The organism is Rhodothermus profundi (assembly GCF_900142415.1).
Taxonomy (GTDB): Bacteria; Bacteroidota; Rhodothermia; order Rhodothermales; family Rhodothermaceae; genus Rhodothermus; species Rhodothermus profundi.
On the sequence record NZ_FRAU01000003.1, the window covers coordinates 126,307 to 183,977 of the forward strand.

48 protein-coding genes (1 of these 48 running past the window's edge) are annotated in these 57,671 nt (G+C 57.6%); 20 read left to right on the plus strand and 28 right to left on the minus strand.

Annotation, left to right across the window (positions count from 1 at the left end; translation table 11 throughout):
* Positions 1-246: 246 nt before the first annotated feature.
* Positions 247-1,611 (minus strand): DNA recombination protein RmuC, encoded by a 1,365-nt coding sequence (locus BUA15_RS05650; RefSeq protein WP_072715007.1) that lies wholly within the window; start codon positions 1,609-1,611, stop codon positions 247-249.
* A gap of 343 nt (positions 1,612-1,954) precedes the next feature.
* On the opposite strand from BUA15_RS05650, the gene cas1 reads away from it, so the two are divergent.
* The 4 genes from cas1 (at position 1,955) to cas6 (ending at position 5,725) form a co-directional block, all read left to right on the plus strand.
* Positions 1,955-3,367 carry a CRISPR-associated endonuclease Cas1 gene (cas1, locus tag BUA15_RS05655; RefSeq protein WP_245771939.1) on the plus strand — a complete coding sequence of 471 codons (1,413 nt, stop codon included), beginning with the start codon at positions 1,955-1,957 and terminating at the stop codon, positions 3,365-3,367.
* Positions 3,364-3,645: a CRISPR-associated endonuclease Cas2 gene (gene cas2, locus BUA15_RS05660; protein WP_072715009.1), complete on the plus strand. Its 282-nt coding sequence runs from the start codon at positions 3,364-3,366 to the stop codon at positions 3,643-3,645. The genes cas1 and cas2 overlap by 4 nt, the downstream gene beginning before the upstream one ends.
* A gap of 126 nt (positions 3,646-3,771) precedes the next feature.
* The gene (locus BUA15_RS05665) at positions 3,772-4,668 is read left to right on the plus strand and encodes a J domain-containing protein (protein ID WP_072715010.1); all 897 of its coding nucleotides are present in this window, start codon (positions 3,772-3,774) and stop codon (positions 4,666-4,668) included.
* A gap of 70 nt (positions 4,669-4,738) precedes the next feature.
* Positions 4,739-5,725: a CRISPR system precrRNA processing endoribonuclease RAMP protein Cas6 gene (gene cas6, locus BUA15_RS05670; protein ID WP_072715011.1), complete on the plus strand. Its 987-nt coding sequence runs from the start codon at positions 4,739-4,741 to the stop codon at positions 5,723-5,725.
* On the opposite strand, the gene csx2 (BUA15_RS05675) is transcribed toward cas6, so the two are convergent.
* The 12 genes from csx2 (BUA15_RS05675) to BUA15_RS05730 all read right to left on the minus strand — a co-directional run bounded on the left by csx2 (BUA15_RS05675) (position 5,720) and on the right by BUA15_RS05730 (position 22,234).
* The gene (gene csx2, locus BUA15_RS05675; RefSeq protein WP_072715012.1) at positions 5,720-7,054 is read right to left on the minus strand and encodes a TIGR02221 family CRISPR-associated protein; all 1,335 of its coding nucleotides are present in this window, start codon (positions 7,052-7,054) and stop codon (positions 5,720-5,722) included. The genes cas6 and csx2 (BUA15_RS05675) overlap by 6 nt on opposite strands.
* Before the next feature lie 61 nt (positions 7,055-7,115).
* A complete protein-coding gene (gene csm6, locus BUA15_RS05680; protein WP_245771940.1) occupies positions 7,116-7,766 on the minus strand; it encodes a CRISPR-associated ring nuclease Csm6 in 651 nt (216 codons plus the stop codon).
* A 14-nt stretch (positions 7,767-7,780) separates the two neighbouring features.
* Positions 7,781-8,173, minus strand: a complete 393-nt coding sequence (locus BUA15_RS05685) for a hypothetical protein (protein WP_072715013.1) — start codon at positions 8,171-8,173, stop codon at positions 7,781-7,783.
* Between the two features lie 23 nt (positions 8,174-8,196).
* The gene (locus BUA15_RS05690) at positions 8,197-8,562 is read right to left on the minus strand and encodes a hypothetical protein (protein ID WP_072715014.1); all 366 of its coding nucleotides are present in this window, start codon (positions 8,560-8,562) and stop codon (positions 8,197-8,199) included.
* Positions 8,563-8,645: 83 nt separating this feature from the next.
* A complete protein-coding gene (locus BUA15_RS05695; protein ID WP_072715015.1) occupies positions 8,646-9,035 on the minus strand; it encodes a CRISPR-associated protein in 390 nt (129 codons plus the stop codon).
* Entirely contained in the window at positions 9,016-10,206 is a 1,191-nt protein-coding gene (gene csx2, locus BUA15_RS05700; protein WP_072715016.1) for a TIGR02221 family CRISPR-associated protein, read from the minus strand. The genes BUA15_RS05695 and csx2 (BUA15_RS05700) overlap by 20 nt, the downstream gene beginning before the upstream one ends.
* A 49-nt stretch (positions 10,207-10,255) precedes the next feature.
* Positions 10,256-10,450 carry a DUF4236 domain-containing protein gene (locus tag BUA15_RS05705; RefSeq protein ID WP_072715017.1) on the minus strand — a complete coding sequence of 65 codons (195 nt, stop codon included), beginning with the start codon at positions 10,448-10,450 and terminating at the stop codon, positions 10,256-10,258.
* 198 nt (positions 10,451-10,648) lie between these two features.
* Complete coding sequence (locus BUA15_RS05710) at positions 10,649-12,271, minus strand: N-acetylmuramoyl-L-alanine amidase (RefSeq protein ID WP_072715018.1); 1,623 nt, start codon at positions 12,269-12,271, stop codon at positions 10,649-10,651.
* A gap of 6 nt (positions 12,272-12,277) precedes the next feature.
* Positions 12,278-13,273, minus strand: coding sequence for a PorV/PorQ family protein (locus BUA15_RS05715; protein WP_245771941.1), 996 nt, complete (start codon positions 13,271-13,273; stop codon positions 12,278-12,280).
* A 46-nt stretch (positions 13,274-13,319) separates the two neighbouring features.
* On the minus strand, positions 13,320-16,712 hold the full coding sequence (locus tag BUA15_RS13835; protein ID WP_072715020.1) for a hypothetical protein: 3,393 nt from the start codon (positions 16,710-16,712) through the stop codon (positions 13,320-13,322).
* A gap of 16 nt (positions 16,713-16,728) precedes the next feature.
* Positions 16,729-19,419: a TonB-dependent receptor gene (locus BUA15_RS05725; RefSeq protein WP_072715021.1), complete on the minus strand. Its 2,691-nt coding sequence runs from the start codon at positions 19,417-19,419 to the stop codon at positions 16,729-16,731.
* A 70-nt stretch (positions 19,420-19,489) separates the two neighbouring features.
* A complete protein-coding gene (locus BUA15_RS05730) occupies positions 19,490-22,234 on the minus strand; it encodes an FG-GAP-like repeat-containing protein (RefSeq protein WP_245771942.1) in 2,745 nt (914 codons plus the stop codon).
* Positions 22,235-22,779: 545 nt separating this feature from the next.
* On the opposite strand from BUA15_RS05730, the gene BUA15_RS05740 reads away from it, so the two are divergent.
* Together BUA15_RS05740 and BUA15_RS05745 are read left to right on the plus strand one after the other, a co-directional pair.
* The gene (locus tag BUA15_RS05740; RefSeq protein ID WP_072715023.1) at positions 22,780-23,823 is read left to right on the plus strand and encodes a LacI family DNA-binding transcriptional regulator; all 1,044 of its coding nucleotides are present in this window, start codon (positions 22,780-22,782) and stop codon (positions 23,821-23,823) included.
* Positions 23,824-23,827: 4 nt separating this feature from the next.
* On the plus strand, positions 23,828-24,814 hold the full coding sequence (locus BUA15_RS05745; RefSeq protein ID WP_072715024.1) for a phosphoribosylaminoimidazolesuccinocarboxamide synthase: 987 nt from the start codon (positions 23,828-23,830) through the stop codon (positions 24,812-24,814).
* Here BUA15_RS05745 and BUA15_RS05750 read toward each other — a convergent pair.
* The 4 genes from BUA15_RS05750 to BUA15_RS05765 are packed head-to-tail and all read right to left on the minus strand — an operon-like array spanning position 24,799 to position 27,616.
* A complete protein-coding gene (locus tag BUA15_RS05750) occupies positions 24,799-25,605 on the minus strand; it encodes a nitrilase-related carbon-nitrogen hydrolase (protein WP_072715025.1) in 807 nt (268 codons plus the stop codon). The two genes, BUA15_RS05745 and BUA15_RS05750, sit on opposite strands and share 16 nt — an antisense overlap.
* A gap of 6 nt (positions 25,606-25,611) precedes the next feature.
* Positions 25,612-26,067 carry a molybdenum cofactor biosynthesis protein MoaE gene (locus BUA15_RS05755; protein WP_072715026.1) on the minus strand — a complete coding sequence of 152 codons (456 nt, stop codon included), beginning with the start codon at positions 26,065-26,067 and terminating at the stop codon, positions 25,612-25,614.
* A gap of 26 nt (positions 26,068-26,093) precedes the next feature.
* Entirely contained in the window at positions 26,094-26,357 is a 264-nt protein-coding gene (locus BUA15_RS05760; RefSeq protein ID WP_072715027.1) for a MoaD/ThiS family protein, read from the minus strand.
* Positions 26,358-26,371: 14 nt separating this feature from the next.
* A complete protein-coding gene (locus tag BUA15_RS05765) occupies positions 26,372-27,616 on the minus strand; it encodes an ABC transporter permease (RefSeq protein ID WP_072715028.1) in 1,245 nt (414 codons plus the stop codon).
* Between the two features lie 57 nt (positions 27,617-27,673).
* Between BUA15_RS05765 and BUA15_RS05770 the strand changes: the two genes are divergently transcribed.
* The 5 genes from BUA15_RS05770 to BUA15_RS05790 all read left to right on the plus strand — a co-directional run bounded on the left by BUA15_RS05770 (position 27,674) and on the right by BUA15_RS05790 (position 36,815).
* A complete protein-coding gene (locus BUA15_RS05770) occupies positions 27,674-28,483 on the plus strand; it encodes a cytidine deaminase (RefSeq protein WP_245771943.1) in 810 nt (269 codons plus the stop codon).
* A gap of 12 nt (positions 28,484-28,495) precedes the next feature.
* The gene (locus BUA15_RS05775; RefSeq protein ID WP_072715029.1) at positions 28,496-30,643 is read left to right on the plus strand and encodes a hypothetical protein; all 2,148 of its coding nucleotides are present in this window, start codon (positions 28,496-28,498) and stop codon (positions 30,641-30,643) included.
* Positions 30,644-30,743: 100 nt separating this feature from the next.
* On the plus strand, positions 30,744-33,647 hold the full coding sequence (locus BUA15_RS05780; RefSeq protein ID WP_072715030.1) for a lamin tail domain-containing protein: 2,904 nt from the start codon (positions 30,744-30,746) through the stop codon (positions 33,645-33,647).
* A 69-nt stretch (positions 33,648-33,716) separates the two neighbouring features.
* Positions 33,717-34,064, plus strand: coding sequence for a HesB/IscA family protein (locus BUA15_RS05785; RefSeq protein ID WP_072715031.1), 348 nt, complete (start codon positions 33,717-33,719; stop codon positions 34,062-34,064).
* Between the two features lie 198 nt (positions 34,065-34,262).
* Entirely contained in the window at positions 34,263-36,815 is a 2,553-nt protein-coding gene (locus BUA15_RS05790; RefSeq protein WP_072715032.1) for an ATP-dependent Clp protease ATP-binding subunit, read from the plus strand.
* A 65-nt stretch (positions 36,816-36,880) separates the two neighbouring features.
* Here the strand turns inward: BUA15_RS05790 and BUA15_RS05795 are convergent, their stop codons facing one another.
* Positions 36,881-37,870, minus strand: a complete 990-nt coding sequence (locus BUA15_RS05795; protein WP_072715033.1) for a glycosylasparaginase — start codon at positions 37,868-37,870, stop codon at positions 36,881-36,883.
* Positions 37,852-38,988: a glycoside hydrolase family 18 protein gene (locus BUA15_RS05800; protein ID WP_072715034.1), complete on the minus strand. Its 1,137-nt coding sequence runs from the start codon at positions 38,986-38,988 to the stop codon at positions 37,852-37,854. Before BUA15_RS05800 ends, BUA15_RS05795 begins: the two co-directional genes overlap by 19 nt.
* A gap of 229 nt (positions 38,989-39,217) precedes the next feature.
* Between BUA15_RS05800 and BUA15_RS05805 the strand changes: the two genes are divergently transcribed.
* On the plus strand, positions 39,218-39,763 hold the full coding sequence (locus BUA15_RS05805; protein WP_072715035.1) for an AP2 domain-containing protein: 546 nt from the start codon (positions 39,218-39,220) through the stop codon (positions 39,761-39,763).
* A gap of 461 nt (positions 39,764-40,224) precedes the next feature.
* Here the strand turns inward: BUA15_RS05805 and BUA15_RS05815 are convergent, their stop codons facing one another.
* The 4 genes from BUA15_RS05815 to polA form a co-directional block, all read right to left on the minus strand.
* Positions 40,225-41,352, minus strand: a complete 1,128-nt coding sequence (locus tag BUA15_RS05815; RefSeq protein ID WP_072715037.1) for a 6-bladed beta-propeller — start codon at positions 41,350-41,352, stop codon at positions 40,225-40,227.
* A 64-nt stretch (positions 41,353-41,416) separates the two neighbouring features.
* Positions 41,417-42,691 (minus strand): M16 family metallopeptidase, encoded by a 1,275-nt coding sequence (locus BUA15_RS05820; RefSeq protein ID WP_072715038.1) that lies wholly within the window; start codon positions 42,689-42,691, stop codon positions 41,417-41,419.
* Between the two features lie 6 nt (positions 42,692-42,697).
* Positions 42,698-44,017 carry a M16 family metallopeptidase gene (locus tag BUA15_RS05825; RefSeq protein ID WP_072715039.1) on the minus strand — a complete coding sequence of 440 codons (1,320 nt, stop codon included), beginning with the start codon at positions 44,015-44,017 and terminating at the stop codon, positions 42,698-42,700.
* Positions 44,018-44,042: 25 nt separating this feature from the next.
* Complete coding sequence (polA, locus tag BUA15_RS05830) at positions 44,043-46,880, minus strand: DNA polymerase I (RefSeq protein ID WP_245771944.1); 2,838 nt, start codon at positions 46,878-46,880, stop codon at positions 44,043-44,045.
* Positions 46,881-47,007: 127 nt separating this feature from the next.
* Here polA and rfbB point away from each other — a divergent pair, with 127 nt between their 5' ends.
* The 4 genes from rfbB to BUA15_RS05850 all read left to right on the plus strand — a co-directional run bounded on the left by rfbB (position 47,008) and on the right by BUA15_RS05850 (position 50,165).
* Positions 47,008-48,099, plus strand: coding sequence for a dTDP-glucose 4,6-dehydratase (gene rfbB / locus BUA15_RS05835; protein ID WP_072715040.1), 1,092 nt, complete (start codon positions 47,008-47,010; stop codon positions 48,097-48,099).
* Positions 48,100-48,873 carry a sugar phosphate nucleotidyltransferase gene (locus BUA15_RS05840; protein ID WP_072715041.1) on the plus strand — a complete coding sequence of 258 codons (774 nt, stop codon included), beginning with the start codon at positions 48,100-48,102 and terminating at the stop codon, positions 48,871-48,873.
* Entirely contained in the window at positions 48,870-49,343 is a 474-nt protein-coding gene (locus tag BUA15_RS05845) for a dTDP-4-dehydrorhamnose 3,5-epimerase family protein (protein ID WP_072715042.1), read from the plus strand. Before BUA15_RS05840 ends, BUA15_RS05845 begins: the two co-directional genes overlap by 4 nt.
* A gap of 111 nt (positions 49,344-49,454) precedes the next feature.
* Entirely contained in the window at positions 49,455-50,165 is a 711-nt protein-coding gene (locus BUA15_RS05850; protein WP_072715043.1) for an HAD hydrolase-like protein, read from the plus strand.
* Here the strand turns inward: BUA15_RS05850 and BUA15_RS05855 are convergent.
* Positions 50,148-51,023, minus strand: a complete 876-nt coding sequence (locus BUA15_RS05855) for a fructosamine kinase family protein (RefSeq protein ID WP_072715044.1) — start codon at positions 51,021-51,023, stop codon at positions 50,148-50,150. The genes BUA15_RS05850 and BUA15_RS05855 overlap by 18 nt on opposite strands.
* On the minus strand, positions 51,020-51,541 hold the full coding sequence (locus tag BUA15_RS05860; protein WP_072715045.1) for a low molecular weight protein-tyrosine-phosphatase: 522 nt from the start codon (positions 51,539-51,541) through the stop codon (positions 51,020-51,022). The genes BUA15_RS05855 and BUA15_RS05860 overlap by 4 nt, the downstream gene beginning before the upstream one ends.
* 160 nt (positions 51,542-51,701) lie before the next feature.
* On the opposite strand from BUA15_RS05860, the gene xseA reads away from it, so the two are divergent.
* On the plus strand, positions 51,702-52,919 hold the full coding sequence (gene xseA / locus BUA15_RS05865) for an exodeoxyribonuclease VII large subunit (protein WP_072715046.1): 1,218 nt from the start codon (positions 51,702-51,704) through the stop codon (positions 52,917-52,919).
* Here the strand turns inward: xseA and BUA15_RS05870 are convergent.
* Positions 52,916-54,055, minus strand: a complete 1,140-nt coding sequence (locus BUA15_RS05870) for a serine hydrolase domain-containing protein (protein WP_072715047.1) — start codon at positions 54,053-54,055, stop codon at positions 52,916-52,918. The genes xseA and BUA15_RS05870 overlap by 4 nt on opposite strands.
* A gap of 84 nt (positions 54,056-54,139) precedes the next feature.
* Here BUA15_RS05870 and BUA15_RS05875 point away from each other — a divergent pair, with 84 nt between their 5' ends.
* On the plus strand, positions 54,140-55,744 hold the full coding sequence (locus tag BUA15_RS05875) for an N-acyl-D-amino-acid deacylase family protein (RefSeq protein WP_072715179.1): 1,605 nt from the start codon (positions 54,140-54,142) through the stop codon (positions 55,742-55,744).
* A 103-nt stretch (positions 55,745-55,847) separates the two neighbouring features.
* Here the strand turns inward: BUA15_RS05875 and BUA15_RS05880 are convergent, their stop codons facing one another.
* A complete protein-coding gene (locus BUA15_RS05880) occupies positions 55,848-56,045 on the minus strand; it encodes a hypothetical protein (RefSeq protein ID WP_072715048.1) in 198 nt (65 codons plus the stop codon).
* A 113-nt stretch (positions 56,046-56,158) separates the two neighbouring features.
* On the opposite strand from BUA15_RS05880, the gene BUA15_RS05885 reads away from it, so the two are divergent.
* A complete protein-coding gene (locus tag BUA15_RS05885; protein WP_072715049.1) occupies positions 56,159-56,851 on the plus strand; it encodes a Dph6-related ATP pyrophosphatase in 693 nt (230 codons plus the stop codon).
* 170 nt (positions 56,852-57,021) lie between these two features.
* Positions 57,022-57,453 (plus strand): hypothetical protein, encoded by a 432-nt coding sequence (locus tag BUA15_RS05890; RefSeq protein ID WP_072715050.1) that lies wholly within the window; start codon positions 57,022-57,024, stop codon positions 57,451-57,453.
* Between the two features lie 3 nt (positions 57,454-57,456).
* On the opposite strand, the gene hemN is transcribed toward BUA15_RS05890, so the two are convergent.
* A protein-coding gene (hemN, locus tag BUA15_RS05895; RefSeq protein WP_072715051.1) for an oxygen-independent coproporphyrinogen III oxidase crosses the window boundary here: on the minus strand, positions 57,457-57,671 show its 3' end. The gene runs 1,162 nt beyond the window's last position; 215 of the gene's 1,377 nt are visible here — the last part of the coding sequence; its start codon lies off the right edge, out of view — the gene reads right to left on this strand; its stop codon occupies positions 57,457-57,459.

The following is a 57,671-nucleotide window of genomic DNA, read 5'->3' on the forward strand; positions in this document are numbered from 1 at the left end:
ATGCGATCAGATCGATTCGGTCGATCCAATGCGCTGCCCGTGCCAGGCGGAATGGCCTCCTGACGGAGGCTGCTCGGCTTATCATGTGGGGACGCATTGTGGAAGCCTTCGCTATGGGTAAGCTTACCTGATAGCGAAATGAAAAAGCTGGAGCAGAAGCTTGAGATTGACCGTCAGCGCTCAGTCTCAGGAAGTCGCGGATCGTGCGCGACCGACCTGCTCCGCTCTCGACGTGATAGTAATTAACTAATCCTTATTTCGGCCAACTAGAACCGGACGTATCTGACGGTCGACTGGAAGGAGTTCTTCCACCTCATCCGATCGCCCCTGGAGGGTGCGAAGCCGACGGACTGCCGGGAGGAGGCGGCTGCTAAATGAACCAACAGCTCTGTTGTATGTCTCGACAGCCAGCCCAAGCCGATGACCAAGCTGTTGCAAATGCTCCGCAAACTTGTCCAGACGATGGAGTAATGTTTCGCTCTCACGAGCAATTTGACGAGCATTTTCAGCCATCTGATGCTGTTGCCACCCGAAAGCAATGGCCTTCAGTAAGGCCAATAACGTAGTAGGAGTTGCCAGAGCAACACGCTGTTCATAGGCATACTCCAGCAAGTCTGGGTCTGCTTCAAATGCGGCATGCAAACAGGCATCGGTAGGTATGAACATTACCGTAAAATCAGGAGCGTTTTCAAACTGATGCCAGTAGGCCCGTCCGGCCAGTTGCTGAATGTGCTGGCGAATGCTTCGGGCATGCTGGCGAAACAGTTTTTGACGTTTCGCTGCATCCTGGGAGTCCAGTGCCTGGAAGTAATCGGTCATCGGTGCCTTGGCATCAACCACCACACAGCCTCCTCCTGGTAGATAGACAACCAGATCGGGCCGTCCCGTTTCGCCACGCACCTGCAGCTTGAAGTCTACATGCTGCTGCATGCCGGCCAGCTCAACCAGACGCTGCAACTGAAATTCCGCCCAGCGTCCCCGTTGCTGGGTGCCAGAGCGAAGCGCACTGGTAAGTTGCTGCGTTTGCTGCTGCAATGCCTGATGGGCCTCAAAGAGCTGCCGGAGGTGTTGCTCAAGGGCACCGTACGCCTTTTCGCGTTTCTGCTCCAGGAGCCGTATCTGCTCCCCCAGCGACTTTAGGGTTTCGTCCAGCGGTTGTACCAGTCCTTTGAATTCTGCTTTTTGAATATCCCAGTCACTCCGAACCTGGTTCAAGAGTACTTCAAGGGTTTCGCGCGTATGCCGAAGTAGCTCGCCGCTGTTTTCCCGGAGCATCTCCCCGGCCAGCGCCTGAAAGGCCTCGCGCAGACGCTGCTCGGCCTGCTCCAGCCAGACGATTTTTTCCGTGCCTGCCTTTAGCGCCTCTTCCAGTCGAGCTATCTGCGCGCGCAGCGCCGCATTCTCCTGCACGAGCGCCTCGCAGCGTTGCTGAAGGGCGCGTGCCTGCTCCACATGTACGGCCGCTTCGGCCTGACAAGCCGCTGCCTCACGCAGCAGCTGTTCCTGTTCAGCAACCTGCCGTCGTAAAGCTACCGTTTGCTGGTGCAGCAACCACCAGGTCAGTAGAGCACCGGTCCCCAGACCTATCCCGGTAAAAATAAGCAGCTCCATAACTGACAATTGATAAACACTCATTCTGCTTCAAAACATGTAAACATATAAGTTACCTCTTGCTGGAAGAAAGAGCCATTTTCCCTATCTGATTTACAGTAGAATACCTCATGCCACAAGCAGGTCTTCTCTATCATTTTTCAAACCTTAATAACATCAGGCTAAAATGGCTTCTTCTGGAATACAGGAGACTGTTAGCTACTGGCCTCTCGGCTGGATATACGAGTTTGCCTGGTGCCTCCGGCGAGGCTACTATGCCTGGGCAGAGGGGCCAGAAACGGCCTCTGTGGTGCTATCTGCAGGCGGAGTCTGGTGCGTTCATCAGGGATGGGGAGGGCAGGTCATGGTACGGCGGGACCCTGTCGAAGGACCGGTAGTGGCACTGCTCCGGCCCGTTGAAGCCCACGTGGAAAAGGACGAAGAGATACTTCGCCTCGTGCTGGGAGCTCTGGCGGAGCTATACGAAAAAGCCCGGGGAGAGCCGGTTCGCTGGGGAGAGATCCAAGAGCAATCGCCAGGGCGAGCAGTCCGGATACGGATTGACGAAACCGTGCGACGCAGCTGGCAGCAACTGGAGCGGCAGATTCGGGCGGTCATTCAGGAGGGCCGGATTCCCGAACCACGTGCCGATGATCGTTGTCTGCGGTGTCCCCGACAGGCGGTGTGCGTCCCCTTCGACGCGTCCTCCGAAAAAGAAGCACAGGAGGCCTGCGTTCAGCCACCTGTGCGGACCGCTCGTACGTTGTATGTAGATGAAGTGGGTGCGGTGGTGCGACGGGAAGGTCGCCAACTCCTGGTTACTGTCAGCACGAACGGCCAACGCGCGGAGCGCCTTCGGCTACCTGCGTTGCTGATCGATCAACTGGTGCTGGTGGGTCCCGTGCAGATCACTACCCAGGCCCTTCGACTCCTGCTGCGAACCAACACCGACATTGTCTATCTATCGCGGAGCGGCCGCTTCGAGGGACGCCTGGCACCAGAATTCCATCCGCATGTCGCTTTGCGGCTAGCCCAGTATGCGGCATATGCCGACCCGGAAAAATCGCTTTCGCTTGCCCGCAGGTTCGTTCAGGCCAAGCTGCACGGCATGGCCACGCTGCTTCGTCGCCGGCGACGTCACCATGCACGGCCGTTGCTTCAGCAGGTGGCTGGCCAGATCCTAGAAGATGCCCGCCGACTTTCGCGGGCCGCATCGATTGACGTGGTGATGGGCATTGAGGGCGTGGCCACCCGCCGCTATTTCAGTGTATTTGAAGCGCTACTCAGGCGGGCGAAGGAAGAGTGGCCTACGTTCTCCGGTCGGAAGCGTCGTCCACCAACTGATCCGGTCAATGCCACACTGAGCTATGTGTACACGCTGTTGCTGAGCAACCTGGTAACAGCGTGTGCGGTCGCCGGATTGGATCCGTACATCGGTTTTCTACATGCGCCACGCTACGGACGTCCGGCGCTGGCACTGGATCTGATGGAAGGATTTCGTCCGGCAGTTGCCGATGCGCTGGTGTGCCAGCTTTTTCGACAGAGACGGCTACAGCCCACTCACTTCGAGAAGCGGCCCCCGGGAGTTTATCTAAACGAACGAGGGCGCGCCATTGTGTTGAGAGCCTGGCAACAGCATCGACAGCGAAGGGTCTACCATCCAGTACTGCACCAGAAGCTAAGCTGGGTACGCTACTTCGAGGCTGAGGCGCGCCTCCTGGCTCGTTCTCTACTGGACGAGCAGGTCGATTATGAGCCCTCCCTTTTGAAGCCATGAGATACTGGCTGGTTGGATACGACATCGCCGATATGCGTCGACTGCAGCGTGTCGGCCGCTTTATGGAGGATTATGGCCAGCGTCTGCAGTACAGCGTGTTTCTGTGTCGGTTAGAACCCCAGGAAATGCAACGCATGCGGCGCCGCTTGCGTCGCCTGCTGAACCTGAAGGAAGACCGCGTCTTTTTACTTCCCCTGTGTCGGGAGTGCTTTCATCGTATGGAGCAGCTGGGACGTCCGCTTTCGCTTCAGATTGACCAGGACTACTGGATTCTCTGAGTTTGGTTTACCATGGGACAGCCTTCCTATCTGAAAGCCAGATAGCTGACCCATGCGATCGGCACCAATGCTTACGATCTTCTACTGTTCAGATGCGATAACAACCCGGTTGAACATCTGCCGCCTATGAAAAAAGACTTCAAATCGACCTTCGGGGAAATCGACGCTGCAGAAGCCGAAAACATCCGCAGCGTCTTCAGAGCCCTGGGAGAGCGGGTGGACCACGCTCTGAGCAAACTCCGGATATACAAGCAGGAAGACAAAAGAGCTCAGCTCTTCGGCAGTATCGCAGGAGCTGCGGCTGCATTGCTAACCGGCGGACTGGGCCTTGGAGATTTGATCATCTATCCAGTAGTCTCTTCAGCTACCCGTGCAGCTCTAGGACCTGAAGAAACAGACATGAAACGCATCTATCACAAACTTTCTGAGGCTCTGGAAAAGCGCGCAGCCATGATTGTGCATTTTCCGGATGTAGTATTGTCTGGAGAAGAAAGAGATGTAATTTTTAGAGATTTATTATTGCTATATTATGTAAAAAAGAAGCCTCGCAGTAAATTACTTGAACAGATAGATAATGAATTAGCTCCAAAGAATATGAAGCTTCATATTTTATTGGATAAACTTATCCATTATATTGGAAATCCTGACGCTCGCGAAATAGACGATCTGGTGTTTTTCTGTCTGTTCTACTACGGACTAGTAAACCACAAACTTTATCTTTCGCTTCGGGAGGGGCGAGAAGAACTGGAGCTCCAGCTTGCCTGGGTACTGGGCCAGATGGATACGATGGTTACTATCTTCGAGGCGGTTGAAAAACAACTCATAGCCCGGCACGCGGCTACGCTGGAACTGCGCGAACCTTTTACGCCAGAGCAGGTGCGTCAGAACTATCGGCGCTTGATGAAAGCATGCCATCCCGACCGTTTTCCAGAAGCCACTGCGGAGATGAAACGACAGCTTGAAGAAAAAACACGCCAGCTTAACGAGGCCTATCAGTTCTTTCGGGAACGATTAGGCTTTTAGGACTTGTCTATTTGCAACCGCAGGCGCTACTTTACTAGTTATCCAGAAGTCCCTGCAATCCTTCCCAACCGTGACGCCTGCTATCCCTTCTGGGCTAGATCAGTTGTGCTGGTCGGTGATACAGTTCGACCTAGACGTATGCGCTCCCATTGATCTGGGCAGTATGCCGGCTGCCACGATACGCGGTGCACTGGGCGCTTCACTCCGCCGCCTGGTATGCATCACGCGGCTCTCTGACTGCACGGACTGTCCCTTTCGCTGGCCATGCATCTATGGATATCTGTTTGAAACGCCACCCCCTCCCGGTGGGCAGCAGTTACGCAAGCTTCAGAATGTGCCTCGCCCCTATGTAGTGCGGCGCCCCAAACTCCATGAACGCCAGTTCGTCCCTGGGACGACACTTCAGATCGAGCTTCTATTGATTGGTCGAGCCCGCATGTATCTGCCCTATCTTATGCTGGCCCTGCAGCGGCTGGAGACGCAGGGAATCGGACGCGGGCGCCGCGAGGGCACCGGGCGTTTTCGTCTGGTTTTGGCGCGGGCGCTGCGTCCAGATGGAACGTATGATGTCGTCTATGACCGCACATGCCGACAGGTGCTGGCCGAGGTGCCAGCGTGGCGGCCGGCTGATCTGCTTTCCTCCGGATACCCCGGAGAGGTTATGCGTTTGCGTACCAATACACCGCTCCGCTTAAAGGCAGCAGGACACCTGGTGCGGAAGCTTACGTTCCGTATTCTGCTTCGCTCTATTCTCAGTCGGCTGTCCAGCCTGGCCGCCTTTCATGCAGAGACAACGCTGCAGCTTGACTTTGCCAGTCTGTTGCGGCAGGCCGAAGCGGTCCGCACCCGAGAAGACCGACTGCAATGGTTCGATGGCCTGCAGCGCTACTCCAAGCGACAGCGCACCACGATGCGGCTGGGTGGACTGGTTGGTGAGATCATCTTCGAAGGCATCTCTCCAGAGCTCTGGGCCTGGCTGACGCTGGGCGCTGCGCTGCACGTGGGGCATGGAGCTGTAATGGGGCTAGGGCACTACGATATCGAACCCGTATCATAGGGGACGTATCTGGGGAAGACGCTTCAGCGCTGGATCGCCCAGATGCTGTTCGAGAACGGCCAGCACGGCAGAAAGTTGGTCTCGCAGCTCTTCCGGACGAAGTGGCGGTTCGTTTTTTCCAGTCCTTGCATGCGCTATGCGATTCCGTAACTGACGTAGTGAACGAACGCACGCCACCAAGTCGTGCAAATCGGGTAACAACTGTTTCTTTACTGAGGGATGGAGCAAAGCGTCTACGAGTCGTTGCTGGTTGCGGAGCCCTCCTTTGTTAGCTACTCTGCTACTTGGGTCTACCTGATAGATCTCGCCGAGGCGAGAGACGACCGCCTCATAAGCCGCAAGGACGGCTAGTCCAAGCCGATCGTGGCGTAGATGACTGCGGGCAATTTGCAACATGGCCTCCCAGTCGCTCCGAGCATTGGCCAGTTGGTCCGGCGTGTACCTCAAGGTGGGGAGGATCATTCGGAAGGGGAGGGGAAGAGCTTCAGCCTGTTGTTCAAGATGTGCTAATCTTTGCGATAACCGTCTGCTTCGATGACGGACGTCTGACAGCAGGTTAAACTGCAGCTGATAAGCATAATCCCGTAATTCCTGGGCCAGACCAGGATTAATCTGATTTTTCATTAAACGAAGCAATTCAGAGATTTCCTGATTCTCGGCAAACGTGCGAGCAGCCAGACTCCACTGCATGAGCTCCAGCAGAGGGGACAGATCGAAAATTGGAGCACGGTCTGCGAAGTAGCCTCGCAGTTCATGTGCTCCATAGAAGAGCGATCCAAGGCGGATGCCTGGGCGGGTTATACTCAGAAAAAACATGGCCAGTAGTAGAAAGAACGGCTGATAGCGCAGGCCATGCGTGATGTCGAGAGAAAGGAGACCCTCGGGAATAGAAAGCTCGGTCAATGCCCGAAAGGTCTGCCACAGCTCTTCATGAGAACGACCCACAGGGATGAGGTGCAACGAACAGGGATGTTCGAGAAATGCTTCAACCCGATGTTGCACCTGAGGGAGCAGGTTACGTACTGCCTCTTCGTCACGCTGTTCGATGTATTCGTATAGCTTACAGTAAAGTTCATCGTCCCCGTCTGTGGGGGCTGGTGTGGCGTGTAGAAACAGGGTATCCCACATAGCATCGACGGTCCCCAGAATAAAAACCTTCCGGAAGCGCCTGGGATGGAGTTTCAGGATAGCTTCGCCCACAAAAGGTGTCTCGACGGTTTTCTCAGGGCGGTTGGCCATAAAGTACACGGTGCGACGATAGTTGCGCGCCTGTGCGTCTGTCCGATAGCGATCACCTGAGCCCAGAAGTAAAAACAGCGTTTCTTTCATTTTTCCGTGATGGAAATGTACTGAAAGGGCCAGTCCATATATTCAAGGGACTGTGTTGTCGTCACCTGCAGGGCAGGCGGCGATGAAGACGGGCGAGCTCTTCCAGTTGCTGCCGAAATCGAACCAAGTGTAAATCGACTCGCTCGATCCGCACTTCCTGCCGGCCTCCCGAACGTGGATAGAAAAACGTGAGGTCTTCAAGCACGGACTGCTCTGGATGGACCAATACGTGGATACTCTCGTCCTGCGGGCGGGCATACAGGGAAAATGCAGTGAGCAGGTGTGCACTCATGGTCTTACGGCCGCCTGCAATAGAGGCCACCACACGAGGCGCCTCGGGATCGGCGCAGAGCCGGGCTACCACCTGGTAACACAGCTCGGCATAACGCCGATCGTCGTCCCAGGTGCGGATGTCGTCCAGCTTGAGCCCATTCCCGCGCAGTGGGACATGAATAAACCAGGTGGGCGCCTCCGGGCTCTCTGGTTCCAACTGAAGCACCTCTCGGCAGAAACGCTGCCATACCGAAAAGCCTTCCTCATCAGGTGTTTCAAAGAGCCGGTGGCGCAAAATCCGCTCACCGGTAAGGGTTGTGACCACGTGAATCTCGTCTGGAATAGCCGGTTGGGGGTGTTCGATGGCCAGCGTCCAGATGGTTTCGGTGAGGACGGCCGGCGACACACCCAGCGCAATTAACAGGTTGTAGCGTTCCATCGACCTTCAGCCGTTCAGTTTCGTTGCAGGGATAGCAGCTTCTGAACCACTTCTTCGGGCGAGAGCCCGGTCGACGTCAGCGTGCCCTGTAGCTCATACGGAAAGGCTGGCGCCCAGCGCAGCGTTCCCTGCCGCACGCCCAGACGCAGCAGGCGCGCTTCTAGAGCGTCCAGCCACCGCGCCAGCCGCCCTCGCTGCAGCGACACCGAGTTGAACTGCCGCACAAAGCAAGCCTTCACCTGTCCGGTACGCTCATTGCGCCAGATCTGGTCAGCCTGGCGTTGCAGGAAAGCACGCACAGTTGGAGTCATCTGATGTTCCAGGATCTCCACCTGAATCTCCACCGCAACTGACAGAGGCCCCTGGTAACTGGCCTCGTACATGTGCACAAAAACTTTGTTATTCATGGCATCTGTGGTTGAATTTTTATTCAGGTAAGGTCAGAAGCAAACTGATCAATCAATGGATTCAGGGGTGATTTTTCCAGCAGCCTTCCAATGGGGCGGCTTCCGGCCCGCGGCATTACAGACTGAATATGGAGGCCTATCCGATAATCCGACAGATGACGCATAACTGTCTGGTGCAGCAGACAGATGAGCCCGCGCAGCGCCCCGCGGCTTTCTTCGGCCGGGTCGACCTCAACCTGGAGTCCGACCATCAGAGCAGGCTCCTCTGGAAGCAACATCACATCCGCTACCAGCGTGTCGTTCAGCGCCTGGGCCAGCGTTTCCAAGTCGGCCCGAGGGGTAGCGGGTGCAGCCTGGATCAGGGCGGTCATCAGGAAGCTGGTGCGCATGGAACCTGTACCGGTTTGAGGGTGTGTCGGTCAGGATACGTCCCAACTTCCCGAAAAGACTCCTTTCGGAAATTCCGGTCATCTTATGAAGATTGGAGACAGACAGGATACTTCCGAAAGCGTACAAATCGAAAATAGGCAATTTTTCTGCCACGTGTGGGATCTTCTTCAACGATGCGGTGCGAGGTGGCTGCCAGGCAGAGGATCCCCTTCTGCTGCAGTAACCGCACCAGCGTGCAGGTGAAGGTCTGCTCGCCCATGACGTGCACCGCGTGAGGGCCCGGGCCCGCTTCCCGAAGCCGGTCTGTGATTCGACGGGCATAGCGCTGCGCCAGCGCTGCCACCTGCCGATCGTCCCATTCTGGCGGGATCGCCGGAAAGGGCCAGTCTTCAATCGGACCATAGGGCGCCGCAGCGGCGCGCTGCGGCGCTCCCCAGGAGGTCGCAGGATGATTACTCAGATTGATCAACATCGCGTTCAATCCATTCCGCTGCCGATTCTGCCAGCTCGCATGCTCTTCTAAAAAGAGCGTCAGTTTGCAGCGGCTGGGCTCTCATGCCAGCATGGTTGATATCGTTGCGCACGTTGGTCAGCTCGTTCCAGAGCTTGGCCAGCGCGTGGCGAGCGCCCGTGTACGCACGACGCGTTTCCGGGTCTTGCAGGCCCTTGGCCAGCTGGTTAAGCGCTTCTTCTGCTTTTTCTCGCTCATGCAGCGGGTCATATCCTGCATCCAGCGCCTGCCGGGTCACCATGGCTTCGCGGGCTACGGTGATGGCCTGCTGCACCAGGCCGAAATTCAGGAGGAGCCGGATTAAAGCCGCCTGCGCCTGAAGCCCTTCGTACGAATAGGGGTGGGGGTGCTGAAGCGGCTGCACCCGCCGGGCTGTCTGGTCCAGTAATAACCCGAACGGTCGCAATCTCGGGATATTCAGAATATCTTCCCGGACCTGCTGCAGCGCCTGGGGCAGCTGACGGGCATGCTGCTGAAGGACTTCTGTCAGTCGCACCAGACTCATTCCCCTTGAAAATCCTTCCAGCCATCCGGCCGTGCGCTGCGCATGCCGGGCCTTTGTGTCGGTAGACTCCACATAGGTCAGGCGGTGGATCTCCCGTAGCAGCTGCGCCAGCTCGCCTGCCTGGCCATAACGAATGAACAGATGCGCTGCAACGCTCCATTCGATCAGCCTCAGAAAGGGGGTCAGGTCAAAGACCGGTGCTTCATCTGCATGATTTCTGGCGTCATATGCTCCATAAACAATGCGCTCAATTTCTACGTTTCGTGTGACGCGTAGATAATACAGCGCCGCCAGAGACAGCATAGGCTGCGTTCGAAGACCATGGGTAACATCAACAATCAATATATCCTCATCTGCAATGTGATGCGTCAGCACATTGAAAATTTCCCAGAGCTCTTCTTCATTTTTACCTTCAGGAATATAAACAGGTTCATATTCAATAATCTGTTTTATCCAACATCCATGTTTTTCTTCTGCTTCTCTGGTCATAAAAATAAGGCATCGTTCTGGACGAAAGAAGCGATAGACGGCTTCCTGGAAGTAGCGTGTCGTGTGGCGCTGATCCTCCCAGCAGTAGGTGCAGCATTGATAGTTTCCGATCCCCAGAAATGAAATCTGCACGCGCATGGCAGTAGATGAACTCGTGAGCAATTTTACCTTAGTAATAATCCGCAGCTTATGCGTTTTTACGTCGTCTGGGCGAGCGGCGCTCCAGACGCCAGCGGCCACGACCCAGCCGAATATAGGGGCGGCCGCCGGGGGTGCGGCCGATGCGCAGGCCCCGAGCACCAATGCTAATGCCAAGACCCCGATGGCTGATTGTCAGACGAATCGGGCCCAGACAAAATGTCTTATAAAGCTGGAACGGCATGGCAGATCCGGTTTGACAACTAAAGACGGTGCGTTATAACTCTGGGCGTTGTCGCAAAGATGCTTTTCGGAAATTCCGAGAGGAAGTAAGCATTGTGGCAGTCTGTTCTAAGCAGGCGTTTAGAATGCTTTTTAGGCCTATTTTCTACTTGCGATAATTCCACTTATCATAAATAAGATCCTTTCAGACCACTTCTGGCTATCGAGTCCCGGCGTAGATAACCGGCAATACCTTCGTGAACTGGCGGTTGCCAAGGAGACTGGCTCGAAAATGGACAAAGTATACGCCCGCCGGAACGTCAGGCAGCGAAAATGAAAGACCATGCCAGCCGCCTGAGGCATATTCGCGCATTAGCAGACGCACCCGACGTCCCAGCACATCGTACAAATCAGCCTCCACCCAGGCCGTCGTGCGCACATAGTAGCGCAATTGCACGCGCTCGGTAAAAGGCGACGGAAAAGCAACCACCCGCAGCCAGTCGGTATAGTACGGCAGTCGAACTGTATCCTCCTGCAAAACAAATGGATATCCAGTATCCGAAACCACTACAAACTGATAAACCAACTGTGCTGCTGACGGAGCCATCCCATCTGCAAATTCTCCAGATTCCAGCTCCGTGGTTTGATAGACAGTATCTGCCCGCGATCCCGCCAGCCGCACAATCGCCAGCCGCTGCGCGTTGTAAACCGCCACAAACTGCCAGCGAAGACGCACAACCCCATCTGCATCAACTGTTATCTCCGTTATAACGTCTGCCGGACGCCGGGTACCCCGCTCAAGCAAGGCAGCTACCTCCTGACGAATAGCAGGCAACAGGGCCATATTATTATCGCCTGGACAGGCAGTTGAGGCCGAAGGCCACTCGCGGTGTCCCAGAATGTGCGCCGGATCAATGCCATAGGTATCAATCAGATAGGCCAATAGCAAGACCAACGAATCGCGGGCGGCAGGCGTTAGCTGATCGAGGCAATGCCCTCCTTCTGGAGGGTGAAAGCATCCCATAATGGCTACCCCGATATTGCCCGTATTGTGCCCCCCCACATGCGCCCCGATCACGAGCGGGGGGCCCTGGTCAAAAGGGATGCGTTCATCAGCAAACGGGCGTCCCTGGTAAATTCGTCCCTCCAGATCTAAGAGAAAATGGTAGCCAATGTCGCTCCATCCACGGACGTCCTGATGAAACCGCTGGATGTTGCGCACTTCTTGAATGCCCTCGCTGTAAGTGCGGGGCGCAAAACCAGCCGTATGATGAAAGGTCTCATACTCGTAATAGGGTTGCGGCGAGGGCGCACCTATAAAAGGGCGCGCGCCCCACTCACTACGACGGATCAAATGCGGGGCGCGAATGTGTCCGGTAGGTCGCCCCGGCAGCACGCGCCACTTATAAGCACCACGCAATGTATCGTCGAGGTGATTGAACGTCCCGGCCTCGATGATTTGCAGCTCCCCTACTCCTTCTCCTTCAAATCGCACGCGGAAAAACGGGGCGTGCAGCAGGCTGTCGCTTCGATAGCCTGCCCAGAAGATAGTAGCCTGTTGCTGACGGATAATGGTCAGCGCATGCCATGCATCTTGTCCTGCCAGTTGAATCCACCCCTGCAAGGACGCCCCGGGTGAGGTTGTGCCTCTCAGCAGAACCCCGGTAAAGGGCGCGCGCAGCGTATCGCTACGCGCTTCCCAGACGGTTTGCCCCGCTATCGTTTTGAGGGTGGGAGCCACCAGGGTAACCGGCTGTTCAACCACATCGGAGCGATGCTGCGCCTGCGCAGCCAGAGCGCCAGCCAGCAGCGCCCAACACACGAGCCATCGTTGCATCTGCATGAAGCGTCAGAAAGCAATGCCCACACTGATCCACTGCGTTGACCCCAGCCGGCCAAAGCTGGCATGGGCAAAGTCAAAGTGAGCGCGCAGCCCGGCAGATACCAGCGTTAGCCCACCGCCCAGGGTCAACCCCTGCTCGCCATCGCGTTCAAAGGCATTTTTATATCCAATGCGGAAGGCCAGCAGGTCGCGTAGATTGATTTCGGCTCCAACGTTCACATACTCTGTATTGTCGTTCGGGTGAGCAGCGTCTGTCATCAACAGGAGCCGGACATCCTGGTTTTCAAAAGCTGTAAAGGCCACGCCGAAACGAAACAGCAGCGGTAGATCATAGGCATCCAGCAGATAGGCTGCGTTGACCACCTCCACGTTCCCCTGGTTCTGTGGGTCCGGATCCACGCTAAAGTAGATATCCCGGCCATCCATGCGCATCTTGGGACCAAAGTTCGCAATGCTGGCCCCGATAACCAACCGCTCAAACGGCGTAATGAAGCGAACCCCGATGTCTACCGCTACGGCTGAAGCGCTGCTGTGCCAGATCGTCTCCCGGATGTATTTAATGGATCCTCCCAGAGAAAAGCGATCGGTCAGGCGCCGGGCGTAGGAGAGCTGGAGCGCCAGACTCTGGACCGAGAAGCGTTCGCCTGTTCCCTCCGGTTCTTCCACGGTGCGCACCAGCATTTCGCCGGAGTTCAGGTAATACAGTCCGGCGCCAATCGAGCCAGCAGCGCCCAGCGAAATAGCCACGAGCGCTACGTCATACGAGATGCCCGCCAGGTAATTGGTATGTGTAAACTGGGCAGCTCCTCCGCGAAACCACGCCAGTCCGGCTACATTCCAGTAGAGTGCAGGCAGGTCGGTCCCCATGGCCACATAGGCGCCTCCCAGGGCCAGCGGACGCGCCCCCACCCCCAGCTTCAGAAACTGCGCACTGGTGGTTCCCACCTTGGTAATGGTAGCCCGCGCTGGCCCTTCGTTGGACAACTGGGCCCATGCAGCCACTGGCCCCCCCAGCATTCCAACAAGTACAAACAGTTGCAACAGTCTGTTACTTGATGACCGCAAACTTTCCAACATAGGTCCCCTCTTCCGACTCAACATGGAAGATGTAGAGCCCGTAGGCAATGTCCATATTATCCCGCGTGCGCAGATCCCAGTAGGCAATCCCATTATCAATGGGACTATCGTGCTCAATGACATCAACCAGCTCCCCTGCCAGCGTATAGATGCGGATGGTGCACCGTGGCGGCAGGTTGGCAAAGTACAGACGCCGGTCGCCCCGCCGGGTCCGGGAAACAGGATTGCGTGGTTCGAGGATGTTCGTAGCGACGTACGGGTTGGGTACCACGTAAATTTCCCGCATTTCCCGTCGCACCTTCTCTGGCTCCGTGCGCGCTGCACGCGTGCGGAAGGTAAAGACATCCTCGGGCGTGAAGGGTTTGCGCGTTATCACCTGAAACACATCACCTTCTCCTGGCATGACGCCCCGATTTTCAGGGTCAAAGAAGCGCACCTCCCAGGTAGCAATGGGCGAACTGTCCGGGTATTCCAGGATAATGATCCGCTCGTGGAGATCCCAGCGCCCATTACGGTTTACATCCGGTACAAAGACATCAACGGGTTCATTAGCGCGGGTTCGATTGTAAACCCGGAATGGCAGCGGCAACCGGGTGGCAAAGCTGGTATCCACAATGGTATCCGCAAAGCGTATTTCGTAATCATAGGGCACGCCCACGCGGCCCGGACCAGCGGTGGCCACGCGCACCTGGTAGGTAATTCCGGATCCTCCCTGCACCCATCCCGTGTGCACCGTATCAATGGCCAGCGAATCATTCTGCACAAACAGGTGCAGCCCGTCGAAGATGGGATTGGCCTCCTCGAAGTTCAGGAGATTGCTGCGATAGATAGGCCGGTACTGAAAACGGGCCAGCAGTTTCATGCCGGGCACAATCGCTCCCCCATCCAGATAGATGACCCGGCCTGCCCGGGGGTTGAGCATGTAGTCAACGCCTTCTTGCAAGGGCTGTCCGTTATGGAGCAACTCAAAAGTTTCCGGGATGATATTGCGGTGGCCTAGCCCCGCCGACTTCCCTACGCGTCCCACCTCAATGGTTACTTCCACCGGCTTTTCGTCGATCACGGAGTAGACAAGCTGTCCGTCTACCTCTTCAAAAATCAAGCGATAAGGATTGTCATCTTCCACAGCCATCGGATCAATGATGTCGATGCGAATGGTACCGGTTCCGTGTCCGGACACATGCGCTACCGGCCCGGTTGCTGAAGGCAGATCAGGTATGATCTTGGGCGGCACGTAGCCAGCAGCCGGCGGACGGGGCACCACGGAGACGGTATTGACATCGAAGATGTACGTGTCCGTTTCCGGGTTGTAGGTGATGGTTTTGCTGGTTTCGCTGGGAGGAATGCCCAGGTCTGGAGCGCCATGGTCATAGGCGACCACGGCATAGAAATAGCGCTGGCCATTAATGACGTTATTCGAGTCCACAAACGTGTGCCGCAGTCCAGTGTCATTACCCAGGAAATAGGCGACGCCGCGGCGCGGATAGGGCACGGGTGAAAGTCCTTTGATCCCGTTGATCCGGTCAAAGCGGGCAGGCACGCCGGTAACCATTTTGAGCGGTTCGTAAAGAAACGGCGTTCCGTTGATGTCGGTAATGGTTTGCAGGTCGGCAAATTCGGGGTCGGTGGATCGGTAAATCACGTAACCCTCAAAATCATTTCGCCCGCTGAGCGGGTCGATGGAGTACTCAGCGCGGTTGTCCCAGTAGAGCGTTACCTTGCGATCTCCGGGCACGGCCACGACGTGAGGTTTTTCAGGTGGCTTGGCAAACCGGTAGCCGGCGTTATAAATCTCTTGCACGATCTCGGCATTGAGCATCAAGTCCTCCAGGTTTTCGCCCATTAGCAGGGCGATGGAGAACCGCTTGGTTTCGCCGGCCCGTAGCCGGAACGGCCCCGATCCGTAGATAAACACATAGTCGCCCGGTTCTGGGGGCACCTCGTCAAAACGGCCGGGCCGCACAAAGCCCCACACCCGCTCGTCGTTGCTGATGCGGTTGCCTGCAAACGGCGGCGAGGCGAAGCTCGTCAGCCCGATCATGTCGCTTTCGTCGATGTCCGTAAAGTCGATGTTTGGTTCGCCCGGGCGCCGGATGTCGTAGGGATCGCCAGGTGTAGGCAGGCCATCTCCCTCGCCTTCATCGCCAGTGCCCGGTATGCCATCGATGCCTACGTCATCGCGCTCCGGATCCCAGTCGCCGTCGTTATCGATGCCATCGTACCATGACTCGTCGACCATACCGTCGCCGTCGTTGTCGATGCCATCATAGTCAATGCCCGGGCTTTCCAGAAATTTGAAGCCGAAGTATCCGGGTTTGCGGCCGGGGATGTCCGATCGGCCGTCGGCGTCCCAGGCATAAACCATGTTCAGGCGACGGTCGAAGTAGGCCAGATCATCATGCCAGTCGCCGGGTCCTCCCACATGCGGATCGCCCCACATGCCGAAGATGACCTTTTCCAGATCCTTTGGACTCTTATTGGTAATCTTGTACACAAAGAAGATGGCATCCTCGGCGAGCGGATTGGCCCATTGATAGACGCGCACCTCGACTTCCAAGCCCAGCCCCCGTTTGGTAGAGTCATCCGGGAAGGGATAGTAGTGGAATTCCTTATTAGCGTAATCGTTCATAAAGTAGAGCGCTTCTTTATCCGCGTTAGAAGCGCCCTGTCGCAGCGCGCCCGGCCATACATACTGGCGCAGATTAGGGTTGTACCAGCTCTCTGGCCAGGAATCGGGACGACCGTCAAGATCGCGATCCGGGGCATCGCTGGTAGGAATCTCGTCGGATTCCGGGTGCACCACTTCCAGTCCCTCAAAAGACCCTACGGGCTGCGCACAGGGAATAGGCTGCCAGCCCCACCACTCTTTGCCATCTGGTGAGCGCTCTCCGCCGTTTGAGACCAGTCCGTCGGAAACAATATGCATGACCCAGATGGTGTCCCCATTGGCGTCATAGACAATGTTGCCCTGCTCATCGCGCATGGGCACGCTCTGGGGATCTTTATGCCCCTCGTCAATGATTTCAGCGGCGACGAATGGCCCGAACTCATAGCCATAGCCGAGGCCATTCCAGACAATGTCAGTAATTGTATTGCCCGGACTGGAAATAGAGCCGAAGTTGGTGATTTGCGTGGTGATCTTGTTGCCATTCATCACCACGTCACGACGGGTGGTGTAGTCCGGGCAGTCCAGTTGATTCTGGAGCGGTTGTTGCTCCAGGTAGGTGTACCAGCGGTACACCTGCTTGAGCGTCCATCCGCGGCGGCGTCCCTCGCGCCATTCCTCAGGCGACTGCGCCCATGCGGCATGCATGCCAACCAGATAGCTCAGCAGCAGCGCGCCCAGAACAGCCGTCGTACGCATCGTTCTTTCTCTGCTTTTAGAAGGCCAGGGACATTCCTACGCGCACTTCGCGCGGTGGTCCAAACCAGTGAGGGCGGGTCAGGTACTCCTCAAGCGTATGGATGCCCGGTTTGCCGTAGTGCGGCTCCCAGGTAGCGTGCAGGTTACGGTAGCGCGCCAGCGAGTAGGTAGCGCGTCCTGTATCGTTGAAGACAAATCGTTCGTTGAGTCGGTCAAACAGGTTGTAGACGCGCGTAAAAAGCTGTAATGAAACCGGCCCCAGCTTGAAGGTCCGGTAAGCGTACAGGTCCACGGTAAGCTGTGACGGTTTACGCGCGCTGTTTGGTTTGAGGTCAACCTTTTGGTTGATGAGCTCAGGCGTGTACGGGTAGCCGGTCGAGAACTGTCCCTTGAGGCTGACGCCCCAGTTTGCGGCTCCATAGGTTACGGAGCCAGAGACCACGTGGCGCTGGTCAAAATCCAGCGGTACCAGTTCCAGGGGTGTTTCACGTCCGGACAGGAAGTTGAAGTAGAAGGCATTGGCATCGTCCCGGTTACCCTCAGCGATCTGGAACGTGTAGTCGAGCGAGACGGCCAGTGGGTCCCGGGGGCCACGTCGTTTGGTCAGCGAGAATGTCAGCCCCTTGACGTTTGCGTAGTCTTTGTTCAGATAGATGCGATAAAGCGGGTCGCTGGCTGTTCGGAACTGGACGGTCTGCAGCGTAAGGTAATCCCGGATGTCCTTGTAGTAGACGGTAACGTCGATGGCCACCCGCGCTCCCAACTGTTGCTGCAGGCCGATCTCGTACATTACCGTACGCTCAGGCCGCAGGTTGGCGTTGCCAAACGTCGGGGTGGTGCCTACGCCGAATTCAAACTCCGGGTTGATGTAAATATTGCGCAGCGGCGGCATCTGGTAAAAATGCCCGTAGGACAGGTGGATAAAGCCCGTCTCCGTGATCGGAAACGAGATGCCCAGCCGTGGGCTGAACCGATACCGGGGCCGCGAGCGCCGGCGCGGTCCCAGTGGATCCAGCAAATTGGGGATGTATTCGCCTTCAGGCCAGAAGTAGTCGAAGCGAATGCCGGCGTTCACAATAAACTGCTCAAATTCCATTTTGTCCTGGACATAGGCGCTCCAGATAAGCACGCGGCGGTTCCGATAGCGATCATGGGCCGGCGACTCAAGAGGGGGTACGGTGGGCTGGCGATACTGGTTGCCATCGTAGAGCACCACGAAGTTTTCGCGTGAGAGGAAGTGGACGTTCCAGTCGATGCCTGCTTTAGCCTGATGGATACGTCCGAACTGATGGGTGATGTCTACTTTGGCGCGCCAGGAACGGCTATCCTCATACACATGATCTTTCTGATCTCCTCCAAAGAGAAACTGATTGCCGGGAAAACCAATGATCCGTCCGTCTGACACGTAGCGGGGGTCGGTGGGATCTTTATACAGATACGACCGGAAAGAGTGCGTGGCATAGGAGAGCCGAATGGTATAGAACGTGCGCGATGAGAGCGTATGCGTGATGTGGAGGGCATGATTGCGGCTCCAGTCCCGGTAGGTAACGACGCCATCCGGGTTGAAGCGATAGACAAAGACGAAGGGTTTGCGCCGGGCCCAGTCTCGCAGGTGGGTGTACTCGACCTTCACAGTCTGGAAGGGGCGGGCTGTAAGTTTGAGGAGTAGGTTTGAGCTGGTGCGGGGATTCATGGGCACGCGTTCACGAGGCACGGGTAGCGAGTCTCCATAGGCAGTCCAGGGGCGTCCCTGAATTTCGTAGTACCAGGGGTTGACGTTGAAGTTGGCCGAGTCGGATGGTAGATGCTCCCGGATGCCCCAGAGGTGGCCTAACGAATGGTCGCGTCTGGCCGAGAAAAAGAAGCGCAGTTTTTTTCGAGTCAGCGGCACAGGGCCACCCAGCGTGCCTTCAATAGTGGTAGTGTTTCGTTGAATGCCCGGAGGTATATAGAAGATGTCGCCATGTCGCGTGAGATAGTCGCCGGCATAGAGGCTAAAGGTCCCCTCCAGTTTTTCACCGCCCTCCTTGGTTACCACGTTGACGATTCCCGACATGGCTTGTCCGTACTCCGCATTGAACGTGCCGGAGATGACGGTCAATTCCTGAATAGCATTGGTGGCCACTTCCGTGGCGAGTCCGTTGGCATTGAAGGGGTTGCCTACTGACAGCCCATCGACGAGGTACGCAATTTCGGTGCTTCGTCCGCCGCGGATATGGAGTTCGCCAGAGGGGCCGCGGTTTACCCCGGCCTGCAGGGCCAGCACGTCCAGAAAGCTTTCGACCGGCAGGGCCTGAATTTCTTCGGCCACGACGGTTTTACGAAAGGACGTGAGATCGCGCTGGACCAGAGGACGCTCTGCCGTAACTACGACCTCTTCCCCTGTGACGGCGGCGGGTTTGAGGCGCACTTCAAGCGTTCGGGTTTGATCCGAGATGATGCGCACGTTTGTGTAGCGTACGGTTTCATACCCTACGTAGGAGAAACGTACGGTATAGACGCCGGGCCGCAGATTAAGCACCACATAATAGCCCTGGATGTCAGTAACAGCGCCCTGGCCCGTCTCTTCAATATAGACGGTTGCGCCGATAAGCGGCGCGCCGGTTTCGGCGTCCCACACGTAGCCCGCCAGTTTTCCGGTCTGGGCCCATCCCGGAAATGCCAGTACAACCAGCAGTCCCAGTAGCAACCCGTGCTTTCCTGTCATCGTCCCTCCTCTCGGTAACCGGGGGCCGTCCTGGCCGCAGGAGTGCTTGCCAGGACGGCCCCGCAGCAATTCACCGTACCAGCATCACCCGACCAACCTTGCGGAAGTGACCAAACTCCAGGGTGTAGAAGTAGAGCCCGCTGGCAACGCGATTGCCTGCTGCGTCGGTGCCGTCCCAGCTAAAGGTGTGCGTGCCGGGGCCATAGAGCGCATCTTGGGCCAGCGTCCGCACCGTCCGTCCCAGCATATCGTAGATGCGCACCGTAATGCGCTTGGCCAGCGGTAGCGTAACGGTAAACTGCATCTGTTCGCGGAAGGGATTGGGATAGGCCGCCGACAGTTTGTAGTCGGAGGGCAGAATGACCCGTTCCTGATCAATATCCACGGTCAGGCCGTCCGAAGCAATGATGCGCATGAAGGCGCGGGCGGGCGCAGCCTTCCGTTCCCGCAGCGTGCGCACGTAGCCGTACGTGAACGGATAGGCGGTGACCGACGCATTGGGGACCAGTCCCACAATCTGCCGCTGCCGGGTGTCCATCGTTACGGCTCCGCCTACCCCACTGATTGAGGCCCCACTGCCCGCGCTGGTCGTTCCGACCAGGCGTGGATTCTGCGGATCGGTTACATCGACCAGGTAGAAGGTTCCGGCATTATCCGGGCCAACGGCCAGCAGGTCTACGGTAAATTCGGCAAAATCTGGCGTGAACCGATAGTGGGCTACGCTGGCCGCATCCAGGGGCACCACGCTGGCATCGATCGTAGCCAGCACCTGTCCAGCATCATCAATCAGGCGCACCGGTTGGCCTGCTCCGTTAATCCAGAGCTGCGTAGCACTGACGGCCGCAATACCGCCAGAGGCTGCCCCCTGGGCGGGCAGGTTGATGAGAAAGAGCTGGCCGTCGCTTCCGGTGCGCAGGATCTGCGTATCGCCCCCGACAAAGACAACGGTGTCGCCCCCGACGATCAGACCGAGCGTGTTGCCAAAGCGGCCGCCGGAGGCAAGCGTGGTGTCCAAGATAACCCGCGGCGCGCCGGTAAATGCGCCGGTCCACAGATAGAGACGCAGCGCTGTGGTGCTGATGTCGTTAACCAAGTTGGTGGCCGCGAGGACTGCTCCGCTGGCAGCCAGCGCATTGAGTGGTTCATCTCCCCCACTTACGCCCGTCAGATCCAGGGTATCCACCTCCGATCCATCATCTGGATCCAGCGCCAGCAGCAGCGGAGGATCCTGTTTAGCGGCGGCTGCGGTTGTCAGAAAGAGTACCAGGTTGTTGCTGGAGGAGTAGGCAACGTCCCGTCCACTCCGCGCCAGGGTCCACTGTTGCGCCTGCACCGATTCGGTCCACACCTCATCGTAGGTATCCAGGCTATCATCTACGCCCTGGAACGAGACCACAACCTCTCGCTTGCCGTCCCCATCGGGATCGCCCAGATAGGCCAGCTTAGCCGGGAAGTATGGGTCATTGCCGCCGCTGGGTTCATAGTAGCGGCTGCGCACCCCGGCCGAGTCGCGAAAGATCACATTGAAGGTAGTGCTGTCAATGGGCAGCGCCGTGTTAACGTCCAGCAACGTGTAGGCGTTGGGATCCTCTGGGTCCGTACCGGTGAATTCGGCTATACGGATGAAGTAAGAGGGTTCCCCGGCCGTAAAGGCTTTTCCGGAGTAGGAGTAGCCGGCACCGATCAGTTCCATGTGTCCATCGCCATCTAGATCCCCTGCGGTGATTCCCAGATTGGTTGGCCCTTCCAGCAGGGGAAAGATGAGCTGTTCGGTTGTGATTTCCAGGGGATTTTCTCCGCTTTCGTAGTTGAGTATGGCGATTTGTCCGGTATAAAAGTTGGGATAGAAGACCTCATCGTCTCCGTCGCCGTTAATATCCACCACGACACCGCCAAAGAGGGCTACGTGATCGCGATTGGAAGCCCGCACGTACACGTTCTGCGCATTGGCATCCGGGAACTGATACTGGTTCGGGCCAATGACATCGCCATTGGTGAAGTTAAAATTGTTCCAGGAGTGCATGGACAGCTCGTAGGAGCCGTCCCCATCGAGGTCAGCGGGCAGGATGGCGTAGGGGCTTCCACCGCCGCGGTTGACCGGGTCAAAATCTTCAGAAGCGCGGCTGCTAATCCGGACCTCTTCCACCCAGACTTCAAAGCCACTCCCAATGTCTCCGGTTACTGAGAGGATATACCAGTTGTCGTAGCGGTTATTGCGTCCATTGTTGGGAAAGAGCAATTCCTGTTGTCCGTCCCCGTCTACATCCAGAACCGTCATTTGCTCGCTGACCCAGCGATCCGGTAGGTCGTCCGGAAAGTCATAGATGGAGGCGGGTCCGGTACCGTAATCGTCATCGGTTCCTGTAAACTCATAGACAAACAGGCCGGGGCGTAGATTCAGTTGGCCAACCAGCGGGTTGGTTGCGCTGTAGTTTCGCCCGGACAAAAACATAAACTCTCCTTTGCCATCCCCATCCAGGTCGCCACACACCGCAAACCGGCTGTTGTAGGAGGTGCTGGTTGAGTCAACCCACGGGGTTGCATAGACCAGTTCCCAGGTGTCCACGCCTTTATTTTCGATGACGTAGACGCGGCCGCCTCCTGAGTAGTCGGTTACCAGCACCTCTACCAGGCCGTCGCCGTCCATGTCGCAGGGGCCGTAGGCGCCGCGTGCGCCAGAATGGTAGCCTACCGTGTAGGGGTCTTGAAAGTTGTCACTGACCGGTACGTTGAATACATAGTCGGTTTTCTGGGCCTGCAGGGGCCAGGCCAGCCATAACATGGCCAGGATACAGAGTGGGGTAGCTTTGGGCATGGCGCTTCCTCCGATGGTGGTGGGGATGTAACTCAGTTTTATTTTTAATTAAAAACCCAAAAATAGAAAATCAACATAATCGCCTGCGTCGCTTCGGGTTGGAAGCGGTCCCAATCGACACCGTACCGCCATAGCTCGGTCAAATTTCAGGCGTCAGCACCTTGCCTATGAGTCCGGGCCCTGAACTGCCTGGCAGCCAGGAGTGCAGGCAAGAGATGGGGTGCGGGCTACCCGGATTGTGCCCCCTCCTTTTTCCGGGTCAGGTGTCGTTTTGTCCCGTGAAGCTCCTCTTTGCGTATCTCCTGAATCATCAGAGCCTTCTGCAGGAATTCGAGGATTTGTTCTATTTCCTTTATCTTTTAAGATAGATTCGGCATTTTTCAAAGATATGAAAAAAATATTGATCAATTGCTGAAATAAATGAGCGAGCGTTTCCTGTTTGCAGAAACAAAGTTATATTACCCGGGAACATTACGCTCTGTCGTGAAGAAACAACCTCAACCCTGTTAGCTGACCGTTTAAGCATAACCTGGAGGCCCCGCATTATGGCGCAGCGCATCCGTTCTCGGAAGAAAGACAAGGTGACCATCTACGACGTTGCTCGCGAAGCGGGCGTTGCCATCTCAACCGTTTCTCGCGTGCTCAATAACTCCAGCGACGTCTCCGAGGAAACTCGGCAACGCGTCCTTCGGGCAATCGAGAAATTGCAGTTCCGCCCCGATCGGACGGCCAAAACCCTGGCGCAAAAGAAAACGCGCGTGCTGGCCGTGGCCGTTACGTCGTTTACCACGCCATTTCATAATGAACTGCTGAAAGGCGTTCGCACGGCCCTGGAAAATGTAGACGCCGACCTGCTGCTGAGTGACCTGGGATCTAGATATCCCCAGCAGAAGTTAATGAACTTTCTACGGCGCGGAGCAGTTGATGGGCTGCTCCTGATCGGGCTCCCAGTCGATGAAAAACTTACGCTAGAGCTGCGCGCCCTGCATGCTCCTGTTGTAATGGTGGGCTATCATCATACTGACTTTGATTGCTTTTACTGGGATGACCGGGCCGGTGCCCGAGCGGCCGTGGAACATCTGATCGCCTGCGGTCACCGTCGCATCGGCATGATCCGCTCCCACACAGAAGGAAGCTTGCAGCTTGACCGCATCGCCGGGTATCGGGAAGCATTGGAAGCGGCCGGCATCCCGTTTGACCCAGAACTGATCCGCGCCGGCAAAACCGAAAAGCATGCCGGGTTTAGTGAAGAAGCGGGCTACGAAGCCATGCAGGACCTGCTAAAGATCGAGCCGCGGGTAACTGCTGTCTTCGCCAGTAGCGACGTCCAGGCCATCGGGGCCTGGAAGGCGCTGCGTGAGGCTGGCCTGCGAGTGCCCGAAGATGTAGCTCTGGTGGGTTATGACGACATTAAGGTGAGCGAATATATCGGGTTGTCCAGCGTGTCGCAAAACATGCATACGGTTGGACGCGAAGCAACCCGGCTGCTTGTGGAACGCGTTAAAGGAGTCCGGCAAGACCCTCCGCAGGAAGTGCTGGTTGTTCCTCAGCTAAACATCCGATATTCAAGTAATTGCGGACGCACCTGAGCCCATGATTACAGAGACCCTCCTACAGGCCCAACTGGAGCGAACCCTTCGGGAGACCAATCTTCGGGAACTGGGCCCGCCTTACCGAGGGAAAGTGCGTGATGTCTATACGGTGGACGAACATCTGGTAATCGTCACGACCGACCGCATTTCTGCGTTCGATCATATTTTGCGTCAGACCATTCCCTTTAAAGGACAGGTGCTAAACCAACTGGCTGCCTACTTCTTTCGCCATACCGCCGACCTGGTCCCCAATCACGTGGAGGCCGTGCCCGACCCGAACGTAACCGTAGCACGGCGGTGCCGCCCGATCCCTATCGAATTTGTTGTGCGGGGCTATCTGGCGGGACATGCCTGGAGGGTCTACCAAAGTGGCCAGCGCGAGCTGTGCGGCAAGCGTCTCCCCGAGGGCCTGGTGCAAAACGCCCGGCTTCCTGAACCCATCCTGACGCCAGCCACCAAGGCCACAGAAGGTCATGATGAGGACATCAGCCGGGAAGAAATTCTGGCGCGCGGCCTGCTGGATGCCGATACCTTTGACCGCATCGAAGCAATGGCCCTGGCGCTCTACCGACGCGGCGCAGAGATGGCTGCCCAACGGGGACTAATCCTGGTGGACACAAAGTATGAGTTCGGAATCGATGAAGAAGGAACGATTCGATTAATTGACGAAGTCCATACCCCGGACTCTTCCCGTTACTTCTATGCCGATGAGTACGAGGAGCGGCTGCGCAAAGGGCTGCCGCAGCGCCAGCTCTCCAAAGAGTTTGTGCGGGAATGGCTGATGGCCCGTGGATTCATGGGACAGCCCGGTCAGCAGCTCCCTGACCTTCCAGACGAGGTGCGCGTAGAAATTGCCCGGCGGTACATTGAGGTCTATGAGCAACTGACCGGTGAACCGTTTCAGCCTGATACCCATCCCGATCCAGAGCAGCGAATCCGGGAAAATCTGGCAACGCTGCCGCTGCTGCAGCCTCAGCTCAGTCGGTAAAACGCTGGCCGCCGATCCGCAAACAGATCGTTGTGCGGAGTAATGCGACGGGTACGAGCCTCTCGGGGGTCAATCGTAGCAAGGCCTACCTGGTCTCCTTCCGCCGGCGCCTCCTGAAGTACCCGGCCTGCAGGGTCGCAGATCAGACTGCGCCCGATAAAACGGAGCGTCTCCCGTCCATTGGACTCCATGCCATAGCGGTTGGCTGTAATAGTAAACACATGGTTTTCAAGGGCACGGATGGGCATAGCCCGGGGACAATCCGGGCGCACCAGGTTGGCCGGGTGCGCAATCACATCAGCTCCTTGCAATGCCAGCGTACGGGCCGCCTCCGGAAAGTACCAGTCATAGCAGATCATAACTCCCAGCCGATAAGTCTGACCGCTTCGGTCGGCTACGTCAAAAACCGGAAATCCCAGATCCCCGGGACTGAAATGCAGCTTCTCCTCGTAAAAAAGGTGTATCTTACGATAGCGCCCGATTAGACCGTCGGGACCTACAACAACGGCACTGTTGAAAAGCTGCGTGCCGCTGCGTTCCGGAAGGCCACCCACGAGTACCGCTCCCGTCTTTCGGCTCCACGCAAACATCCACTGCGTGGTAGGTCCGTCCGGTACAGGTTCAGCAATTGCTTCCAGGTCTGCAATGGATTTGAAGAAGTAACCACTGGCAAAGAGCTCAGGTAGTACAATCAGATCCGCCTCCACACCTTCAAGAAGCGCTTCAACCCGCTTCAGGTTGCGCGTTCGCTCAAGGTAGGCTGGATTGTACTGCAGGTAAGCGACCTGCATGAGGCGTTACCGACGTTTAGCTTCGGGAATGCCTTCCTCAACCCAGATGTTCTGTCCATCCGAAAGGGTCTCACGTTTCCAGATAGGCACCTGGCGCTTAAGCGTGTCAATCAGAAAGCGGCAGGCGGCGAAGGCTTCGGCGCGGTGCGGGGTGGCCACGCCAACCAGTACGCTGATCTCGCAGACCGGCACTTCGTCCAGGCGGTGCCAGAGGCAGAGCCGACAAACAGGCCACTGGCGGCAGGCTTCGTCTGCCAGTCGCCTCATTTCGCCTAAGGCCATCGCTTCGTAGGCCTCATAGAAGAGCGAAAGCGTCTCGCGCTGATCGGTCCATCGGCGCGTCGTGCCCAGAAACAGAGACAGACCACCTGCCTCTGGTACTTGCAGAAACGATACCGCTTCCGCTATAGGAAGCGGCTCATGAAGCAGACGAAGCCATACGGTGGATGACCGGTATTCCATAGGAACGGGTTGTGTTCAGTTGCAGGTTAGCCACCACTCACGGGCGTGATCAGTGCAATTTCGTCTCCTTCATGCAGTTCGACCGACTCAGGCACGTACTCCCGATTGACAGCCAGCCGCAGAACCGACCGGTAGGTAGCAATTTCCGGGTATTGCTCGGCCAGGTAGTCCAGCAATCGGGTGCCAGTAGCGGGCAGGGGGATGGATACGCACAGCTCATGTTGCCCCAGACGCTCGCGGAGCACGCTGAAAAGTAACACCCGAAGCTGAATGTGAGCCCCCTGCTGCATAAGCCCTGTATGTATCAATGAAAGCGGATAACCTGGATTGGATTCATGCGGGCAGCAATGCGGGCGGGCACAAAGGAAGCTAGCCCACATAATAAAATAGTAACGAAAGCAACCAGGATGAAGTCAACTGCATGGAGAGCAACAGGCGCTGTGCGCATGTAGTAGGCCTCAGCCGGCAATGGGATAATCCCCAACTGTTGTTGCAGCAGCGCTAGGCCCAGGGCTAGTAGCTCACCGAGCAGGGTACCGATCGTTCCGGTCAGCAGCCCCAGTATCAGGTATAGCCGTTGCAGCCGCTGCTGAGAAGCACCCATGCTTGCTAAAATGCCGATCTCTCGGGTTTTTTCGAGAACCACCATCAAGAGCATGGCTAACATGTTAAAGGCGGCTACAATCACGATAATACTGATAACCAGCGGAATGATGCTTTCCTGAAGCCGCACCCAGGCAAACAGATTGCGAAAGACCTCATAGATGGTGCGGGCAATGACCGGAAGTCCAAAATACTCTTCAATCTGGCGCGCAATGTGCGATGCCTCCTGAACATCCTGAAGCGTGAGATCAAAGCGTGTGACTTCATCTGGTCCGTACGCCAGCAGGGCGCGCGCCGCCTCAAGGGAGGTAAAGACGTAAAGGTGGTCAAAATCGGCCAGCAGCGTTTCATACAAACCTGCAATATAGAACTGTCTGACGCGCACGCGAGGCCGCGTGCCGGTTGGAAGATGGCGCATAGAGAAAAGGGTGACCAGGTGGCCCGGACGCAGACCAAGTTGTTCTGCAAGCTGGCGTCCAATGATGAGCCCGGGGCGTCCAAGACTGTCCGGGGCAAAGGAGGCTGTCCCGGCCACCAGATGCTGCTGCAGGTAGGCAGGAAGAGTGGGACTTCCCCAGAGGGCTACACCGTCTACTTCCCGACGACTACGCCGAATCAGGACAAATTCTTGAATGACTGGCCGAACGGTGCGCACCCCCGGCATGCGCTGCAGAACAGCTTCCATCCAGGAAGCTTCTGCCAGCGGGGCGTCGCGTAAGTTCTCAACCTGAACATGTGCGCCGAACCCTGTAAGTTTGGCTTCAATCTCCTGGCTAAAACCATGTACAATGGAAAGCGCTAGCAGCAACGCTGCTACGCCAACGGTTACTCCGCCAATGGCAATGTATGTGATAAAGCGGAGGAACCGACGTCCTTCTTCCCGGCCCTGGGCGCCTCGAAGGTAGCGAAGCGCGATAAAAAGTTCGAAGTACAGATGGCGGAGCACAGCTTTTTCTAGACGATAGACGGACCTCCGTTCGAAACTTATGCACGCGCTTGGGATATGTCCCGTGCTTTACAAATGATCCATGAGGGTCCTGTGGCTGTCTCGGCTATACTACAGCAACTGCGGACGCTGGTTCGCGAAGTAAAAAGCCGCGCCTATGTTCCCTACTCGGGGCGTCCCGCCGCGGTGGTCCTGTTGCTTTCGGACGGTGCCTGGATCCCAGGTGTTCGCGTTGAGAGCGCCTCGTTTTCCCTGACAATCCCGCCGTTGCAGAATGCGTGGACGACAGCGGTTGCACTGGGACGCCGGGACATAGTGGCGGCTGCATTTTCGGAGCCTGTGGACGTGTCCTCTCGTGCCTTTTTAGAGGAATTGGGAATCCTGCCAGAAGTGGAATGTGCAGATCTCCTTACAGCTTCGCCTGAAGCATTGCCAGGATTGCGCGAACCATTGACGCCTTTCTGGAACGGACAATTGACCCTGCAGCAGGGTATTCCGGTTGCGCGTCAGGTGGCCAGGCGCGCCTGGGCGCCGCATTCTGATTTTCCGGTAGGTTGCCTGCTGCAGTTGAAAGATGGGCGGTGCATCCCTGGAGTTAATGTCGAGCATCCTGACTGGACGCGGACGCTCTGTGCCGAGCGTAACGCGCTTGGGACGGCATTAAGCTATGGAATTACTCCGGCTGCATGGCAGGCGCTTTTTCTATCCTGCCTAAAGGATACGCAGGGAACACCCTGTGGAGCCTGTCGGCAGCTACTGGCTGAGCACCGGCCGGATTTGCCTGTGTGGATGGATCGTGGTCTGGAGAATCCTCCGCAGATCTTGAGGGTTGATGCTATGTTGCCGGGTTTTTTTGTGTTGCAATAACAGAAATTGCCCATGCTCCAGCTCGCCTGGCCCCTCTTTGTCTATGTACTTCTGCTCGGCCTGACAGGGGCTTTTGCTGCCTGGATCTATCGGCGCACATCGCATCTCAACCGGAACCAGCGCCTGATACTGACCCTGCTCCGCAGCAGCGCGCTGGGCCTGCTGCTTACCCTGATGGCTGACCCGTTACTGATCCGTACCATTTACCGGCAGATCCGTCCCGAAATAGTCGTGTTGATTGATGACAGCGCCAGTCTACCGCTGGCCGCGCGCGATAGCAGCCGCCACCTGGCGCAGCGTCTGCAACGCGCCCTCCCCTGGCACGCTTTGCAAACAGCCCAACTGCATCTCTATGGCTTCGGTGCAACACTGCGCCCACTACCTGACGATCCACAACAACTGGCCGATTCGCTTCGGTTTCGCCAGACGCGCACCAATGTACATCAGGCAATCCTGGAAGCTTACCAACGACACCCCCGGCTACAGGCTGTGGTGCTGATCTCAGATGGACAGTTCAACACAGGTCCCTCCCCCCTTTATGAGGCAGAACAACTTGGAATCCCTGTTTTCACGATTGCTGTAGGCGATACGACGCGCCCCCGGGATGTCTGGATCGACCGGATCGAGACCAATACCCTCGCGTATGTACGCACCCGTCTACCTGTTGCTGTGCACCTGCAAGCGCGTGGCTTCGCCCAGACAGAAATAACCCTGGTCCTTGAAGTGAACGGACAAGAAGTTGCGCGTCGAAAACATGTGCTTACTGCACCGGAAGAACAGGCGACCATTTCGTTTACCTATGAACCTGACCAGCCAGGTTTGCATCATATAGCGGTTCGTGTTGATCCTGTTGAGGGAGAATTTTCAGAGAGCAATAACGGAGAAAGCGTCATTGTACGCGTTCTAGAACGGCGCCGACGTCTCTTACTGCTCGGCGCCGCACCAGAACCTGACCTTGCCAATCTGCAACGATTACTTACCCAGAATGCCGACCTGGAGGTAACCACCCGGGTGCAACGCGACGCCCGACGCTTTTACGGCGGGCCCTTGCCCGACACATTGGACACTTTTGATCTGATCATCCTCGCAGGTTATCCTGGACGCGAAGCCGATGCGTCCACGCTAAGGCGTCTTGCAACAGCGCTCAAGCACGTGCCCGTTCTATTTCTGCTAAGCCCTCGCACAGATCTGCGTCGCCTGTCTGTCTTATCCGACGCGCTACCAGCACGCCCAGAGCAGATCCTGCCTGGATACATGACCGTTGTCTTTCAACTACAGCCAGCAGCACGGACCCACGCGATCTTTGACCTGCCTAACGGAATTCCTGCGACCCTTGGCCAACTTCCCCCCTTGCGAACCACCCCATCCAGGTGGATGGTAGCGCCAGACGCCCGTCTGCTGGCTACCGGGCATTCTTTGGAATCAGTAGATGGTGTCCCACCTGTTCCCCTCCTCCTTGTACAGGAACGCAGCGGGCATCGCCGCGCTATGCTGCTGGGAAGCGGAACCTGGCGCTGGAGTAACCTGCCGGCATCCTTTGATGAGCTGCGCATCTTCTGGGAAACCCTCCTGGATCATTTAATTCAGTGGCTGACAGCACCTACCGAAAAGCAGTACGTACGCGTCCGGCCAGCACGCGAAGCATTTGGCGAAGATGAGCCCGTGCGCCTCATGGGCGAGGTCTACGATGAGCGGCTGGCTCCTGTTGACAACGCAACGGTGACCGTCGACGTATGGGATGCTGACAGCACGCGCTATCCGTTTCGGATGGAGCCGGTCGGAAACGGTCGCTACCGCCTGGAAATCGATAACCTGGGACAGGGACTGTATCGATACCGTGCCGAAGCCTATCGAAATGCAGAACGCATTGGGGCTGACAGCGGATTTTTTTCCATTGGTGCTGCCACCCAGGAATTCAAAATGCCATGGGCTGACTGGAATCTGTTGCACCAGCTCTCCCAGCGCACGGGCGGCCAGTTTTTTACGCTGGCAGAAGCCACTGAGCTGACGGCTGCGCTACAACGCACCGGCCTGCTTACGCCAGCGAAAAAGCCTGTGCGGGCAGAATGGCGCCTGCGGTTGACCTGGCCTCCTTTGCTTTTGCTGATTGTACTCCTGACGGCTGAGTGGATTTTACGCAAGCGATTTGGACTGGTGTAAACTGATGCCGTTGCGCTCGCACGCCCGCGCCAACTGCCTGGTGTTCATGACATATCCCGTTGTTATCTAAAGCGCAAATTGCAATAACGGACTTATCACCATGTACCGCTTCCTCTGGATCCTGCTCCTTCCTCTTCCCGTACAGGCCCAGTTTTTTGAAGCGTTCAGCGACGGTAACTTCACCGAAAACCCTCCCTGGTACGGGACCCTCGCCCATTGGACCATCGACACGCTTAATGGGAATCCCCGACTCCGCACCAATGGCCGTCCCCGACCTGACACGCTCTTCCTGACCACTCCTTCTGCGGTCTCCTGGGGCCTCTGGCAACTCACGCTCAGCTATGAGCAGGTCAACCTGAGCAACTTCAACGGCGTGCGCATCTACCTGCTGGCTGACACAGCCGATCTGCGCGCTCCGGTCCATGGCTATTTCCTCCAGCTTGGAACCAATAACCGCGACGAGGTACGCCTTTATCGCCAGGATGGAAATCCGGCTACCCGACGCATTCTGCTCGGACGTAGTGCTCCTGTGCTGACTGCGCCCACCCAGACGTTGACGTTAAAAGTTTTACGCACCGAAACCGGCCACTGGAGCGTCTTTTTGAACGGTCGCCTCCTGTTTGAAGCTACTGACGCGACGTACTGGCGCAGCCGCTACTTCGGGCTCTGGGTAAAACACACGGCTGCCACTGCCCGCAGCTATGCGTTTGACAACCTGATGGCTGCCGGTGAAACCGAGCGCATCGATCTTATTCGCCCTCGGGTTACCCGTGCTTTCTATCGCCAACAACTGCGCGCTTTCGTTGTAGCTTTCTCTGAACCTATCGACACGACGCGAATCCCCTCCAATGCCTTCTACGTAACCGCCTCCTCGTTTGCTGGATTCCCCCAACGAATCCAGTGGACCGCGTCCGGCCAGACCGTCCACCTGCACTACCACCGCGTGCCTCCTTCTGATACGTATCAGCTTTCCGTTCAGGGGCTGCAAGACCTGGCCGGTAATGCCCTGCGCGACACGGTCGTGACGCTCGCTGTCACAACAGACACCCTGCCTCCTCGGCTGCTTGATCTGTATCCCGTGGATAGCCGTCGGATCGGCCTGCGTTTCAACGAACCGGTGAATGGCTGCAATTCGACTGCCTATAGCCTCCTGGAAGGTCCTGCCGTGCTGCAGGTACTGGACTGCCCCGCTCCTCCCCGCCCTGACTTTACGCTGCTGCTGACGGCGCCCATGATTCCTCAGACTACTTACGTCCTTCGCGTCGAGGCCTTGACCGACACGGTAGGCAACCCTATGCAACCGGTGCAGCGTGCGCTGGCATTTCCCGGCGATCCCGGCCCCATTAGCGCCGGCGACCTTATTATCAATGAAGTACTCTATGCCCCTGCGCAGCCAGGCCTCGAATTTGTAGAACTGTATAACCGAGCTCCTTATGCACTGGACCTGCAGAAGGTTTTCTGGCACGACGCCCGTGGCCGCGCGCAACCCCTGGCCGATCGGGCCTTTCTTATCGCGCCCGGTGCTTATGCCGTGCTCGCCGAAGACACCACCGCCCTGCGAACCGTCTTCAGCGTAGCGGCAGTGCTCCTGCAACCTGTTTCCTGGCCTTCGCTCAACAATGACAGCGACGCTATCGTATTAAAGCGAGGCGATGGGCTGCTTCTCGATTCGCTCTGGTACCACGCAGCCATGGGTGAACCGGGACGCTCCCTGGAGCGCCGGGATCCCGACCTTCCCACCCTGCTGCTCGCCAACTGGGCGGTCAGTGCAGCTCCCCGCGGAGCTACGCCCGGACGCCAGAACAGCCGCTACGAACCTGACCAATCGCCACCGGCTGTTCGCTTTGTGGCCGTGCGCGACAGCTTAACGGTCACTGTCCTGGTTAACGAAATGCTGGATCCAACCTCTGTTCAGCCCGCTGCTTTTGAACTGGACGACGGTACCCGTCCCCTGACGGCTACCTGGATACCTGAGGTCCGGCACGTCCGTCTGCGCTTTGCGCGTCCTTTGCAGCAACAACGCCGGTTGGTTGTCCACGGGCTGCGTGACCTCAAGGGCAATCGGCTGACGGCAACCGTGCACCCGCTGGCCTATCCACCCGCCCCGGCAACCCTCCGCGTCAATGAGATACTTTACGCTCCATTGGCCGATCCGTACGACGGCCGCCCCGATCAACCCGAGTACGTTGAGCTGATCAACACGTCATCCCGCCATCTCAACCTTGAAGGACTCTTCTGGACGGACGTGCCGAACGAACACGGCCAGGCAGACACAGTACATCTGCCGATCCGCTGGCAGGCGCTTGCGCCAGGCAGTCTGGCCGTTGTTTTCAACGTCCCTCCTGGACGGGATCCTCAGGCATTTATGGCGGCAGCCTTCCCGAACGCACTTCGTCATCCCGGTACCATCTGGATTGCGATACCCGGACGTGGACTGGGCTTGCGCAATGACGGCGACCTCATCCACCTGCAATACGGTTCCTTGACCCTCGACTCCGTGTACTATCGCCCTTCCTGGCATCAGGCAGGCATTCGGGAAACCACAGGGCTGGCCCTGGAGCGGTTGCTTCCAGAGGGACCTTCGAACGATTCCGCCAACTGGACCAGTAGCCCCCATCCTTCTGGGGGCACGCCGGGCCAGCCCAATGCCGCTCGCCTCCAGGACCGTCCCTCGCTTCCTGAGCGTCCAGCCTTAGAGGTTGCGCCTTCTCCTTTTTCGCCAGATGGCGACGGGATCGATGATGTCGTCACCTTTCGCTACAGGTTGCCCGCGCCCAGCGCACTGGTGCGCGTCCGCATCTTTGACAGTCAGGGCCGTCTGGTACGAACGCTGGGCCCCATGCATAGCGGTGCGCAGGGCATGTTGCTCTGGGACGGCCGCGACGATGCAGGAGCAGCGCTCCCAATCGGAATTTACGTTGTCTTGTTGGAGGCCATGGATGCCCCGAACGGCCGCATACTGAAAAGCAAAGCTCCGGTCGTCCTGGCGCGCCCGCTTCGGTAGCATGCGGAACAGCCACGCCAACGACACGTTCTCTGGGATGCATTCAGCAACCAGTGATGGCGCCAACCGATGAGCAGCACGACCTTGCAAACTCCGATCCGGCTGACGCCCCGCGCTGCCCAAGAAATTCGGAAGATCATGCAGACCAAGCAGATTCCGGAGGGGTATGCCCTGCGCGTGGGCGTTCGCGGCGGTGGTTGTTCCGGCATGAGCTATCTGCTGGGCTTTGATCGGAAGCGTGAGTACGACTTGGAATTTGAGGTTGAAGGCATTCCCATTTACATGGATCGCCGGCACGGTCTATATTTAATGGGCACAACCATCGACTATCACGACGGGCTGAACGCCCGGGGATTTGTTTTCAATAATCCCAATGCAACCCAGACCTGCGGCTGCGGCTCAAGTTTTGCAGTTTAACGCTCCTGTGCGAACTGGCTGCAGACGCGGGGTAAGCCTTAGCAGCCCCGCGTTTTTTGTTAGGAACAGCAATCCACGGGTTCGGTTAACAACACAGGGTCAGCGTTGCCGGTTACAAGCGGCACGCTGATCGCGGTAACCAACAGCCTTGAACATGCCGAACGGCACGCAGGGCTGTTTTAAAGCAATCCAGTAGTTATGGAAGGAAACTTCTCCAACAGAGTCCGGGACGTTATTTCCTACAGTCGGGAAGAAGCAATCCGACTGGGACACGATTACATCGGAACGGAACATCTGTTGCTCGGCATCATCCGGGAAGGCGAAGGCATCGCTGTACAGATCCTTCGCAACCTTGGATGTGACCTGTTGAAACTGAAAAAAGCCATTGAAGATGCAGTCCGGAGCACCAGCGGCCCAACTACAGTTGTAGGGAATCTTCCCCTGACGAAGCAGGCCGAGAAGGTGTTGAAGATAACATACCTCGAAGCCAAACTATACAAGAGCGATGTAATCGGCACCGAACACTTGCTGCTAAGCCTGCTGCGCGATGAGGAAAACATTGCCGCCCAGATTCTGCAGCAGGGTTTCTCTATTACCTATGATGCTGTCCGCGCCGAGCTGGATGCGATTTTGAGTGGGAAGGCGTCGGCCCGGAGCAGCAGTGGGAGCGGAAGCGGCAGTCGCTTTTCATCCAGATACGGTAGAGAGTACACAAAGATGGAAAAGAGCAAAACACCCGTGCTGGACAATTTCGGCCGCGACCTGACCAAGCTGGCCGAAGAGGGGAAGCTGGATCCTGTCATCGGACGGGATCGGGAGATTGAGCGGGTTGCCCAGGTGCTCAGCCGCCGGAAGAAAAACAATCCGGTGCTGATTGGAGACCCGGGCGTAGGAAAGACCGCCATCGTGGAGGGCCTGGCTATGCGGATTGTGCAACGCAAGGTCAGCCGGGTGCTCTACGACAAACGAATCGTCTCTCTCGACCTGGCGGCGCTTGTAGCAGGTACAAAGTACCGCGGCCAGTTCGAGGAGCGCATGAAGGCGGTTATGAATGAGCTCGAAAAGAATCCCGACGTTATTCTTTTCATCGACGAGCTGCACACCATCGTCGGAGCCGGTGGCGCTTCGGGCTCGCTTGACGCCTCCAACATGTTCAAACCGGCGCTGGCGCGCGGTGAAATTCAGTGCATCGGCGCGACCACCCTGGACGAATACCGTCAGTACATTGAAAAAGACGGCGCGCTGGATCGCCGCTTCCAGAAGATTATGGTCGACCCCTCCACTCCGGAGGAGACCATCGAAATTCTGCAGAAGATTAAAGATCGCTACGAGGAACACCATAACGTCCGGTACACGGACGAGGCGATTGAGCTGTGCGTCAAACTGTCGGAGCGGTACATCACCGATCGCTTCCTTCCAGATAAGGCCATTGATGTTATGGATGAAGCCGGCGCCCGGGTGCACTTGAAAAACATCCGGGTTCCGAAAGAAATCGTCGAGCTGGAAGAAGAAATTGAGCGGGTACGTGAGGAAAAGAACCGCGTCGTTAAAAGCCAACGCTTCGAAGAGGCAGCGCGGCTGCGCGACCGGGAAAAGAAGTTGCTCGAAGAGCTGGAAGAGGCCAAGCGCGCCTGGGAAGAGCGTATTCAGCATGAAGTCCATGAGGTCACGGCCCAGGATATCGCAGAGGTCGTGGCGATGATGACGGGAATCCCCGTCGACAAAATCACCGAACCTGAGCAGAAAAAGCTCCTCCGCATGGAGGAGGCGCTCAAAGGACGCGTCATCGGTCAGGACGAAGCGATCTCCAAGCTGGCCCGGGCGATCCGGCGGACGCGCGCCGGCCTCAAAGATCCGAAACGCCCCATTGGTTCTTTCATTTTCCTGGGACCGACCGGCGTCGGCAAAACTGAGCTGGCCAAAGCCCTGACGGAGTACCTGTTCGATTCCGAGGATGCCCTCATCCGCATTGACATGAGCGAGTACATGGAGAAATTCTCCGTCAGTCGCCTGATCGGTGCTCCGCCAGGCTATGTGGGCTACGAAGAGGGCGGCCAGCTTACCGAGAAGGTGCGGCGCAAGCCTTATTCGGTCGTGCTGCTGGATGAAATTGAGAAGGCCCATCCGGATGTGTTCAACATCCTACTGCAGGTGCTGGACGACGGAATCCTGACTGATGGACTGGGCCGCCGCGTCGACTTCCGGAATACAATCATCATTATGACCTCTAACATCGGCGCCCGCGAAATTAAGAACCTGGGGAAGGGCATCGGCTTTACGCAGAGCGAACAGCCCTTTAACTATCAGGCGATGAAGTCTACGGTTGAAGATGCGCTCAAGCGCGTCTTCAACCCCGAGTTTTTGAACCGAATCGACGATGTGATCGTCTTCCAACCGCTGGAGAAACAGCATATTTACCAGATCATCGACCTGATGGTCTCCGACCTGCTCAAGCGGGCAGGAGACCTTGGCATCCAGGTTGAGTTCACCCAGGCTGCCAAGGACTTCCTGGTCGAAAAAGGCTATGATCCGCAGTACGGTGCCCGGCCGTTGCGGCGAGCTATCCAGAAGTACGTAGAAGATCCACTGGCCGAGGCTATCCTGAGCAACGAAGTCAAAGAAGGCGATCTGGTTGTAATCCACTATGACGAGTCCGTCAAACCAGGCGAACTGATTTTTGAGGCGCGGCCAGCCGCCGAAGCAACACCCCCTGAAAAACCCGAAACGGCTGAAGAAGGGGCCTCGGAATAGCATACAGTGGCTCGGCAATAAACAAAGCGCCGGCTCGAGAAGAGCCGGCGCTTTGTTTTGAGGATTCAGCGCAGGAGACTGGGGGCCTGTAGCAATTGCACTTTCTGATCTCGGGTTTTTACCGCATAGGTGAAACCAGGACGCAGGCTGTAGGCGCCTACCGCTCCATCACGTCGCAGCGCCAGGAAACCCACCTGTAACGTTTCGCTGCCCGGACTTTTGGCCTGGTAGCGTTGCACAGCCTTGCGGCAAGCTACTTCAGGATCGTCGCCCTGCCGCATAAGCTCGACGACCAGATGAGAACCTGCAATGCGAATGACCCCTTCTCCCCAACCCGTGGCGCAGGCGGCCCCCACCTCGTCATCCACAAACAGCCCGGCGCCGATAATGGGCGAGTCGCCCACTCGTCCGCGCAACTTGAAGGCTGCACCACTGGTGGAGCAGGCGCCTGCCAACCGTCCTTCCTCATCCACCATCAACAGCCCGACGGTATCATGATTGGTCGCATCAATACGATTGGTATTTTCCAGGTTGGGTGGCGGAGGGGTTTGCCGAGCTTGCCGGGCTTTCCAGCGCTGCCAATCCTGCGCGGCGGCTGGCGTCAACAGGTTTGTCTCTTCAAATCCTTCGGCCCGAGCAAAATCCTGCGCTCCCTCTCCCACCAGAAAGACGTGCGGGGTCTTTTCCATCACGCGCCGGGCTATCGAGACCGGGTGCACAAATCCCTCTAAAAACGCAACCGCTCCACACCGCCCCGTTCCTTCCATAATGGAAGCGTCCAGCGTCACCCGTCCCGTTGCGTCTGGATAGCCTCCCAGTCCTACCGTACGGACGCTCGGGTCTGCTTCTACTACTCGCACCCCTGCCTCCACCGCATCCAGCAGACTGCCGCCCTGCTGAAGCCTCCGCCAGGCTGCCTCAACAGCCTGCTGGCCATGATTCCAGGTAGCCACCGCAACAGGCCGCCGAAACCCGACCGAAGACGTACATCGAAGTCCAAACGCTCCTAGTAGACCAGAGATCAGTCCTAGCTGAATTACTTCTCTTCGTCGCATTGCAATAACGGATTTATTGAAGCAACAACACACCGTAGCCGCCCCTCCCAATCTCCACTGTACTCCCAGAACATTATCCCGCCCAGTTGCTGCATCCGCACGTACGCTATTTTTGCTTCCAGCGATTGTTCGTCTTCATAGGAAATAAAGATACGTTGCTCGGGATGCCATAAATAAGGCGCCTGCGCTTCGGCATCCCAGTACCGCGTAACCCCCTCCCGCCCCACGTAGTACCGCTGCAATACGGCAAAGGAAAGCTCCTTTTCCACCGGCATCCCGTAGGGCTGATACCGCCCCTGATGCTCTGGCCGCACTTCCTGCCACCCTCGCCCGTAGAACGGCACCCCGATCACCAGTTTTGCTCCCGGCACCCCGGCCGCCAGATAACGCCGCACGGCCCCATCCACCGACATCTTTTCTGGATCCAGAGAGGACGGATACAGATTGGCATGATGCCCCGTATGGTCCGTCCAGCTCCCGTGAAAATCATACGTCATCAGGTTGATAAAATCCACCAGGGGGTACACCCGCTCAATCTCGACGTGCGCCAGATACGCCGGACCGGCTGCTGCCGCAATGGTCAGTAGATACGGACGCCCCTGCACCTGCGTCAGGGAGTCCAGCAGCGTCCGCACCGTTGCCAGCAACCGGGTAAAATTCTCGCGATCTGCTGCGCGATAGACGTTCCCCTCACCCGGCTGCCCCGGATACTCCCAGTCGATGTCCAGCCCGTCCAGTCCGAACCCAACCAGCAGCGACCCCGCACTTGCCGCAAAACGACGCCGCGAAGCCGGCGTCAGCGCTGCGTCTGAAAAATAGTCGGACCACGCCCAGCCCCCTATCGAAAGGAGTATCTGCGGACCATCGGAGCCCCGCAGCTCCGTCAGGCGACGCAACCGCACGCTGTCGGCGGCTGTCTCCAACACAACCCGCCCATCAGGGCGCACATTGGCGAAGGCATAGTTCACATGCGTGAGTCCCGATAAATCCAATACAGCCAGACTGTCCATACGGGGACCATAGAGATAGCCTACCACCCGATAGCCTGGCGCCGCCTGCTCCAGCGCACACCCCCAGCTTATCCAGAAGCTCAGCAAGCATAGCCAGCTCGTGCGCATAGATCCTTTCACTTAGCGAAACCGACAGTTGGCTCCTAAAGTAGGCTGAACGTAACTGCCAAAGCAAAGTGTATATTCATTTTGGGAGCGCTTCCCGTCACCTTCATTTTTCTTCCATTGAACTATTGAATGTAGCAAGTTTTATACATAAATTTAGGTGCTGTCCCACCACGATGCACGGCGCCGCTCTCGGCATGGATTTGTTTTTTCACCAGCGGCCAGGGGAATCATGTCCTTAAAAAAGCGTGCTTTCGCGCGAAAGGAGCGCAATGTTTTCCGCATTGATGTGCATGCCACCCATGGTTGGCAGGTGCGCGTTCAGCGGCAGAATCGGTCCTATACGCAGTTTTTCTCGGATAAAAAGTATGGCTCCCCGGAGAAAGCATTTGAAGCAGCACTGGCTTACCGAGATCAGTTGCTGAAGGAGCTGCCGCCTCCGATTAATCCCACGGCTCGCCTACGCACGCCAGAGGTCCGGCGTAAAGCGGCTGAATCGATTAACCGATCAGGCGTCATTGGCATTGGCTTCAGCGTCAAGGTAACGCGCCAGGGAGTTCGCCGCCCCTACGTGCAGGGGTACTGGACCGATGCCGACGGCCGCCGTCGCGCCACCAGCCGCAGCATCGAAGCGCACGGTCTGAAAGGAGCCCTTGAGCTGGTTTGCCGCAAGTTATACGAAGTGCAGGGTAACCGCGGCCTGAGCGTGGAGGAAATGGTTCGCCGCGCGCTTCCTGCGCTGGAAAAACTCTACCAACAGGCCCGGGCTACCCGGTAATTGAGGACAACACGTTTAAGTTTTTCGGCTTCCAGCCGATATTAGCAGCAGAACACGCAAGGCCCGTGTTCTCGTGGATGGGGACGCAGCAGGTCCGCTCTCGCAAGGGGGCGGGCCTGCTGCGTTTTTGTACACACGCGCTCGCCTCTGGAAAAGGCACGTAAGAAAGGAACTTGAAGCGGCTGGCGGACAACCTGATCTGAACCTGCCTGGGATGCGCGCAGCCGGCGGACTTCAGGAAAGAAGGCTAGAGCCCCCGTATATGAACGCCGGCATTGCTATCACCGGAAGGTTGCTCCCGCGCACCTGACCACGAACCAGGGCTTCCCCTGCCCGATCCGACCGAAAGACGCCACGCCGGAAAACGGAATCCGTCAGCCCACGCAGCCAACCCGTCGCCCCCCTGTCTGCCGGCATGCTGTTGCTGCGCCGCGCGGCCAAGAGGCACCTCTCCATGCGTTTCAGGGATACGCCGGCGCCAGAGAAGCATCCCCTTGTTGCAGATCAATTCGGAAAAAATCACAGTACGGACGATCGTGCTCATCCATTTCACACTCAACAAAGCGATTTTGCCATACATAAAAATTGTTTCCCCCTATCAAATAGACTGTCTCGTCATTTTTCCGATTATATACAACAGAAACAACCATTTTAACATTCACATTTTCCCCCATAAGATAATTATATATTTTATACCCTTCATAAGGATACATACCAATAAATATACAAGGAGACTGCCTATTTACAAGATCACGTATTCTAAAAAATTGCTCTTCATAAGCAGCAGCATCAGCGTTAATCTCGCGTATTTCTGGCCATCGCCATGCCTCGCAACGAGGCGGCATAATAAGTGGTTCCGCATAGAGACTATCCAGGTCGTAACTGAAGTAAAAAACTTTTTTATGAATCGCATGCGCCAGCGCAATCTTTTGTTGTATCTCCAGAAGGTAAACATAAAAAAATCCTGTATAAAAATAAGCATGGTACTTATCAGACATATACATCGCTGCTTTCACAACATTCCCTGTGGTATCGATCTTTAAGAGATGGTAGGGCCATTCCGGCGTGAATCCTCGAATAGAAATATAGAGGTATTGATCACGACAGATGGGATCATTAAAAAGCGTTCCTGCTGCGTAAAATGTAAAGTCGTATACATACTCCAGATCTCTATAGAAGATAAATTTCTTTAACATGGAATCATACACCCCGATCATATCGTGGCATTTGAAAATCTGAGTAGCAAATTGATACTCACCGGGGCCCTCTCCACGGTCTCCCAACGTTTTGATAAAATGCCCCTGCCGGTCAAAAACTTTGATCGAGGTCTTTCCATCCGATAGATAGATCAGGGAATCATCGACCAGAAAATCCAGGGGAGCATCCATGTAATGCTCCGCGTGGCTCTGCTCCAACAAAACGCGACGGTATTCATACTGCACCGAATCGAAAAACGCGATACGATCCCGCTCGCCGATCTCTCCGAGATCATAGGGTCCCTGGAGCAGGCTTGTACCGGTCTTTTTATGACACCCGGCCAGCGCCAGCACGCAGAGCCCCCCTCCTACCATTAAAAGAACGAAACGCATAACGATGTGCGACTTGCGCTCTAATTGCGAACCGGCTCACATGCTGTAACAGGTCTTAAATATTCTAATGAATCTCTGTCATCACACTGCCGGCCACCACGGTATGCAGGGCCGCCGGGTTCAGATAGCGCTGCACGGCTTCGTTGACCTGCTGCCGGGTAACGGCGCGGATTTCCTCCGGGTAGCGATCCAGATAGCCGGGCCCAAAACCGCGTTCGATGTTAATCAGGAGCGCAGTCGCCAGGCCCGAGGTTGTGCTTAACCCGGTCTGGAACAGTCCGGTCAGCATATCTTTTTTTTCGGCCAGTTCTTCCTCGGTGACGCCTTCGTCCACAAAGCGCTGCACCTGTTCCAGCGTGGCCGCGATCCCCTGCTCCAGGCGATCCTGGCTGAGCGTCACCTCAATTTCAAAGTGGCCTTCGTGCTCTGTTGAAATGCCTTCCAAGGCGGCATGGATGCCGTAGGTCAGGCCCTGTTCGTCGCGCACGGTAGCCATCAGGCGGGCTGAAAAGTTGCCCCCCAGGATATAGGTGCCCACGTAGAGCGGGACGTAGTCGGGATGCTGCCGTCGCAGCGCCACGGCATGGCCCATCAGCACATCCAGATTCTGCCGGTCCGGCACGTGAATCAGCACCCGGTCGGGCGGCTGCGGCGCCGCCTCGGCCGCAAAGCGTGGCGTGGCCTGGTGCGCCGGCCAGTCGGCAAACGCTGCACGCACCAGCGGTTCGGCCGCTTCGGGCTGCACGTTGCCTACCAGCACCAGGATCAGCTCGTTCGCCCCGAAATGGGCCGCATGGTAGGCCTGCACCTCCTCCAGTGTCAGCGTGGCCAGGCGCTCCAGTTCCGCTTCCGGATCGCGCCGGTAGTTCGGGTGTGCCGGCGGGTAGAGTCGCTGGCTCAGGGCAATGCGGGCGCGGGTACTTGTCTGTTCCAGTTGCTGTTGCAGTTGCGCCTGCACATGCAACCGGGCCTTTTCAAATTCATCCGGATCGAAGCGCGGCTCGCGAAGCTGCTCGGCCAGCAACGGCAACACGTCTGAAAGATGCCGCCGTAGCATGCGTCCTGCGAACTCAACCCGCGTTCCTTTGCTGGCAAAACTCAAATGCGCCCCCCGGTCTTCCAGCAGCCGCGCCAGCTCAAACCGATCGCGGCGCCGCGTGCCCCGGTCCAGCATGGCCACGGTCAGCCGTTGCAGCAACGTTTCGCCGGCGGCAACGTCGGGCCACGTGCGCAGTGAGCCTCGGAGCGTGACCACCTGTTCCACCGGAACCGGCAGCACGTAAAGCCGGCAGGGCCCCGCTTCGATTTCCGTTACCCGTTCGGCAAACGTTCGCGTCATTGTGCTCTAGCCGTTTTCTGGTACATACCAGCCCACGGTACGGGTTGCCTCCTGCAGGTAGGTCTGCGCCACCCGCTGCACATCGGCCGGCGAGACGCGACCGATTCGATCCAGATACGTGGCGTAGAGTTTCCAGTCGCCCAGCGCAATTGCTTCGTTCAGTTGCGCGGCGATCGCGAAGGGCCCATCCCGACCGTAGGCTTCCAGGGCGGTCAGTTGTTCCCGGGCCCGCGCGACTTCCTGTTCGCTGACGCCCTCGCGGGCTACCCGCTCCAGCTCTTCCAGCAGCACCGCTTCCACCTCGTCATGACGTTTGCCGGGGGTCAGACGGGCCACCACGTAGAAAAGCCCGGGATCGCGATGCCGCTCGTTGGCTGCCACGACCAGGGTGGTGAGGCCGGCGTCTGTCAGGCGGCGATACAGGCGGCTGTTGCGTCCCTGCGAGAGCAGCGTTGCCAGCACATCGAGCGCATCGGCGTCCGGCTCCAGGCCGGCCGGGGCTTTAAAAGCGACCATGACCAGGCCGAGCTGGCCGGCCTGGCGGACGGTTACGCGCCGCTCGCCCCGCTGCTCCGGCTCGCGCGTCCAGACCCGTGGAATTGGCTGCGGGGCCCGGGGAATGCGTCCAAAGTGCTCCCGAACCAGCCTCAGAGCATCCTCCGGGTCAAAGTCGCCAATAATGGAGACAGTCGCATTGTCAGGCCAGTAGTACGTGTCATAGAAATGGCGGAGCGCTTCGGCGGTCATGTGTTCCACATCGCTGCGCCAGCCAATGGTTGGGTGACGGTAGGGATGTGCGACAAAGGCCACACTCCAGACGGCATGGTAGAGGTTGCGCAGCGGATCGTTTTCGCCCCGGTCCATTTCGTTGAGAATCACGGTGCGCTCTGCCTCCACATCTTCCGGGCGAATCAGCGCCCCCCGCATACGGTCCGCTTCGATTTCGACAGCTAGCGCCAGATGCTCCCGTGGTAGCAGCGCATAGTAGTTCGTGCGGTCCAGCCAGGTGCTTGCGTTCACCTGCGCTCCTACGCGCTGCAGCACCTGAAAGACCGAGGTGCCCCGGGTTTTGTTAAACCGCTCTGTGCCTTTGAACATCAGATGCTCCAGCATATGCGTGGCACCGGTCAGGCCGGTTGGTTCATTCCGGCTGCCGACGTGGTAGGTGATCATGAAAGCAACCACCGGCACCACATTCTGGGGCATCAGCAGGACTTGAAGCCCGTTATCGTCCAGGCGATAGGCCTCAATGCCACCCGCGGCTTCTTCAAACGTAAAGCCGGCTATAGGGCGGCGCGAGGTTGCGTAGACTTCGGGAACAGCCATGCGAGCTACTTCTAGGTTACTTCGTTCAATGGGCGTCCAGCCAGTTGTCGCCCACGCCAATATCCACTTCGATCGGTACGCCTTCTAGAGGCAGAGCTTGCTTCATTTCCTCCTCAACCAGCCGGCGCACCGGCTCCACCTCCTCAGGTGGCACCTCAAATACCAACTCATCGTGCACCTGCAGCAGCATCTTAGCCTGCCGTCTTTCTTGCTGCAATCGGTGGTAGATATGCACCATGGCCAGCTTGATCATGTCGGCCTGCGTGCCCTGGATAGGCATGTTTACGGCAATCCGCTCGGCCATAGATCGCTCGGCCCGATTGCGCGCGTTAATGTTCGGGACGTAGCGGCGACGCCCCAGCAGGGTTTCAACATAGCCCTGCTGTCGCGCGGTTTCGATCAGGCGGTGTAGAAAACGGGTTACGCCAGGAAAGGCCCGTTGATACTCTTCGATAAGCTGTTGCGCCTCGCGCGTAGAGCACCGCAGTCGCTGGGCCAGACCCCACGCTGAAATACCGTAGGGAATCCCATAATTGACCATCTTAGCGCGGCGGCGCTGCTCAGGCGTCACCTTTTCAGGAGGTACCTTGAAAACCCGTGCTGCCGTTGCCGTATGAATATCCTGACCTTCTAAGAAGGCCTGGCGGAGCGCTTCGTCCCCACTGAGCGCTGCCAGAATACGCAGCTCAATCTGCACATAATCGGCCGACAGGAGCTTCCAGCCGGGCCGCGGCACAAAAGCCCGCCGGATTTCCCGCCCCATCTCGGTGCGCACCGGAATGTTTTGCAAGTTCGGATTGCTGGACGAGAGTCGTCCGGTCGCCGTTACCGTCTGGTTGAAGGTGGTATGAATGCGCCCGGTCTCCGGATGGACGAGGGATTCCAGACCATCAACGTACGTGCTTTTCAGCTTGGCCAGATGTCGCCAGTCGAGCACCAGTCCGGGCAGTGGATGCTGCGTAGCCAGCTCCTGAAGCACACTTTCCCGGGTGGACAGCTTGCCAGTGCTGGTGCGGCCCCGGGGTTTCAATCCCAGTCGGTTAAACAAGACGTCTGCCAGTTGCTGCGGCGATCCAATTTTGAACGTGACGCCCGCTATTTCAAAAATCTTTGCTTCCAGCTTATGGAGTTCCGCTTCAAGCTGTGCTCCGATTTCTCGAAGCACGTTTCGGTCAATGCAGACGCCTGTCCGCTCCATGTCGGCCAACACCTCAATGAGCGGGAACTCCATCGTTTCGGCAATATGCCGGAGCCCGAGTCGGTCTAGCTCTGCCGCCAGCACCTCGGCAAGCTGCAGTGCAATGTCCGTATCTTCACAGGCATAGGGCCCCACCTCCTCAATCGACACATCGCGCATGGATTTCTGGTCCCGGCCCGAGCCGATTAGTTCAGCGATAGAGACCATCTGGTACCGAAGGTACTGCCGGGCCAGCACGTCCAGGTTATGGGGTTCTTCCGGAGCGATCAGGTAGTGCGCCACCATGGTATCGAAGTACGGTGGCGGCACCTCAACACCATGCCGCGCCAACACCACCAGATCGTATTTCAGGTTTTGCCCGACTTTGCGCTGCGCGCGTTGGAGAATGGGCGCCAGTCGCTTGACCACCACTTCGGTCGGGGTGCCGTCCGGCAGCGGCGTGGGCACATAGTAGCCCTGACCTTTGTCCCAGGAGAAGGCGATTCCGACCAGTGAGGCCCACATGGCCTCCGTCGACGTTGTTTCCGTGTCGATTGCCAGCCGCTCCAGTCCGTCCAACTGCGCGATTAATTCATCGAGCTGTTGCTGGTTGCGTACGATCCGATAGTCTGCCTTTTCCGGATCATACACCTCAAGAGGTTCATAGGGGCCAAAATCAAACGATGGCGCTGCTGCTTCTTCCAGCGCTTCGGCCAGCGCGGCCTCCCCGTTCGTGATGCGGGCCAGTCCGCCCTCCCGGATGCGTCGCACCAGCGAATCAAACTCTAACTCCTGAAAGAGTTGCAGCAAGCGAGGCAGGTCGGGGCGAGCGCGGTGGAACGTTTCCCAGCGGATTGATAAAGGCACGTCGGTTCGAATGGTTACCAGCCGTTTGGATAGCAGAGCGTCCTCGCGGTGATTTAGCAGTCCTTCACGGGCACGTTTTCCTTTTACCTCATTAGCATGGGCCAACAGGTTTTCTACAGAGCCGTACTGGCGAATGAGTTGCACGGCCGTTTTCTCCCCGATGCCTGGTACGCCCGGCACATTATCGCTTGGATCTCCCATGAGCGCCAGCACATCGATGAATTGCGGAGGTTCCAGGCCATACGTTTCACGAAAGGTTTCTATTGTAATGAGATCGAACGTCTCGCCACGCCGCGAGGGTTTATAAAGGGAAATGTGCGGGCTCAAGAGCTGCAAGAAGTCTTTGTCCGGCGAAACGATGAGGACGTCAACGCCGTAGGTTTCAGCTTTGCGGGCCAACGTGCCGATAACGTCATCCGCTTCAACACCGGGTTCCTCAATGACCGGGATATCCAGCGCCCGAACAATTTCCTTGATCCAGGGCAGGTTGGCCAGCAGGTCTTCGGGAGGAGGCTCCCGGTGCGCCTTGTACTCCTCGTAAATGGCCTCGCGAAATGTCCCCTCCTCTCCACCGGCGTCAAAGACCACGGCCATGTAATCCATACCGTGGTCTTCAATAAGCTTGAGCAGCGAAATGGTGAAGCCATAAGTGGCCGACGTATTCTGTCCCTTTGTGTTGACAAGCGGGCGGCTGATAAACACATAATGCGCCCGGTATGCCAGCGCCATGGCATCAATCAAATACAGGCGCTGCATGTCAGCCGGTGGCCGATCGGCTTCAGGCGCGGGAAACAGACTGAGCTGGTCTTCTTTTTGCACGGGCACTTTTGCGTCGATCTATCAGGAAGACATTGCCTGAAGTTAAAAAGGTCGGGGAAAGTTAGTTCCTTCTGATGCGTTATATTGAAGCTGATTTTTCCGGAGCACATATTCAAGGCAAAACAGCATGTCCGAGAAAACACCGCCTGTTGTTCATACGCCAGAGGTCATTCTGGTGACCGGCGGCGCAGGCTTTATTGGCTCGAACTTTTTGCTGCACATGGTTCCCCGCCATCCTTCGGTGCAATTTATCAACCTCGACAGCCTTACCTATGCGGGGAATCTGCTCAACCTCCGAGACATTGAAGGGGCCCCCAATTACCGGTTTGTGCGAGGCGACGTAGCAGACGCGCCCCTGGTGGAGCGGTTGTTTCGGGAGTATGGCATCACCACTGTCGTGCACCTGGCCGCCGAAAGCCACGTAGACCGCTCGATTATGACCCCCCTGTCCTTCGTGCTTACCAACACGGTGGGGACCGTTACCCTGCTGGAAGCAGCCCGCAAAGCCTGGGGCGATCAGGCTGACCCGAAGCGCTTTCGATTTTATCATATTTCTACAGATGAAGTGTTTGGAAGCCTGGGGCCAGAAGGCTACTTTACTGAAGAGACGCCCTACAATCCACGCTCGCCTTATGCTGCCTCCAAGGCTGCCAGTGACCACTTCGTGCGGGCCTACTGGCACACCTACGGATTACCTATCGTGATCTCAAACTGTTCGAATAATTATGGACCGTACCAGTTTCCCGAAAAGCTCATTCCACTGGTCATTCTGAATGCCCTGGAGCAGCGTCCGATCCCTATCTATGGAAAGGGCGAAAACGTTCGCGACTGGCTTTACGTGCGCGATCACTGCACGGCTATTGAGCGCATCTTGTTTTTCGGACAGACCGGGCAGACGTACCTGGTCAGCGCAGGCTGCGAGCGCAAAAACCTGGAACTGGTTGAACAATTGCTGGACCTGCTCGACGAGGAGCTGGGACGCCCTCCCGGCCAGTCTCGCCAACTTATCACTTTTGTCAAAGATCGGCCGGGCCACGACTTTCGCTATGCGCTTGATGCGTCTCGGCTACGTCAGGAGCTCGGGTGGTCCCCGGCCTACACCCTGGAAGAAGGCCTCCGCGAAACCGTCCGATGGTACCTGACGCATCGCGACTGGCTGGAGGCCGTCGCTGACGCCTCTTACCGTGCTTACTATGAAAAACAATACGCCCTGCGCTAAATGGAGCGTCCGCTCAAAGGCATCGTGCTGGCCGGCGGCACCGGAAGCCGCCTCTACCCGCTGACTAAAGTTACCAACAAGCACCTGCTGCCCGTTGGGCGCTACCCCATGATTTACCATCCGCTGATGCGGATGCGTCGCGTCGGCATCCGCGAGGTGGCGGTCGTTACCAGCCCCGAACACATGGGCGATGTGGTGAACCTGCTGGGCAGCGGGCGCGACTTTGGCCTGGATCTAACTTACCGGGTGCAGGATGAGCCGGGCGGTATTGCTCAGGCTATCGGGCTGTGCGAACGTTTTGTAGATGGCGACCCATTCCTGGTCATTCTTGGCGACAACATTCTCTCCGAAGACCTGCATGACGAGGTAGCTGCCTACCAGGAACAATTGCGCCGTTACGGAGGCGGCGCGCGCGTGCTGCTGAAGGAAGTGCCCGATCCAGAACGCTATGGCGTCCCGCGTATTGAAGGAGACCGCATCGTGGAAATCATCGAAAAGCCTGCCCATCCCCCCAGCCGCTACGCAGTTACCGGCATCTACTTTTATGACGCCTATGCCTTTGAGGTCATTCGCCGGTTGAAACCCAGCGCCCGCGGCGAGCTGGAAGTGAGTGATGTCAGTAATGCCTACATTGCTCGTGGCCAGCTTTCGTATGGCATCCTGAAGGGCTGGTGGGGAGACGCAGGAACCCTTGAGGGCTGGCATGAAGCAAATCGGCTGGCCCGCGATCTGGTTTACGAAGAGCTGGAAAACCTGCGCAACAATCGGCCATGAACTGGAAAGAAGGTCCGATTGAAGGCGTTGTAATCCGCCCCCTCAAGCGCCATGAGGATACCCGCGGCTGGTTGGCTGAGTTTTTTCGTCAGGACGAGCTGGACCCTTCCGTCTATCCAGTCATGGGCTATATCTCACTCACGCATCCCGGCATCACCCGTGGGCCCCATGAACACCGGGAGCAGACCGACCTGTTTGTGTTCTTCCACGGTCGGCTGCGGCTGTACCTGTGGGATGCCCGGCCCCATTCTCCCACCCATGGTCATCGACAGGTGCTTGACGTGGGCGAAGGGCATCCCGTCACCGCGCTGATTCCTCCGGGTGTAGTGCACGCCTACCGAAATATAGGCGACACCCCTGCGCTGCTAATCAACTGCCCTAACCGCCTCTATGCAGGCTGGGGGCGCCGAGAGCCCGTCGACGAGATTCGGCATGAGAACCGTCCGAATCACCCCTTTTATATGGACTGACGCATTCGGCACGTTTTTTTCTAGTTAAATCATGTATTCCCGCTGAACCCGGATAAAACGCCTGCGTTGCCGACTGGGCAACCATGTACTTCACATAAGCCTTGCCGACCCGTGCATCTGCTGCTGTTCGATATTGATGGAACACTCATCCGCACGCGTGGCTTCGGACGCCAGACCATGGAAGCCGCCCTGTCGGAGTGGTTGGGGCGTCCGGTAACCACGAAGGGCGTTGATTTTGCCGGTCGCACAGATCCAGCCATTCTGCTGGATATTCTGAAAGCCAGCGGCCTGCCTGAGCACATGGCCCGCTACCTGCTTCCGGAAGCGCTTGAGGTCTACAGTCGCGCTATGCTCCAGCGGCTGCGCCCGGACCATCTTGAAGTGCTCCCCGGCGTCATCATGCTCCTGGAAGAGCTGAGCGAGTGGCCTGACGTCTATCTGGGCCTGGTAACGGGTAACCTGCGGCCGGTTGCGTTCCATAAGTTAGCCCTGGCAGGACTGGCTGGCTATTTTGGCGAAGGAGCCTATGGATGTGACCATGCAAATCGCAACGAGCTCCCCCCGCTAGCCATCGCACGCGCTCGCGAAGCCACTGGCTATCCATTCACCGGAGCGCATGCCATCATTATCGGCGATACGCCGCACGACATAATCTGTGCTCGACATGCCGGGGCTGCTGTTGCTGCTGTTTGTACTGGCAGCTACCCACGCGAGGCGCTCGCAGCCTGTCAGCCTGACTTGCTGTTGGACGACCTGAGTGATCCAGAACCGTTTCTCGAATGGCTAAGCATGCAGCGAACCCTTTCAGGCAAAGCGTCGTAGCGTCCGCGCCACACCCGCAGCATAACTGTGGCCAAAAAGGTTCAGGTGATTAATCAGGTGGTACAGATTGTATAACTCCCGACGCTCCTCGTAACCGGGCTCCAGGGGCCAGGCGGCCCGATAGGCTGCGTAAAAACGCGCATCAAACCCGCCAAACAGCTCGCTCATGGCAAGATCGGTCTCGCGATCCCCATAGTAAACAGCCGGGTCAATCAGCGCGGCGCGCCCATCGGCTGTCACCATAAAGTTGCCACTCCAGAGATCGCCGTGCAGTAGCGAAGCAGGCGGACGAGCCGGCAGCAGTTCGGGAAGTCGGGCTTCCAGACGCTCCAGCCAGCGATCCCAGGCGCGTTCCCAGCACCCTCGCTCTCGCGCCCATCGCACCTGCGGTTCAAGGCGATGCCGCCAGAAAAACGTCGGCCAGTCCTCCTCCCAGGTATTTTCCTGGGGCATGCGTCCAATAAAATTATCCTGGTCAAACCCATAGCGGGTGTTCTGGCAGCGATGTAACTGCGCCAGCCCCTCCCCAAAGTGCTCCCAGAAACGAGGACCGGGACGCCCCGGCTCGATCCATTCCATAAGCAAAAAGCCCGGGCAATCTGGCCGCGCTTCGGCAACCGCCACCACCTGAGGAATTACCAGGGGGCTTTCGGCTGCGCGCAGCACACGCAGTCCTGCAGCTTCGGCCGGAAAGGTCTGCGCCACTTCCGACGGTCCCCACTTCAAAAAGTACGTGTTTCGAGCCGTCTCCACCCGGCACGCCCGGGCAATGCACCCTCCTCCAACGGGCGCCGCACAACGAACAGGTTCGCCTACCGTAGCGGCCAGCGCCTGGTGCAACGCTTCGGGCAACCTCATCGCGACAGCCCGGCTATTTCCCGCAGTCGGTGCGTGGCCACCAGATGTTCCAACAGGCGGCGTGCGGTACGCGCTACAATCTGGTAGACCTCTTCAAAGCCGCGCGCGCCTCCATAATAGGGATCGGGGACTTCGCCATTGCCTGGCTCCGGGTCAAACGTGCGAAAGAGTTGCACCTTGTCGCGAAACCGTCCCTCTCGGTCCATCCGAAGCACGTCCTCCAGATTTTCTCGGTCCATCACCAGGATATAGTCATAGCGGGCCAGATCTTCCTGGCTCAGCTGGCGGGCCACATGGCTGCTCAAATCCACTCCGTGTTGCCGGGCCGTGTGCTGCATGCGTCGATCAGCCGGCTCGCCCACGTGCCAGGGACCCGTTCCGGCTGAATCAATCTCAAAGTGCGCCGACAGGCCCGCCTCGTCGACCAACTTGCGAAAGACTCCTGCTGCCAGTGGACTCCGACAAATGTTACCCAGGCAGACAAACAACACGCGGATCGGTTGGTGCAGGTGTGTCATCGGTCTTTTGACCATCGACTGACCAAGTTACGGGTGAGGGCTTCTAAACGTCCACTGTTTTACAAAAGTGCCGGGTATCCTTCAAAATTGGGATTTTCTTGCTTAGCGTTTCCGGCATGTTGTTTCTTAGGTCGGAAAACAGACCCCAGCACACGCCACCATGCAGCAGCCATTGTTTGCTTCTGAGCCGCGCGTCTGGCGCGTCCGAGAACTGACCGGTGCGCTTCGCGACACGATTGAGGCGCTCTACGACACACTGACCGTCGAGGGAGAGCTGTCCAATTTCCGGCGACATCGCCAGAGTGGCCACTGCTACTTTACGCTGCAGGACGGCCAGGCGCAGCTTCGGTGCGTCATGTGGTCCCGCTGGGCGCAGCGTTTGTTCTTTCAGCCCGCAGACGGCCATCAGGTGCAGGTGCGCGGACGCCTTACCTTTTACGAGCCGCGGGGGGAATTGCAGCTTATCGTGGAGACCATGACCCTGGCAGGGGCCGGCGCCCGGCAACAGGCTTTTGAAGCCCTCAAGCGTCGGCTGGCTGCAGAAGGATTATTTGACCCTGCCCGTAAGCGTCCACTACCGCGCTTTCCGCGACGCATCGGCATGGTCACCTCCGACAGTGGAGCGGCGTTGCAGGACATGCTCAGCATCCTCCAGCGCCGCTTTCCGCTCGTTGAAGTGCTGCACTGTCCGGTCCGGGTTCAGGGATTACTGGCTGCCCCGAGCATCGCACAGGCGATCCGGATGCTGAATTGCCTGCCGGACGACCGTCGCCCTGACGTGCTGATCGTCGGCCGAGGAGGCGGTTCGGTCGAAGATCTCTGGGCCTTCAACGAAGAAGTAGTGGCCCGCGCCATTTTCGCTTCCCGCATCCCGGTCATCAGTGCCGTCGGGCACGAGACCGACGTCACAATCGCTGATCTGGTCGCCGATCGACGAGCTGCTACTCCCTCAATGGCTGCCGAAATTGCCGTACCCGATCGCACAGAACTGGAAGCAGAACTAACCCGGACAGCGCAGCGCATGCACCGGTACTTGCAGCAGGCTCTCCAGCGTCGTCGTCAGCACGTGCACACGTTGTTGCACCACTACGGCTTGCGTCGCGTTCCAGACCGACTGGCCTACCTGAAAGCCGACACGCTTCGCTTGCAAGAACGTCTGCATCAGCACATCCGACAGCTCCTGGACCGACGGCGCCACCTGCTGATGCTGCTTCAGAGCCGCCTGAGTGCTTTTGATCCCCAGCTTCCCTTGCGGCGCGGCTACGTGCGCGTGCGCTACCAGGGCCATCTGGCCACCCGATCCTATCAGGTACAACCCGGTGAGGTGGTTCTTCTCGAATTTTACGACGGTCAGCACAACGCGCAAATTCTGCCTTAATTCGGGGTGACTGCAGTTGTTTTTTCCACTACATGCCGGGCTACCTGATCGGCGATCCAGAAGCCCAGAGGCGCCAGCCGAACGCCCTGCAGGTTGGCGATCAACGCCACGACCACCTGCTCTTCGGGCAGGAGCACCAGCACCGAACTTCCTCCTACAGCACCTCCGGTGTGCCATACAAAACGGCGTCCCCATTGCTCACCGGTCCGCCATCCCAGGCCATAGCCAGTTTCCTTGCCGTCGGCAGTGCGCTGCGACGTGAACAGGAGATGCACCGTTTCAGGCTTGAGCAGACGTCCGCTCAGGAGTCCGTTGCCAAAACGCACCAGGTCAGGTGCTGTTGACAGAAAACCTCCCCCCGCCCATTTGACGCTGTTGTCCACGTACGGAGCATTCATCAGCAGGCTATCCCGGTACACATAGAACCGCGCGCGGTGAAAAATCAAGCTATCCACGTGCTCGGCCACGGTGTCGTGCATGCCCAGCGGATCGAATACGTAGCGACGCATGAAGGCCAGAAACGGCTCGCCGGCAGCTCCCTCAATCACTGCACTGATCAGGTTCCAGCCATAGCTGGAGTAGGCATAACGAGTGCCCGGCCGAAACAGCAGCGTGTCGTCCTTAAAAACTTCCAGCGCTTCCAGTACGGAGTTGTAGTGTTTTCGGCTGTAAAATTCTTGATCCCGGTAATGCCGAATGCCAGCTAAATGGCCGGCCAACTGGCGGGTTGTAATTGGCCAGCGCTTCTCGGGGAAAGAAGGCACGTAGCGCTGCACCGGAGCGTCCAGATCCAGCTTCCCCTGCTCTACCAGCAATCCCAGCGCTGCGGACGTGAGCGACTTGGAAACACTGGCCACGCGCAGCTTGGTCTGGGGTAGCATCGGAACGCGATTTTCTACATCGGCATAGCCAAAACCTTCCGCCCAGATCAACGCCCCCGAAGCGCCAATAGCCACCGAAAGGCCCGGTACGCCATAGCGGCGCATCAGCGCATCAATAGAATCCTGAATCTGAATGAGCAGGGATGCATGCGGTGGAGCAGGCGCCACGGCATACCGCAAAGCATGCTGCGCCTGAAGCTCCGGCGTCACGATCAAAAGCCCCAGCAAGAGCGCGTAAAATCCTCGGCGTTGCATAGCACTTTTGTCTTCAGCAATTGGACTTCTATGTTCAAACTATTAAATTTTTCCTGCACGTTCTACCATCTTTTTGTCATCGCTATGCGCGCATTGCTGCTGATCCTGTGTAGCTGGGCCATGGCTGGCACCGCCTGGCCCCCGCTCGATACGGTGTATACTGTCATCCTGGAGAGAGGCACCATCTACGACGGAACGGGCAGTGCTCCTTTTGTAGCCGATGTCGGACTGATCGGCGACCGCATTGCAGCTATCGGCGATTTACAAGCCGCGCAGGCTGCGCTCCGGCTCAATGTCGAAGGCCTGGCCGTAGCGCCTGGTTTTATTGACATCCACAGCCATGCCGTGCGGGGCGGCCCGGAAACCAGTGGCATCTTTCGCCAACCACTGGCTGAAAACTACATTCGCCAGGGCGTTACCACGGTGTTTGCCGGGCAGGACGGCTCCTCTCCCCTTCCTATCGGCGAATTCCTGGCCCGGTTCGAACTCACTCCCGCAGCCATCAACCTGGGATTGTTTGTGGGACATGGGAGCGTTCGCCGTGCGGTGATGGGCAACGAAAACCGCGCGCCCACGGCTGAAGAGCTGGAGCAAATGAAGGCCCTGGTAGCCCAGGCTATGGAAGAAGGGGCCTGGGGTCTTTCCTCAGGCCTGAAGTACGTACCTGGCGCTTATGCCCGCACCGAGGAAGTCATTGCCCTGGCCCGGATAGCTGCTCGCTATGGCGGCATTTACATCACCCACATGCGCGATGAGGGACTGCACGTGCTGGAAAGCGTAAGAGAAACTATCCGCATTGGACGCGAAGGGGGCCTGCCCGCACAGATTACCCACACCAAAGTAATCGGTCCCCGCATGTGGGGCAAAAGCCGGGCGTTGCTTCACCTGGTTGACGAAGCCCTTGCGGCCGGGCTGGATATATCCATGGATCAATATCCTTACACGGCTTCGAGCACGGGCATCAGCGTGCTGTTTCCGGCCTGGGCATTAGAGGGAGACCGAGAAGCGCAGGTAGCCCGCCTGCAGGATCCAGACACCCGGCGTAAAATCAAGGAAGCCGTTCTTTTTAACCTGCGCGAAGACCGTGGAGGTGGCGATCCGTCTCGCGTGCAGTTGGCCTTTTGCCGATGGGACACAACGCTGAACGGTAAAAATCTGGCCCAGGTCCTGGAAGAACAGGGACGTCCTGTAACCGTCGAGGAAGCAGCCGAACTGGTGCTGGAAATTCAAGAACGGGGCGGCTGCATGGGCATCTTTCACGCCATGAGCGAGGAAGACGTCCAACGCATCATGCAGCATCCCCGCACCATGATCTGCTCCGACGGAGGCATTCCGGATCCTGGCGTGGGCGTCCCCCATCCCCGAAATTACGGGGCATTTGCCCGGGTACTGGCCCGTTACGTGCGCGAGCGCGGTCTGCTATCCCCCGAAGCAGCCATCCACAAAATGACCGGACTCCCTGCGTGGCGCCTGAACCTGAAAGACCGCGGCGTATTGCGCCCGGGGGCCTATGCCGACGTGGTGGTGCTTGATCTGGCGCGCGTGCAGGATCGCGCTACATTTACCCACCCGCATCAGTACGCAGAGGGCGTCGTGCACGTATTTGTGAATGGCCAGGCCGTGTTGCTCCACGGCCAACTCACCGGCGCACGCCCCGGACGAGCCCTTCGAAAAGGGCGAGATGGGTAAAGCGCGCCCCTGTTTTCTTTCCCAAAACAAAAGGCGACGGGTCGTAGCACATAGCTGCAGCCCGCCGCCTTTTCTGCCTTCAGCGACCGCGTCTCTGGAGGCATTACATTTCTTCAGCAGCCGCCGTGTCCGGCGCTACCATAGTGGTGTCCTGCTGCAGCGTGTCGGCAGCAGGCGCCTCCTGTTGTTCCATGGCGGGCTGCTCGGCCTGCTCCGCCTGTTCGGCTGCGCGCTGTCCACAGGCACTCAATACCCCCGCCGTCAGGAACGCGGCAAAAAGAAGGCTCAACAAACGTCGCATAGCTGTGGGGTGTTGGTTGGTGGGTGAGGCTTGATGGCAGCATAATATAAAACTTCTGCTATCAAAAAAAGACCAGCATTACATTTTTTATAAACAATAGGCAGATATGTATTATGTCAGTCCCCATTTTGATCTCCTGGAGCGGCGGCAAAGATAGCGCCCTGGCACTTTACCGCATCCTCCAAAATCACTGCTGGCGCGTGGCTGGTTTCCTGTGCACGATCAGCCAGCCCTACAACCGCATTACCATGCACGGCGTGCGGCGCGCGCTGCTCGAGCAGCAGATTGCCGCCATGAGTCTGGCTCCCATGATTCCTATTTTGCTGCCTCCTGATGCCTCAAATGAAATCTACGAAGCAGCCTGGGCAGAAGCCCTCCGTCCTTTTATTGCCCAGGGCATTCGTCACGTAGCCTTTGGCGACATCTTTCTGGAAGACATCCGCGCCTATCGGGAACAGCAACTGAAAAAGCTGGGATTGACGCCGGTTTTTCCCATCTGGACCGGCAGCCGCCGACGCACGGACAGCCTGGCCCTGCTCGATACCTTCTGGCGGGTGGGCTTCCGCACGCGCATCGTATGCGTTGATGGTCGCCAGCTCGCTCCCACATGGGCTGGCCGCGAACTGACGCCAGAAGCTCTGCAGGAACTTCCAGAAACTGTCGATCCTTGCGGCGAAAATGGAGAGTTCCACACGTTCGTCTTTGACGGTCCGGTATTTCAACACCCTGTCCGCCATCGACTCGGCCGGCGCGTCACCCGCCGCGGATTCCACTTTCGGGACTTGTTTCCTTACACAACTCCGTGAAATATCGTTAGGTGTTGACAGTAAGAGGTAATACCCTGGGTAAACTTATTAGTGCGGGCGACACCAACACTGGCGAGGTACCGGGTCCGGTGGCCGTGATGCACTGCCGGCTGGCGCTTTTCGCCCTGTGCCCGTATATTCCCGCGCAGTAGTGGAAAATGCCTGCGACCATGGAAACAACAATTCAGGATCGGACCCGGGAAGCCCGCACGTTGCTGGCTACAGCCCTACAGGAGCTCCAGCAGGCCCGTCAGGCCCTCGAAGCACAGCCTCCTGACTACCGAAGCGCACTCGACCACACCTTGCAGGCGCTCAGCGCAGCCTTCCGGGGCTTTTTGACCTGGCACGACGTGCCTGTTCCTGAAGACGCTTCGCTGCATCTCATGGCGCGCCCCTGCATGGATCTGGCCAGCAGCCTACGTCTTTACTTTGATCTACTGCTTCCGCTGGAAGCCGCGGCCCCTGCGCTACGCCAGAAGGAGACATTTTCAGTAACCGAGCGCGAACGCATTCGGAATGCTTATTTCACCGCCCGCAACGCCATCATGACCGTGCTCGGTGAACTGCCCGCCGCGCTTCACCCTTCGCCGACGTCTTCCTGACGGCTATACCGTCTGAGAGTAGAGCGGACGGTCAGCGGTTGTAGACAGGTAGGCATCGAACGCCATGGCCACGTTGCGCACAAAGAAGCGGCCCGTTTCGGTAACGGAAATGCTCTGGGTGGTGCATGCGACCAGTCCATCGTCCTCCATTTCCCGTAGTTGCGCCAGCGCATCGGCGAAATGTCTTTCGAAGTCAATGCCAAAGCGTTGCTCCACTT

Bases quoted from the DNA above. Each gene is read 5' to 3' on its own strand.
- BUA15_RS05650 (WP_072715007.1), bottom strand. From the start codon at position 1,611: ATGGAGCTGCTTATTTTTACCGGGATAGGTCTGGGGACCGGTGCTCTA.
- cas1 (WP_245771939.1), top strand. From the start codon at position 1,955: ATGGTACGGCGGGACCCTGTCGAAGGACCGGTAGTGGCACTGCTCCGG.
- cas2 (WP_072715009.1), top strand. From the start codon at position 3,364: ATGAGATACTGGCTGGTTGGATACGACATCGCCGATATGCGTCGACTG.
- BUA15_RS05665 (WP_072715010.1), top strand. From the start codon at position 3,772: ATGAAAAAAGACTTCAAATCGACCTTCGGGGAAATCGACGCTGCAGAA.
- csx2 (WP_072715012.1), bottom strand. From the start codon at position 7,054: ATGAAAGAAACGCTGTTTTTACTTCTGGGCTCAGGTGATCGCTATCGG.
- csm6 (WP_245771940.1), bottom strand. From the start codon at position 7,766: ATGGAACGCTACAACCTGTTAATTGCGCTGGGTGTGTCGCCGGCCGTC.
- BUA15_RS05685 (WP_072715013.1), bottom strand. From the start codon at position 8,173: ATGAATAACAAAGTTTTTGTGCACATGTACGAGGCCAGTTACCAGGGG.
- BUA15_RS05690 (WP_072715014.1), bottom strand. From the start codon at position 8,562: ATGCGCACCAGCTTCCTGATGACCGCCCTGATCCAGGCTGCACCCGCT.
- BUA15_RS05695 (WP_072715015.1), bottom strand. From the start codon at position 9,035: ATGTTGATCAATCTGAGTAATCATCCTGCGACCTCCTGGGGAGCGCCG.
- csx2 (WP_072715016.1), bottom strand. From the start codon at position 10,206: ATGCGCGTGCAGATTTCATTTCTGGGGATCGGAAACTATCAATGCTGC.
- BUA15_RS05705 (WP_072715017.1), bottom strand. From the start codon at position 10,450: ATGCCGTTCCAGCTTTATAAGACATTTTGTCTGGGCCCGATTCGTCTG.
- BUA15_RS05710 (WP_072715018.1), bottom strand. From the start codon at position 12,271: ATGCAGATGCAACGATGGCTCGTGTGTTGGGCGCTGCTGGCTGGCGCT.
- BUA15_RS13835 (WP_072715020.1), bottom strand. From the start codon at position 16,712: ATGCGTACGACGGCTGTTCTGGGCGCGCTGCTGCTGAGCTATCTGGTT.
- BUA15_RS05725 (WP_072715021.1), bottom strand. From the start codon at position 19,419: ATGACAGGAAAGCACGGGTTGCTACTGGGACTGCTGGTTGTACTGGCA.
- BUA15_RS05730 (WP_245771942.1), bottom strand. From the start codon at position 22,234: ATGCCCAAAGCTACCCCACTCTGTATCCTGGCCATGTTATGGCTGGCC.
- BUA15_RS05740 (WP_072715023.1), top strand. From the start codon at position 22,780: ATGGCGCAGCGCATCCGTTCTCGGAAGAAAGACAAGGTGACCATCTAC.
- BUA15_RS05745 (WP_072715024.1), top strand. From the start codon at position 23,828: ATGATTACAGAGACCCTCCTACAGGCCCAACTGGAGCGAACCCTTCGG.
- BUA15_RS05750 (WP_072715025.1), bottom strand. From the start codon at position 25,605: ATGCAGGTCGCTTACCTGCAGTACAATCCAGCCTACCTTGAGCGAACG.
- BUA15_RS05755 (WP_072715026.1), bottom strand. From the start codon at position 26,067: ATGGAATACCGGTCATCCACCGTATGGCTTCGTCTGCTTCATGAGCCG.
- BUA15_RS05760 (WP_072715027.1), bottom strand. From the start codon at position 26,357: ATGCAGCAGGGGGCTCACATTCAGCTTCGGGTGTTACTTTTCAGCGTG.
- BUA15_RS05770 (WP_245771943.1), top strand. From the start codon at position 27,674: ATGTCCCGTGCTTTACAAATGATCCATGAGGGTCCTGTGGCTGTCTCG.
- BUA15_RS05775 (WP_072715029.1), top strand. From the start codon at position 28,496: ATGCTCCAGCTCGCCTGGCCCCTCTTTGTCTATGTACTTCTGCTCGGC.
- BUA15_RS05780 (WP_072715030.1), top strand. From the start codon at position 30,744: ATGTACCGCTTCCTCTGGATCCTGCTCCTTCCTCTTCCCGTACAGGCC.
- BUA15_RS05785 (WP_072715031.1), top strand. From the start codon at position 33,717: ATGAGCAGCACGACCTTGCAAACTCCGATCCGGCTGACGCCCCGCGCT.
- BUA15_RS05790 (WP_072715032.1), top strand. From the start codon at position 34,263: ATGGAAGGAAACTTCTCCAACAGAGTCCGGGACGTTATTTCCTACAGT.
- BUA15_RS05795 (WP_072715033.1), bottom strand. From the start codon at position 37,870: ATGCGACGAAGAGAAGTAATTCAGCTAGGACTGATCTCTGGTCTACTA.
- BUA15_RS05800 (WP_072715034.1), bottom strand. From the start codon at position 38,988: ATGCGCACGAGCTGGCTATGCTTGCTGAGCTTCTGGATAAGCTGGGGG.
- BUA15_RS05805 (WP_072715035.1), top strand. From the start codon at position 39,218: ATGTCCTTAAAAAAGCGTGCTTTCGCGCGAAAGGAGCGCAATGTTTTC.
- BUA15_RS05815 (WP_072715037.1), bottom strand. From the start codon at position 41,352: ATGCGTTTCGTTCTTTTAATGGTAGGAGGGGGGCTCTGCGTGCTGGCG.
- BUA15_RS05820 (WP_072715038.1), bottom strand. From the start codon at position 42,691: ATGACGCGAACGTTTGCCGAACGGGTAACGGAAATCGAAGCGGGGCCC.
- BUA15_RS05825 (WP_072715039.1), bottom strand. From the start codon at position 44,017: ATGGCTGTTCCCGAAGTCTACGCAACCTCGCGCCGCCCTATAGCCGGC.
- rfbB (WP_072715040.1), top strand. From the start codon at position 47,008: ATGTCCGAGAAAACACCGCCTGTTGTTCATACGCCAGAGGTCATTCTG.
- BUA15_RS05840 (WP_072715041.1), top strand. From the start codon at position 48,100: ATGGAGCGTCCGCTCAAAGGCATCGTGCTGGCCGGCGGCACCGGAAGC.
- BUA15_RS05845 (WP_072715042.1), top strand. From the start codon at position 48,870: ATGAACTGGAAAGAAGGTCCGATTGAAGGCGTTGTAATCCGCCCCCTC.
- BUA15_RS05855 (WP_072715044.1), bottom strand. From the start codon at position 51,023: ATGAGGTTGCCCGAAGCGTTGCACCAGGCGCTGGCCGCTACGGTAGGC.
- BUA15_RS05860 (WP_072715045.1), bottom strand. From the start codon at position 51,541: ATGACACACCTGCACCAACCGATCCGCGTGTTGTTTGTCTGCCTGGGT.
- xseA (WP_072715046.1), top strand. From the start codon at position 51,702: ATGCAGCAGCCATTGTTTGCTTCTGAGCCGCGCGTCTGGCGCGTCCGA.
- BUA15_RS05870 (WP_072715047.1), bottom strand. From the start codon at position 54,055: ATGCAACGCCGAGGATTTTACGCGCTCTTGCTGGGGCTTTTGATCGTG.
- BUA15_RS05875 (WP_072715179.1), top strand. From the start codon at position 54,140: ATGCGCGCATTGCTGCTGATCCTGTGTAGCTGGGCCATGGCTGGCACC.
- BUA15_RS05880 (WP_072715048.1), bottom strand. From the start codon at position 56,045: ATGCGACGTTTGTTGAGCCTTCTTTTTGCCGCGTTCCTGACGGCGGGG.
- BUA15_RS05885 (WP_072715049.1), top strand. From the start codon at position 56,159: ATGTCAGTCCCCATTTTGATCTCCTGGAGCGGCGGCAAAGATAGCGCC.
- BUA15_RS05890 (WP_072715050.1), top strand. From the start codon at position 57,022: ATGGAAACAACAATTCAGGATCGGACCCGGGAAGCCCGCACGTTGCTG.